General features: G+C 58.8%; 67 protein-coding genes and 4 tRNA genes. 16 read left to right on the top strand and 55 right to left on the bottom strand.

The window, feature by feature from the left end; genetic code table 11:
* Positions 1–85 precede the first annotated feature (85 nt).
* Positions 86–1,099, top strand: a complete 1,014-nt coding sequence (asnA, locus tag J3353_RS08725) for an aspartate--ammonia ligase (protein ID WP_207684666.1) — start codon at positions 86–88, stop codon at positions 1,097–1,099.
* Between the two features lie 55 nt (positions 1,100–1,154).
* Here asnA and J3353_RS08720 read toward each other — a convergent pair whose 3' ends face one another.
* The 47 genes from J3353_RS08720 to J3353_RS08490 all read right to left on the bottom strand — a co-directional run bounded on the left by J3353_RS08720 (position 1,155) and on the right by J3353_RS08490 (position 33,897).
* On the bottom strand, positions 1,155–1,817 hold the full coding sequence (locus J3353_RS08720; RefSeq protein WP_207684665.1) for a hypothetical protein: 663 nt from the start codon (positions 1,815–1,817) through the stop codon (positions 1,155–1,157).
* Positions 1,814–2,404, bottom strand: a complete 591-nt coding sequence (pgsA, locus tag J3353_RS08715) for a CDP-diacylglycerol--glycerol-3-phosphate 3-phosphatidyltransferase (RefSeq protein WP_156067059.1) — start codon at positions 2,402–2,404, stop codon at positions 1,814–1,816. Before pgsA ends, J3353_RS08720 begins: the two co-directional genes overlap by 4 nt.
* Positions 2,405–2,422: 18 nt before the next feature.
* Complete coding sequence (rimO, locus tag J3353_RS08710) at positions 2,423–3,748, bottom strand: 30S ribosomal protein S12 methylthiotransferase RimO (RefSeq protein WP_005934883.1); 1,326 nt, start codon at positions 3,746–3,748, stop codon at positions 2,423–2,425.
* A gap of 114 nt (positions 3,749–3,862) precedes the next feature.
* The gene (locus J3353_RS08705; RefSeq protein ID WP_156062206.1) at positions 3,863–4,378 is read right to left on the bottom strand and encodes a regulatory protein RecX; all 516 of its coding nucleotides are present in this window, start codon (positions 4,376–4,378) and stop codon (positions 3,863–3,865) included.
* Positions 4,379–5,560 carry a recombinase RecA gene (gene recA / locus J3353_RS08700; protein WP_082210798.1) on the bottom strand — a complete coding sequence of 394 codons (1,182 nt, stop codon included), beginning with the start codon at positions 5,558–5,560 and terminating at the stop codon, positions 4,379–4,381.
* A 126-nt stretch (positions 5,561–5,686) separates the two neighbouring features.
* Complete coding sequence (prmC, locus tag J3353_RS08695; protein ID WP_207684664.1) at positions 5,687–6,538, bottom strand: peptide chain release factor N(5)-glutamine methyltransferase; 852 nt, start codon at positions 6,536–6,538, stop codon at positions 5,687–5,689.
* On the bottom strand, positions 6,532–7,479 hold the full coding sequence (locus J3353_RS08690) for a DUF1385 domain-containing protein (protein WP_156182131.1): 948 nt from the start codon (positions 7,477–7,479) through the stop codon (positions 6,532–6,534). Before J3353_RS08690 ends, prmC begins: the two co-directional genes overlap by 7 nt.
* 81 nt (positions 7,480–7,560) lie before the next feature.
* Positions 7,561–8,982: a HAMP domain-containing sensor histidine kinase gene (locus tag J3353_RS08685; protein WP_117477348.1), complete on the bottom strand. Its 1,422-nt coding sequence runs from the start codon at positions 8,980–8,982 to the stop codon at positions 7,561–7,563.
* 81 nt (positions 8,983–9,063) lie between these two features.
* Positions 9,064–9,768: a response regulator transcription factor gene (locus J3353_RS08680; protein ID WP_117505831.1), complete on the bottom strand. Its 705-nt coding sequence runs from the start codon at positions 9,766–9,768 to the stop codon at positions 9,064–9,066.
* A 116-nt stretch (positions 9,769–9,884) separates the two neighbouring features.
* Positions 9,885–11,189, bottom strand: coding sequence for a hypothetical protein (locus J3353_RS08675; RefSeq protein ID WP_227622268.1), 1,305 nt, complete (start codon positions 11,187–11,189; stop codon positions 9,885–9,887).
* A 298-nt stretch (positions 11,190–11,487) separates the two neighbouring features.
* Positions 11,488–11,829 (bottom strand): 50S ribosomal protein L17, encoded by a 342-nt coding sequence (gene rplQ, locus J3353_RS08670; protein ID WP_005934891.1) that lies wholly within the window; start codon positions 11,827–11,829, stop codon positions 11,488–11,490.
* A 25-nt stretch (positions 11,830–11,854) separates the two neighbouring features.
* Positions 11,855–12,811, bottom strand: a complete 957-nt coding sequence (locus J3353_RS08665; RefSeq protein WP_035394747.1) for a DNA-directed RNA polymerase subunit alpha — start codon at positions 12,809–12,811, stop codon at positions 11,855–11,857.
* A 110-nt stretch (positions 12,812–12,921) separates the two neighbouring features.
* A complete protein-coding gene (gene rpsD, locus J3353_RS08660) occupies positions 12,922–13,524 on the bottom strand; it encodes a 30S ribosomal protein S4 (protein ID WP_005934893.1) in 603 nt (200 codons plus the stop codon).
* Between the two features lie 20 nt (positions 13,525–13,544).
* Complete coding sequence (gene rpsK, locus J3353_RS08655; protein WP_005934894.1) at positions 13,545–13,955, bottom strand: 30S ribosomal protein S11; 411 nt, start codon at positions 13,953–13,955, stop codon at positions 13,545–13,547.
* Positions 13,956–13,969: 14 nt separating this feature from the next.
* Entirely contained in the window at positions 13,970–14,341 is a 372-nt protein-coding gene (gene rpsM, locus J3353_RS08650) for a 30S ribosomal protein S13 (RefSeq protein WP_005937976.1), read from the bottom strand.
* A gap of 81 nt (positions 14,342–14,422) precedes the next feature.
* On the bottom strand, positions 14,423–14,536 hold the full coding sequence (gene rpmJ / locus J3353_RS08645) for a 50S ribosomal protein L36 (RefSeq protein ID WP_005921832.1): 114 nt from the start codon (positions 14,534–14,536) through the stop codon (positions 14,423–14,425).
* A gap of 35 nt (positions 14,537–14,571) precedes the next feature.
* Positions 14,572–14,823 (bottom strand): translation initiation factor IF-1, encoded by a 252-nt coding sequence (infA, locus tag J3353_RS08640; RefSeq protein ID WP_005937979.1) that lies wholly within the window; start codon positions 14,821–14,823, stop codon positions 14,572–14,574.
* Positions 14,824–15,206: 383 nt separating this feature from the next.
* Positions 15,207–15,998 carry a type I methionyl aminopeptidase gene (gene map, locus J3353_RS08635; RefSeq protein WP_005934899.1) on the bottom strand — a complete coding sequence of 264 codons (792 nt, stop codon included), beginning with the start codon at positions 15,996–15,998 and terminating at the stop codon, positions 15,207–15,209.
* Positions 15,999–16,000: 2 nt separating this feature from the next.
* A complete protein-coding gene (locus tag J3353_RS08630) occupies positions 16,001–16,633 on the bottom strand; it encodes an adenylate kinase (protein ID WP_005934900.1) in 633 nt (210 codons plus the stop codon).
* Between the two features lie 139 nt (positions 16,634–16,772).
* On the bottom strand, positions 16,773–18,068 hold the full coding sequence (gene secY, locus J3353_RS08625) for a preprotein translocase subunit SecY (protein ID WP_156058556.1): 1,296 nt from the start codon (positions 18,066–18,068) through the stop codon (positions 16,773–16,775).
* Between the two features lies 1 nt (position 18,069).
* Positions 18,070–18,510 (bottom strand): 50S ribosomal protein L15, encoded by a 441-nt coding sequence (rplO, locus tag J3353_RS08620; protein ID WP_005934902.1) that lies wholly within the window; start codon positions 18,508–18,510, stop codon positions 18,070–18,072.
* A gap of 20 nt (positions 18,511–18,530) precedes the next feature.
* On the bottom strand, positions 18,531–18,716 hold the full coding sequence (rpmD, locus tag J3353_RS08615; RefSeq protein WP_005934904.1) for a 50S ribosomal protein L30: 186 nt from the start codon (positions 18,714–18,716) through the stop codon (positions 18,531–18,533).
* 14 nt (positions 18,717–18,730) lie between these two features.
* Entirely contained in the window at positions 18,731–19,231 is a 501-nt protein-coding gene (gene rpsE, locus J3353_RS08610; protein ID WP_005934905.1) for a 30S ribosomal protein S5, read from the bottom strand.
* Between the two features lie 19 nt (positions 19,232–19,250).
* A complete protein-coding gene (gene rplR, locus J3353_RS08605; protein ID WP_005934906.1) occupies positions 19,251–19,610 on the bottom strand; it encodes a 50S ribosomal protein L18 in 360 nt (119 codons plus the stop codon).
* Positions 19,611–19,628: 18 nt separating this feature from the next.
* Entirely contained in the window at positions 19,629–20,180 is a 552-nt protein-coding gene (gene rplF / locus J3353_RS08600; RefSeq protein WP_097771301.1) for a 50S ribosomal protein L6, read from the bottom strand.
* 17 nt (positions 20,181–20,197) lie between these two features.
* Positions 20,198–20,596 (bottom strand): 30S ribosomal protein S8, encoded by a 399-nt coding sequence (gene rpsH, locus J3353_RS08595; RefSeq protein WP_097773249.1) that lies wholly within the window; start codon positions 20,594–20,596, stop codon positions 20,198–20,200.
* 110 nt (positions 20,597–20,706) lie between these two features.
* Entirely contained in the window at positions 20,707–20,892 is a 186-nt protein-coding gene (locus J3353_RS08590; protein WP_005921866.1) for a type Z 30S ribosomal protein S14, read from the bottom strand.
* Positions 20,893–20,908: 16 nt separating this feature from the next.
* Positions 20,909–21,457 carry a 50S ribosomal protein L5 gene (gene rplE / locus J3353_RS08585; protein ID WP_005934909.1) on the bottom strand — a complete coding sequence of 183 codons (549 nt, stop codon included), beginning with the start codon at positions 21,455–21,457 and terminating at the stop codon, positions 20,909–20,911.
* 18 nt (positions 21,458–21,475) lie between these two features.
* Positions 21,476–21,790 carry a 50S ribosomal protein L24 gene (rplX, locus tag J3353_RS08580; RefSeq protein ID WP_005934911.1) on the bottom strand — a complete coding sequence of 105 codons (315 nt, stop codon included), beginning with the start codon at positions 21,788–21,790 and terminating at the stop codon, positions 21,476–21,478.
* A gap of 13 nt (positions 21,791–21,803) precedes the next feature.
* Complete coding sequence (gene rplN, locus J3353_RS08575; protein WP_005921875.1) at positions 21,804–22,172, bottom strand: 50S ribosomal protein L14; 369 nt, start codon at positions 22,170–22,172, stop codon at positions 21,804–21,806.
* Positions 22,173–22,215: 43 nt separating this feature from the next.
* Positions 22,216–22,473 (bottom strand): 30S ribosomal protein S17, encoded by a 258-nt coding sequence (gene rpsQ, locus J3353_RS08570; protein ID WP_005921877.1) that lies wholly within the window; start codon positions 22,471–22,473, stop codon positions 22,216–22,218.
* Positions 22,474–22,485: 12 nt separating this feature from the next.
* Positions 22,486–22,671 (bottom strand): 50S ribosomal protein L29, encoded by a 186-nt coding sequence (rpmC, locus tag J3353_RS08565; protein WP_005934912.1) that lies wholly within the window; start codon positions 22,669–22,671, stop codon positions 22,486–22,488.
* A complete protein-coding gene (gene rplP, locus J3353_RS08560) occupies positions 22,661–23,101 on the bottom strand; it encodes a 50S ribosomal protein L16 (RefSeq protein ID WP_005934913.1) in 441 nt (146 codons plus the stop codon). Before rplP ends, rpmC begins: the two co-directional genes overlap by 11 nt.
* Positions 23,101–23,805, bottom strand: a complete 705-nt coding sequence (gene rpsC / locus J3353_RS08555) for a 30S ribosomal protein S3 (RefSeq protein ID WP_005934914.1) — start codon at positions 23,803–23,805, stop codon at positions 23,101–23,103. The genes rplP and rpsC overlap by 1 nt, the downstream gene beginning before the upstream one ends.
* Positions 23,806–23,817: 12 nt before the next feature.
* Entirely contained in the window at positions 23,818–24,153 is a 336-nt protein-coding gene (gene rplV / locus J3353_RS08550) for a 50S ribosomal protein L22 (protein ID WP_005921882.1), read from the bottom strand.
* Between the two features lie 18 nt (positions 24,154–24,171).
* Entirely contained in the window at positions 24,172–24,438 is a 267-nt protein-coding gene (gene rpsS, locus J3353_RS08545) for a 30S ribosomal protein S19 (RefSeq protein WP_005934915.1), read from the bottom strand.
* Positions 24,439–24,455: 17 nt separating this feature from the next.
* A complete protein-coding gene (rplB, locus tag J3353_RS08540) occupies positions 24,456–25,286 on the bottom strand; it encodes a 50S ribosomal protein L2 (RefSeq protein WP_097771302.1) in 831 nt (276 codons plus the stop codon).
* 78 nt (positions 25,287–25,364) lie between these two features.
* Positions 25,365–25,661 (bottom strand): 50S ribosomal protein L23, encoded by a 297-nt coding sequence (rplW, locus tag J3353_RS08535; protein WP_005934919.1) that lies wholly within the window; start codon positions 25,659–25,661, stop codon positions 25,365–25,367.
* The gene (gene rplD / locus J3353_RS08530; protein ID WP_005934920.1) at positions 25,661–26,284 is read right to left on the bottom strand and encodes a 50S ribosomal protein L4; all 624 of its coding nucleotides are present in this window, start codon (positions 26,282–26,284) and stop codon (positions 25,661–25,663) included. The genes rplW and rplD overlap by 1 nt, the downstream gene beginning before the upstream one ends.
* 14 nt (positions 26,285–26,298) lie before the next feature.
* Positions 26,299–26,931 (bottom strand): 50S ribosomal protein L3, encoded by a 633-nt coding sequence (rplC, locus tag J3353_RS08525; protein ID WP_097771303.1) that lies wholly within the window; start codon positions 26,929–26,931, stop codon positions 26,299–26,301.
* Positions 26,932–27,024: 93 nt separating this feature from the next.
* Positions 27,025–27,336 carry a 30S ribosomal protein S10 gene (gene rpsJ, locus J3353_RS08520; protein WP_005934923.1) on the bottom strand — a complete coding sequence of 104 codons (312 nt, stop codon included), beginning with the start codon at positions 27,334–27,336 and terminating at the stop codon, positions 27,025–27,027.
* Between the two features lie 584 nt (positions 27,337–27,920).
* Positions 27,921–29,678 carry an NFACT family protein gene (locus J3353_RS08515; protein ID WP_207684663.1) on the bottom strand — a complete coding sequence of 586 codons (1,758 nt, stop codon included), beginning with the start codon at positions 29,676–29,678 and terminating at the stop codon, positions 27,921–27,923.
* A gap of 237 nt (positions 29,679–29,915) precedes the next feature.
* Positions 29,916–30,692, bottom strand: a complete 777-nt coding sequence (locus tag J3353_RS08510) for a Nif3-like dinuclear metal center hexameric protein (RefSeq protein ID WP_207684662.1) — start codon at positions 30,690–30,692, stop codon at positions 29,916–29,918.
* A gap of 143 nt (positions 30,693–30,835) precedes the next feature.
* Positions 30,836–31,507 (bottom strand): class I SAM-dependent methyltransferase, encoded by a 672-nt coding sequence (locus J3353_RS08505; protein WP_207684661.1) that lies wholly within the window; start codon positions 31,505–31,507, stop codon positions 30,836–30,838.
* Positions 31,508–31,762: a DUF1858 domain-containing protein gene (locus J3353_RS08500; protein WP_005934504.1), complete on the bottom strand. Its 255-nt coding sequence runs from the start codon at positions 31,760–31,762 to the stop codon at positions 31,508–31,510.
* 333 nt (positions 31,763–32,095) lie between these two features.
* Entirely contained in the window at positions 32,096–32,383 is a 288-nt protein-coding gene (locus J3353_RS08495) for a zinc-ribbon domain containing protein (protein WP_005921120.1), read from the bottom strand.
* A 317-nt stretch (positions 32,384–32,700) separates the two neighbouring features.
* Complete coding sequence (locus J3353_RS08490; protein WP_097773245.1) at positions 32,701–33,897, bottom strand: acetate/propionate family kinase; 1,197 nt, start codon at positions 33,895–33,897, stop codon at positions 32,701–32,703.
* A 183-nt stretch (positions 33,898–34,080) separates the two neighbouring features.
* Between J3353_RS08490 and J3353_RS08485 the strand changes: the two genes are divergently transcribed.
* From J3353_RS08485 to J3353_RS08455, 7 genes are all read left to right on the top strand, one after another.
* A complete protein-coding gene (locus tag J3353_RS08485; RefSeq protein WP_242700906.1) occupies positions 34,081–35,307 on the top strand; it encodes a nucleotidyltransferase family protein in 1,227 nt (408 codons plus the stop codon).
* 124 nt (positions 35,308–35,431) lie between these two features.
* Positions 35,432–36,751: an NAD(P)-dependent oxidoreductase gene (locus J3353_RS08480; protein ID WP_097771309.1), complete on the top strand. Its 1,320-nt coding sequence runs from the start codon at positions 35,432–35,434 to the stop codon at positions 36,749–36,751.
* 199 nt (positions 36,752–36,950) lie between these two features.
* The gene (locus tag J3353_RS08475; protein ID WP_156074913.1) at positions 36,951–38,501 is read left to right on the top strand and encodes a DUF1538 domain-containing protein; all 1,551 of its coding nucleotides are present in this window, start codon (positions 36,951–36,953) and stop codon (positions 38,499–38,501) included.
* 12 nt (positions 38,502–38,513) lie between these two features.
* Positions 38,514–39,188 carry a P-II family nitrogen regulator gene (locus tag J3353_RS08470; RefSeq protein ID WP_207684659.1) on the top strand — a complete coding sequence of 225 codons (675 nt, stop codon included), beginning with the start codon at positions 38,514–38,516 and terminating at the stop codon, positions 39,186–39,188.
* 154 nt (positions 39,189–39,342) lie between these two features.
* Positions 39,343–40,212 carry a YitT family protein gene (locus J3353_RS08465; protein WP_207684658.1) on the top strand — a complete coding sequence of 290 codons (870 nt, stop codon included), beginning with the start codon at positions 39,343–39,345 and terminating at the stop codon, positions 40,210–40,212.
* A 142-nt stretch (positions 40,213–40,354) separates the two neighbouring features.
* Positions 40,355–41,335 carry an alpha/beta hydrolase gene (locus J3353_RS08460; RefSeq protein ID WP_207684657.1) on the top strand — a complete coding sequence of 327 codons (981 nt, stop codon included), beginning with the start codon at positions 40,355–40,357 and terminating at the stop codon, positions 41,333–41,335.
* An 11-nt stretch (positions 41,336–41,346) separates the two neighbouring features.
* Entirely contained in the window at positions 41,347–42,285 is a 939-nt protein-coding gene (locus tag J3353_RS08455; RefSeq protein ID WP_117477337.1) for a nucleoside hydrolase, read from the top strand.
* Between the two features lie 70 nt (positions 42,286–42,355).
* On the opposite strand, the gene J3353_RS08450 is transcribed toward J3353_RS08455, so the two are convergent.
* Positions 42,356–43,975 (bottom strand): phospholipase D-like domain-containing protein, encoded by a 1,620-nt coding sequence (locus tag J3353_RS08450; protein WP_207684656.1) that lies wholly within the window; start codon positions 43,973–43,975, stop codon positions 42,356–42,358.
* Positions 43,976–43,987: 12 nt separating this feature from the next.
* A complete protein-coding gene (locus tag J3353_RS08445; protein ID WP_207684655.1) occupies positions 43,988–44,605 on the bottom strand; it encodes a C39 family peptidase in 618 nt (205 codons plus the stop codon).
* Between the two features lie 145 nt (positions 44,606–44,750).
* On the opposite strand from J3353_RS08445, the gene udk reads away from it, so the two are divergent.
* A complete protein-coding gene (gene udk / locus J3353_RS08440) occupies positions 44,751–45,380 on the top strand; it encodes a uridine kinase (protein WP_005934518.1) in 630 nt (209 codons plus the stop codon).
* 84 nt (positions 45,381–45,464) lie between these two features.
* On the opposite strand, the gene nifU is transcribed toward udk, so the two are convergent.
* From nifU to J3353_RS08420, 4 genes are all read right to left on the bottom strand, one after another.
* Positions 45,465–45,914, bottom strand: coding sequence for a Fe-S cluster assembly scaffold protein NifU (gene nifU, locus J3353_RS08435; protein WP_005934520.1), 450 nt, complete (start codon positions 45,912–45,914; stop codon positions 45,465–45,467).
* Between the two features lies 1 nt (position 45,915).
* Positions 45,916–47,133 carry a cysteine desulfurase family protein gene (locus J3353_RS08430; RefSeq protein WP_207684654.1) on the bottom strand — a complete coding sequence of 406 codons (1,218 nt, stop codon included), beginning with the start codon at positions 47,131–47,133 and terminating at the stop codon, positions 45,916–45,918.
* A gap of 159 nt (positions 47,134–47,292) precedes the next feature.
* Positions 47,293–47,724 (bottom strand): hypothetical protein, encoded by a 432-nt coding sequence (locus tag J3353_RS08425; RefSeq protein ID WP_207684653.1) that lies wholly within the window; start codon positions 47,722–47,724, stop codon positions 47,293–47,295.
* Between the two features lie 140 nt (positions 47,725–47,864).
* Complete coding sequence (locus tag J3353_RS08420) at positions 47,865–48,188, bottom strand: rhodanese-like domain-containing protein (protein ID WP_005934523.1); 324 nt, start codon at positions 48,186–48,188, stop codon at positions 47,865–47,867.
* A gap of 139 nt (positions 48,189–48,327) precedes the next feature.
* Here J3353_RS08420 and J3353_RS08415 point away from each other — a divergent pair, with 139 nt between their 5' ends.
* The 5 genes from J3353_RS08415 to J3353_RS08395 all read left to right on the top strand — a co-directional run bounded on the left by J3353_RS08415 (position 48,328) and on the right by J3353_RS08395 (position 50,821).
* A complete protein-coding gene (locus J3353_RS08415; protein WP_005934524.1) occupies positions 48,328–48,777 on the top strand; it encodes an Rrf2 family transcriptional regulator in 450 nt (149 codons plus the stop codon).
* Positions 48,778–48,848: 71 nt separating this feature from the next.
* A tRNA-Trp gene (locus J3353_RS08410) sits at positions 48,849–48,924 on the top strand.
* 284 nt (positions 48,925–49,208) lie between these two features.
* A tRNA-Asp gene (locus J3353_RS08405) sits at positions 49,209–49,285 on the top strand.
* Positions 49,286–49,288: 3 nt separating this feature from the next.
* Positions 49,289–49,364 (top strand) — tRNA-Thr (locus J3353_RS08400).
* A 239-nt stretch (positions 49,365–49,603) separates the two neighbouring features.
* Complete coding sequence (locus J3353_RS08395) at positions 49,604–50,821, top strand: iron-containing alcohol dehydrogenase (RefSeq protein ID WP_097771321.1); 1,218 nt, start codon at positions 49,604–49,606, stop codon at positions 50,819–50,821.
* Between the two features lie 213 nt (positions 50,822–51,034).
* Here the strand turns inward: J3353_RS08395 and J3353_RS08390 are convergent.
* Positions 51,035–51,110: transfer RNA gene (locus J3353_RS08390), tRNA-Thr, on the bottom strand.
* A gap of 195 nt (positions 51,111–51,305) precedes the next feature.
* Positions 51,306–52,181: a patatin family protein gene (locus J3353_RS08385; RefSeq protein ID WP_370569185.1), complete on the bottom strand. Its 876-nt coding sequence runs from the start codon at positions 52,179–52,181 to the stop codon at positions 51,306–51,308.
* A 503-nt stretch (positions 52,182–52,684) separates the two neighbouring features.
* Between J3353_RS08385 and J3353_RS08380 the strand changes: the two genes are divergently transcribed.
* Both J3353_RS08380 and J3353_RS08375 read left to right on the top strand, forming a co-directional pair.
* Entirely contained in the window at positions 52,685–53,548 is an 864-nt protein-coding gene (locus J3353_RS08380; protein WP_156058583.1) for a DUF6017 domain-containing protein, read from the top strand.
* A 4-nt stretch (positions 53,549–53,552) separates the two neighbouring features.
* Positions 53,553–54,335, top strand: a complete 783-nt coding sequence (locus J3353_RS08375) for a ParA family protein (RefSeq protein ID WP_207684670.1) — start codon at positions 53,553–53,555, stop codon at positions 54,333–54,335.
* Positions 54,336–54,519 lie beyond the last annotated feature (184 nt).

Raw genomic sequence — 54,519 nt, 5'->3', positions numbered from 1 at the left:
GTGCCATAATTTACTGTATTAAAGGGAAAGCCGTTCCGGTGCCGCAATTCGGCGGCGGAGAACGGAAAGAGAGGGGTAAACTGTTATGAGCAAAACGATGATCCCGCAGAACTACACACCCGCGCTGAACCTGTACGACACCCAGCGTGCCATCGGCACTGTGAAGCGGCTGTTCGCTGACACCCTGTGTGCCACGCTGAACCTCTACCGCGTGTCGGCTCCGCTGTTTCTGGAGGCTTCCACCGGCCTGAACGACGACCTGAACGGCGTGGAACGCAAGGTCACCTTTGACATCCGGGACAGCGGCATTGAGGCACAGGTGGTGCAGTCACTGGCAAAGTGGAAGCGCAAGGCCCTGAAGGACTACGGCTTCCGCGTGGGCAAGGGCCTGTACTGCGACATGAACGCCATCCGCCGGGACGAGGAGCTGGACAACCTCCACTCCGTCTATGTGGACCAGTGGGACTGGGAGAAGGTCATCCGCGAGGAGGACCGCAGCGAGACCTACCTGAAGAATGTGGTGCGCTCCATCGTGTCGGCCGTCTGCGCCACCGAGATGAACCTGCACGCCATGTTCCCCCAGCTGCAGGATCTGCCCCTTCACACCCCCAACGTGACCTTTATCACCACCCAGGAGCTGGAGGACAAGTACCCTGACCTGACCCCGAAGGAGCGCGAGAACGCCTTTGTAAAGGAAAACGGCACCACCTTCCTGATGAAGATCGGTGCTCCCCTGAAGAGCGGCAAGCCCCACGACGGCCGCGCCCCCGACTACGACGACTGGGACCTGAACGGTGACCTGCTGTTCTGGAACGAGCCCCTGCAGTGCAGCTACGAGTTGAGCAGCATGGGTATCCGCGTCAGCCCCGAGAGCATGGACCGGCAGCTGACCATGGCAGGCTGTGACGACCGCCGCACCCTGCCTTTCCACAAGGCAGTGCTGAGCGGCGAGCTGCCCTACACCATCGGCGGCGGCATCGGCCAGAGCCGTCTGTGCATGCTGCTGCTGGGCAGCGCCCACATCGGCGAAGTACAGGCAAGCGTCTGGGACGAAGCCACCCGCACGGCCTGCGCAAAGGCTGGGATCCCCCTGCTGTAAGCAAAACACGAGAAAAGGCTCTCTGCCAAAACCGGCAGAGAGCCTTTTTTGCATCTCAGCTTCTGAAAAGCAAGCCCACATTTCTCTTTTTGCGGCGATTCCCGCCCAGCCACCAGACAAGCCAGGCGTAGAGCAGGTTCATGGCCAGGATGGCCGCGCACCACAGCACTGTCTGCCGGGTGGTCTGCTGATAGACCAGCAGGAACGGGTAAGGCCCGGTGATGAGCCGCTGGTAATTGGCCCAGAGGGCCACAGAGCCATAGAGCATGGTGGGAACCAGCGCCAGCGGAACGCACCGCGCAGGCAGCTTTGGCTCCCGTTCCAGCAGGACAAAGGAGACAAAGGCACACAGCGGGTTGAGCAGGTGGTGGTAGAGCATGGAGCTCTCGGTCAGCAGGAACACCACGCCGCCCTGGTCGGCACAGTAGGGCCCCAGCACGAACACCACGGTCAGGAAGGTCATGGTCAGGCAGCAGGTGGCAATGTACTTGAGCGTCTTGACCCAGCGGGGCAGCTGCCGCCCCGTGAACAGGCAGATCACCTGACACACCGCCACCAGCAGGCAGACAAAGAACGCAAAGACATTGGAGTTCTCGGTGTAAAAGGTGAAGGTCTGGCTGCCCACCGCTTCCCAGGTCATCCGGATGGCCACCGGCTCCCACCGCACGATGCAGAGGTTCAGGAAAATGGAACAGAGAATGGCGATCTTCTTGATCATTTTGCGGTATTGATGAAGCTGCGGTTGTCCCACAGGTACTTGATGCCGGAGATGGCGGTGGCAATGGCCACCAGCCAGCACAGCCAGTAAGAGAGGAACACGCAGTCAGCGCCTATCATAATGAAATTGCCCCAGGTCAATGCGGTGCCGAAGTAGTAGAAGATGATGGTGAGCATCTGCAGTACAGTCTTGACCTTGCCCCACATGTTGGCGGCGATCACCTTGCCGTCCTTGGCACCGGCGGCCACCATCCGCAGACCGGACACGGCAAACTCACGGGCCAGGATGATGCAGAGCACCACCGGGCTGCAAACTCCGTCCCGCAGCATGTAAATGAAGGCCACGGTGGTCAGCAGTTTGTCGGCCAGCGGGTCGGCAAACTTTCCAAAGTCGGTGACCATGTTCCACTTGCGGGCCAGATGGCCGTCCAGAAAATCGGTAAAACTGGCCGCGGCAAAGATGATGCCTGCCACCAGATACCAGGTGGGGTTGAAATCTTCCGTGCCGATCTGGGTCAGGGAAACGAAGACCATGAACACCGGCACCAGAATGATGCGGGTCAGGGTGAGCTTATTGGGCAGATTCATATAGATTCCTCCAATTTGTTATTTTGCAACCGTGCCGTACAGATCGTAAAGGTCGCTGTCCTCCACCAGCACATCATAGAACTGGCCGGGATAGAGCGGCTCCTCGCTGGAAACGCAGACATTGCCGTCCACCTCGGGGGCATCGCCGGTGGTGCGGCAGAGGTACAGGCCGCTCTCCTCGTCGATGCCATCACAGAGCACACGGACGGTCTGGCCCACCTTTTCGGCCTGTTTCTGGGCCATGATGCCGGTCTGGATCTGCATCACCAGCTCTGCGCGCCGGTCCTTGGTCTCCTGATCGATCTGGCCGTCCATCTTTGCGGCCACAGTGTTCTCCTCGGCAGAATAGGCAAAGCAGCCCAGACGGTCAAATCTGACCTCCTTGACGAAGTTGCACAGGTCCTCGAACTGCTCCTCGGTCTCGCCGGGGAAGCCTGCGATCAGGGTGGTGCGCAGGGTGATGCCGGGGATCTCCCGGCGCAGCTTGCCGATGACCTCCAGCAGCTCCGCACGGGTGGAGCGGCGGTTCATGTTTTTGAGGATGGTATCGTTGCAGTGCTGGATGGGCAGGTCGAGGTAAGGCACCACCTTCTCGTTCCGCTTCATGGCGGCAATAAAGTCATCGGTGATGCGCTCCGGGTAGGCGTACATGATGCGGATCCACTCAAGGCCCGGCACCTTGTTCAGCTTGTCCAGCAGCTCACAGATGCTGCCGGGCTTTCCCCAGTCCTCGCCATAGGCGGTGGGGTCCTGGGCCACCACGATCAGCTCCTTCACGCCCTCACCGGCCAGCCAGCGGGCCTCGGCCACGCAGTCGGCCAGATCGCGGCTGTGCAGCGGGCCGCGGATGCCCGGGATGGCGCAGTAGTGGCAGCGGTTGTTGCAGCCCTCTGCGATCTTTAAGTACGCATAGTGGGCAGGCGTGCCGATGACGCGCTTGCCGCCCAGCGGGAAGTCCTTTTTGGCACCGTAGCTTTCCAGATGGTTCTCACCGTGGAACAGGCGGGCCACGATGGTATCAATGGCCTTGTTGGAGGCACAGCCCACCACAGCATCCACCTCGGGGATCTCCTCCTCGATCTGGCTGCGGTAACGCTCAGCCAGGCAGCCGGTGACGATGACCTTCAGCTCCGGGTTCTGCTGCTTGTAGGCGCAAGCCTCCAGAATGTTCTCAATGGCCTCGGTCTTGGCGCTCTCGATAAAGCCGCAGGTGTTGACCAGAATGACATCGGCTTCACCCAGGTCAGCCACCGTCTCGTGACCAGCCGAAAGCAGGATGTGCACCATCACGTCCAGATCGACCTGGTTCTTGGGGCAGCCAAGGGAAATACATGCAATTTTCATAAGGGATGATACTCTCTTTCTCTTTTGAGGGATGCTTTTGATTTTTTACGATTTGCTCCGGAAAAGCTCCCCCTTCGGGGGAGCTGGCAAAGCCGCAGGCTTTGACTGAGAGGGTTATTCCCCCTCCTCCACCCTGCGAATGGCTTCCTTAATAACGGAATACGAAAATCCCCGCCGCTGCAGGGCCGCAATGACCAGATCCCTGCGGCCCGCTTCCAGCTTTTTGCGGTAATGCCCTTCCACCAGAGCGGCAGCGGCTTCCAGCTCCGGGTCCTCGCCGGAAACATCGGGGGTGTAAACAGCATCCAGCGCCTGCTGGATCTCGCCTGCGGCCAGGCCCTTCTGCCGCAGATTCTGGGCAGCGGCGCGGCGGCTCTTTTTTGCCGCCAGCAGGGCGTGGGCACGGGTCTCGGCATAGCGGGCATCGTTGATATACTCCCGCTGCACCATCTCTGCCACCACGGCGGCACTGGTCTGCTGGGTATAGCGACGGTTCAGCCGCTCATACAGCTGGCCCGAGGAAAGCTCCTGCCCGGCCAGCAGCTCCATGGCCCGGGTGCGGGCTTTGGCGGCATCGATGGATTTTTCCTCTTCGGCCAGCGGGCGGCGGCCACGGCTGTAAAAGGCCATTTACTCTTCCACCATGATGTCCAGCTCACTCTCGCTGCTGCGGGCGGGAGCCTTGACCACCGGCTCCTTTGCTGTGGCAGGAGCTGCCGGTTCCCCCTCTGCAGGAGCAGCGGCAGCCTTGCCCCCCGGGCGGCGGGTGGCATAGAGCTTATCGGCATTGGCGCGCACCTGACCCTCGATATCGTTGGCGATCTCGGGGTTATCGCGCAGGAACTGCTTGGCGTTGTCGCGGCCCTGACCCAGGCGGATATCGCCGTAGTTGAACCATGCGCCGCTCTTCTGAACGATGCCCAGCTTGACACCCAGATCGATGAGCTCACTCATCTTGGAGATGCCCTCGCCGAACATGATGTCAAACTCAGCCTCACGGAACGGAGGAGCCACCTTGTTCTTGACGATCTTGGCGCGGGTGTGGTTGCCGATGAACTGGCCGGAAGAATCCTTCAGGCCCTCCACGCGGCGGATATCGATGCGGACAGAGGAATAATACTTCAGGGCGCGGCCGCCGGTGGTGACCTCGGGGTTGCCGTAGACCACGCCGACCTTTTCACGCAGCTGGTTGATGAAGATGCAGACGGTGTTGGTCTTGCCGATGACGCTGGTCAGCTTGCGCATGGCCTGGCTCATCAGGCGGGCCTGCAGGCCCACATGACTGTCGCCCATCTCGCCCTCGATCTCGGCGCGGGGCACCATGGCGGCAACAGAGTCCACAACGATGGCATCAATGGCACCGGAGCGCACCAGCGCCTCGCAGATCTCCATGGCCTGCTCACCGGTATCGGGCTGGCTGACCAGCAGGTTGTTGATGTCCACACCCAGCGCCTCGGCATACACAGGGTCCAGCGCGTGCTCCACATCGATGAAGGCAACATCGCCGCCCTTCTTCTGGGCTTCGGCCAGAACATGCAGGGCCAGTGTGGTCTTACCACTGGATTCGGGGCCGTACACCTCAATGATGCGGCCCCGGGGCACGCCGCCCACGCCCAGTGCCAGATCCAGGCCGATGCTGCCGGTCGAGATGGCATCCACCTGCATGGCGGCGTTATCGCCCAGCTTCATCACAGCGCCCTTGCCAAACTGCTTTTCGATCTGGGCCAGTGCCGTGGCCAGCGCATCCTTCTTGGCACCGGGATCGGTCTTCTGGGTCGCCGGGGCAACGTTGTTGTTCTGATTTTTTGCCATAGTGTCATGCTCCTTTGTCATCTGTTCCCGGCGCGGTGCGGCCAAACGCAGGCGCGGGCATTCCAATTCTTTCGGTACTAGTATAACACATTTTACAGATATTACAACAGGAAGTTGTAGATATTTTTATTGTTTTCTCGCCATCACACAGCGGTCATTGCCGCCAAAGTCTTTTCTGCACACGATATCCGTCCACCCGTTGGCGGCAAGCAGGGCCGTCACGGCCTCCCGCTGCTGCCAGCCGATCTCCAGGGCAAGGGCACCGCCGGGACGCAGGGCTTGCAGGTAGTGTTCCGCAATGGCGCGGTAAAATACCAGCCCATCCTCCCCTGCTTCCAGCGCCATGGCAGGCTCCTGCGCCACCTCGGGCTGCAGCGCGCCCATCTCGGCGGCGGTCAGGTAGGGCGGGTTCGACACAATAAGGTCCAGCTGCCTCTCCGGCAGGGTCTGCCAGTAGGTGAACAGATCTCCCTGCACCGGGGTGATGGTCAGTACCGGGGAGAGATGGGCATTCTGCTCCAGATAGCGGTATGCCGCAGGGCTCTTCTCCAGACTTGTGACCTGTGCCGCCGGGCAGAAGTGCTTCACGCCCAGCCCCAAACAGCCTGTGCCGGCGCAGAGGTCGAGCACCCGGGGTGCCTCCACCCCAGCCAGCATTCCGGCGGCGGCTTCGGCCACCACCTCAGTATCAGCCCGGGGGCAGAGCACGCCGGGGCCGACAGCCAGCTCAAAGTCAAGGAAGGGCCAGCTGCCGCAAAGGTATTGCAAAGGCTCCCGGGCCGCGCGGCGGGCCGTCAGGGCTTCCAGCCGCTCTGCCTGCTCTGCACTCAGCGGAGCATCGGCAAGGCGGGCATCCCCGCCCACTGCCAGCCGGAAGAGCTCGGCCGCGTCAAAATCCGCGTCGGGGCAGCCTGCGGCGCGCAGGCGTGCCTCCACCTCCCGGACTGCTCCCCGGGGCAGCATCCCTGCGGTTACCATCTGCCGTCCTCCGGGTCCTCGGGCAGAACCGGCGTGACGGCGGCAATGGCCACCTCGATCATGCTGTCGTCCGGCTCAAACACGGTCAGATGCTGCACCCAGATGCCGGGCTGCCGGATGATGCGGGTGGCGATGTTGTCCGACCTGCCGCACCACTTGAGCAGCTCGTAGCTGATGCCCATGACCAGCGGCAGGAGCAGCAGCTTGAACACCACCCGCAGGCTGGTGCTGGACCAGGGCAGCACGCTGTACAGGAACACGCTGACGATGACCACCAGGATCAAAAAGCTGGTGCCGCACCGGGGGTGGAAGCGGGTATATTTGCGGACATTCTCCACCGTGAGGGGGTCTCCGGCCTCGTAGCAGGCAATGGTCTTGTGCTCGGCCCCGTGGTACTCGAACACCCGGTGGATCTCCTTCATCCGGGAGATGGCAGCCATGTAGGTCAGGAAGATGGCGACCTTGAGCACCGCTTCCAGCACCACCTTGGCCCAGCGGCCCAGCGGCACCAGATGGTTCAGGCCCCCCACCAGCACCGTGGGCAGAACGGTGAAGAGCAGGATGGCAAACAGCCCGCCGATCACGGCAGCTGCCGCCAGCAGGATATCCTCAGCCTTTTTGCCCAGATGGTCGCCCACCCATTTTTCAAAGGCGGTCTCCTCTTCGGCGGGGTCGTAGTCATCCCCCATGCTCACCTGTGCCGAGTACATCATGTACTTGTATCCCATGATCAGGCTTTCGATCATCGAGATGGCTCCCCGCACCAGCGGGATCTTTGTCCACACGCCGTGGGTGGGGGTGGGCTCGACCTTGGTCTCAATGGTTCCATCGGGCTTGCGGACAGCACAGCAGATGTTTTTCGGGCCCCGCATCATAATGCCCTCCATCAGGGCCTGCCCGCCCACACTCGTCTTGAAGCGTTCCTTGTTCGGTTGATTCATTGGCTCTCCTATGGGGCGCTGCGGCCCCTCTCTATCGTAAAAAATACCCCTCTATCTTACCAGATAAATATGGACAATCTCTTATCGTTTGTAGATCGGCAGCCCCAGGGTGACCACTGTGCCCCGGCCCAGCGTGCTCTTGAGGTCCATGGTGCCGTCCAGTGCGGTCATAATGGAATCCACCAGCGCAAGGCCGATGCCGCTGCCCCGCACCGAGTTGCTGCCCTTGTAAAACTTGGTCTTGACGTTTTCCAGATCCTCCGGCGGGATGCCGCGGCCCTGATCGATGATCTCGATGAAGGCTTTGTACTCGCCCTGCCAGATCTTGACCGTGATGCGTCCGCCGGGGGCCGAATACTTGATGGCATTGTCCAGAATGTTGATGAACACCTGCCGCAGGCGGTCGGGGTCGGCGTAGACCGGAATCATCTCCTCCGGCTCCGCATAGGCCAGCAGAAGCCCCTCCCGCTGGATGCGCGCTTCACAGAAAAGGACAGCGTCCGTCAGCTCGGCCACAAGGTCCAGGGGGCGGCACTCCATTTTCAGGCGGCCATTCTGCAGGCGGCTGAAATCCAGCAGCTCCTCCACCATGTTGTACAGGCGGGCGGTCTCGTTGTTGATGATCTCCAGCCCCTTGCGGTAGTTCTCATCGGTGGGGTCATCCAGGGTGCGCAGGGTCTCCACCCAGCCCCGGATGGAGGTGAGCGGCGTGCGCAGCTCATGGGAGACCGAGCTGATGAATTCGTTCTTCATCTTCTCCGTCTCTTCCAGCCCCTCGGCCATCTGATTGATGGTGCCGCGCAGGCGGTCCACCTCGTCCCGCTCGTCACCGGTCACAGGCAGGCGGACATCCAGTTCTCCCCGGGCGATGCTGGCGGCGATCCGCTCCACCTGCCCCAGCGGCACCACGATGCCCCGCACAAAGTACAGGCCGGAGGCCACTGTAAAGCCCAGAATGGCCGCTACCACGATCAGGCTGATGATGAAAACGCTCTTCAGCTGCTCCTGCACCAGCGTCAGGCTGGTGACAAGGCGCATAGCGGCCACGTCCTCGGCCGCATAGGGCACCAGACTGCACACGGCCATGACCGTTTCCCCGCTGGCGGTGCGGTAGATGGCCACACCCACGCCGTCCGGGGCATCCTGCGCCTTGTTAAAATCGTCCTGCACCACGATGCCGTCCGCACCTGTGCCGCTGGACGAGGCGATCACGCCGCCGTAACCGTCCAGCAGCATGAACTCATATTTGTCTTTATCCGCAAACTGCTCCACCATCCGGCGCAGGGCCACACTGCGGTTGGCCGCGGTCTTCTGGGCCGTGTCGCCGGTGTACATTTTCAGCTGACCGTTGATGGAGGAAAAACGCCGCATCATGGTCTGCTGGACGCTGTTGTAGTAGCTGCGGCTGAAGTTGTACACGAACATGCTCTCCACCAGCAGCACCAGCAGCACGGTCAGGAACAGGCTTCCCCGCAGCCAGCGGTGGGTAATACCACTGCGCATTGCTTTTCCTCCTTTCTGTCAGTAATCCCGGCTCTCCTATTGGGAGAGCCGTCGGGTACAGCGCAACTGAGAGGTTTTTCTTTACTCCTCCCACCGGTAGCCGTAGCCCCACACTGTCATAATGTGGGTGGGGTGGCTGGGCTCATCCTCTACCTTCATCCGCAGGCGGCGGATGTTCACATCCACGATCTTCACATCGCCGAAGTAGTTCTCGCCCCACACGCCCTTCAGGATCTTTTCCCGCACCAGCGCGATGCCGGGGTTGTGGAAGAACAGCTCCATGATCTGGAACTCCACCTGGGTCAGCTCGATCTGCCGCCCGGCCTTGAGGAGAACACGGCGGTTCTCATCCAGCACAAATTCCCCGCTGACCAGCGTGGTGGGGGCGCTTTCGTCGGCAGCGGAGCCGCCGCCCGAGCGGCCCACCCGGCGGCAGAGGGCCTCCACACGGGCCAGCAGCTCACTGACACTGAAGGGCTTGGTCATATAGTCATCCGCACCGATGGACAGGCCGCGGATCTTGTCCTGCTCCTGCCCCTTGGCACTCAGGATGATGATGCCGATCTTCTGGTCGGTGCGGCGGATGGTCTCGCAGAGCGAGAACCCATTCATGCCGGGCAGCATCACATCCAGAATGGCAGCATCACAGCCGGGCTTCTGCTCCAGCAGAGGCAGGGCGGCTTCGGCGCTGTCGGCCTCCACCGCCTCCATCCCCGCCAGCCGCAGGTTCAGCGCGATCATCTCGCGGATGCTGGCTTCATCCTCTACCACAAGTACCTTGACCATCTAAGACCTCCATATTTTTCTGCCTTCTCTCTCTGCCCAAGAGCACACGGAGAAGCATTTCACCTCAGAACACCCAGCCTGCATCCGGTAAACTTCTGCAAAACTGAGCGGCATCCTCAATTCAACCGGTACAACGACCGGGACAGCCGATAGCTCTGATCCTTCAGCACTATGTCCGGCCCGAACTTGGCCTGCATCTGGCGGGATGCCACCACGCCCAGGCGGGTCCAGCCCGCCGCGCTCTCGCTGGAAGGAACCAGGCGCATGGTCAGCACCAGCTTGCCCTCGTCCACGGTGCGCAGCTCCACGGCCTCCTCTCCCTCAGTGCTGTCGGTGAGCATCAGGTTGCCCTCCCACTCGGCAGGCAGCTCAATGTAGCAGCTGCTCTCCTCGTCCAGCAGGCCGAAGCTCTTTTCCGGCTCCGGGCTGGTATAGTCCATCCAGACGATAAAATCCATTCGTCGGCTCTGGCTCAGGTTCAGCAGGCCCGCTTCGTCGGGCTGGGTGGGGATCTCCACGATGCCGTCGCCGTCCAGATCCCGGCTGACCAGCGTGGAGACATTGCGCAGGGACGCATTGTACAGCTCACTGGTGCTGATCTGCTCCGCGGGCAGCATCTGCTGGCTTTCCTCATCGAAGTAGAGCAGCACCGTGGCCAGATTGTTGCCCGAAAGGCCGGTCCAGCCGTCCAGCACCAGATAGCGCTTTCCGTCCGCTCCCAGGCCCGCCGCCACAGCGGCGCAGCCCGAGAACTTATCTGCCGAAAGGCCCATGACAGCCACCTGCTGGAACATCCCGTCCCGGTCAACGGTCAGCAGCTCGATCTGCACCCCGCCGTCCTCCAGCGTGGACATCAGGATCAGATCCTCGTTGCCGCCGCCGGTGATATCCTCCACCAGATACTGCTCATAGGACTGTTCCAGAATGGCATTGACCGTGCCGTTCTCGTAGGAGTACACCGCCAGATAGCTGTCGCCCTGCGCGGCGAGGTACCCCACTACCAGCTGGGTGGCGGCACCATCCTGCAGCTGTGCCAGCCGGACATTGTCCACTGTATCCGCCAGACCCTCGATGCTCTGGCGGACCTGCCACACGCCTGCGGCATCCTTCTGCAAAAATGCAATGCAGACGTTGGAGCTCTGGGCCGTGGTGTAAAGAACAGCGGCATCCTGCTGGCCGTCACCATCCAGATCCTGCAAAAGGAACGGCGAGAGCAGCTCCCCCTGCATCGGGTATTTCAGCTGGGCGCTCTCCCCCAGCCATTCGTTCAGGGCATTTTGCAGTGCACCGTAGTCACCCGGAAGGCGCGGGGCACGCAGCAGCTCCTCCACCTGCACATTTTCCGACATCGGAAGGCCGCACGCCGAGAGCAGGCCCATCATGCAGCCTGCACTCAGCACCAGAAACCGTCGTCTTTTCAACCGCCGCCCCTCCCTTCTGTGGAAAATTCGCAAAGTCGTGCAGAAATACAGTATAATTATAGCATTCTTGCCCCGCCATCACAAGCCCCAGCTGCTAACGCCCAACCGGGCAGCGGGGTGTTCCCAAAGCAAGTGTCCGCTGGGGTGGGACCCTGCTGCGCAGGCAGTAGGGCGGGCGATGGAATGGCCCGTTTCACTTGCGTGGGAATGCCCCGCTGCCCGGTCCACACGATACAAAAAAGGCCCTTTCCCCGAAGGGAAAGAGCCTTTGTTACACTGTTTGAACAGTCAGAGTCGATCAGACGAGCTCCAGAACTGCCATCTCAGCAGCGTCGCCGCGGCGAGCGCCGATCTTGATGATGCGGGTGTAGCCGCCGTTGCGGTCAGCGTACTTGGGGCTGATCTCATCAAACAGCTTCTTTGCAACATCTTCCTTGGTGATGTAGGCGTAGACCTGACGCTTGGTGTGCAGGTCGCTGGCCTTACCCAGGGTGATCATCTTCTCGGCCATGGAACGAACGTCCTTAGCGCGAGTGACAGTGGTCTCAATCTTGCCATTCTCTAACAGGTAGGTGACCATAGCGCGCATCATAGCGTTGCGGCTGTCGCTGGTTCTACCGAGCTTTCTGGTACCGGGCATCCCGTTTCACTCCTTATTATTTTAGTTACTCATCGTCTGTGTTCAGCTTGAAGCCCAGGGAGTCCAGCTTTGCCATGACTTCTTCCAGGCTCTTGCGGCCGAGGTTACGGACTTTCATCATCTCGTCCTCGCTCTTGCTGACCAGATCCTCCACCGTGTTGATACCGGCGCGCTTCAGGCAGTTGAAGGAACGGACGCTCAGATCCAGCTCTTCGATGGTCATCTCCAGAGCCTTTTCCTTATCGTCGTTGGTCTTCTCCACCATGATCTCCGTACCGGCAGCCTCATCGGACAGGTTGACGAAGAGGTTCAGGTGCTCGGTCAGCACACGGGCAGCCAGAGAAACGGCTTCCTGTGCATTGATCGTGCCATCCGTCCAAACCTCGATGGTCAGCTTGTCGTAATCGATGGCCTGTCCAACGCGGGTGCTCTCAACGTTATAATTCACCTTGAGCACGGGGGTGTAAATGCTATCGACGGGAAGAGTGTTGATATCGTTCTTCTCGACGATGGCCTGCTTGTTGCGCTCTGCAGGCACATAACCGCGGCCCTTATCGAAGGTGAGCTCCATGACGAGCTTGCCGCCCTCGCCCAGGGTTGCAATGTGCCATTCAGGGTTCAGGATCTCAATATCGTCGCCCTGCTTGATGTTGTCCGCAGTAACCTCACAAGGGCCGACTGCCTCAACACGCACTGTCTTCGGCCCGTCGGTGTACAGCTTTGCAGCAATACCCTTCAGGTTCAGGACAATTTCGGTAACGTCTTCCTTGACGCCCTCAATGGTGGAGAACTCGTGAACCACGCCGTCGATCTTGACGCTGGTCACGGCGACACCGGGCAGAGAGGAAAGAAGCACACGACGCAGGCTGTTGCCCAGTGTGATGCCAAAGCCACGCTCCAGAGGCTCCGCCACGAATCTGCCGTAGCGGCCGTCCGGGGACAGGCTTGCCGTTTCGATTTTGGGACGTTCAATCTCCATCATATCTATGCCCTCCTTGTCAAACCGATGTTGCCATCGGCCCATTATTAAATTCTTTTAAAAAGAATGCGAAAGGTCGCCATCCAGAAGGAAGGCCTCCCCTTCTTAATGGATTACTTGGAGTACAGCTCGACGATGAGGTGCTCTGCAACTTCGTAGTCGATGTCGCTGCGCTCGGGGAGCTTGGTCACAACACCCTTCAGGGTGCCGGCCTCACGGTTCAGCCAGGAAGGCAGAGCCACAACGGGAGCCTCGGGGCCAACGAGCTTTGCGAACTTAGCAGAAGAGCGGCTGGACTCACGAACTTCGATCACGTCACCGGCCTTGACCTGGTAGGAAGGAATGTTGACCTTCTTGCCATTGACGGTGAAGTGAGCGTGGCTCACCAGCTGACGAGCGTCGCGGCGGGTCTGAGCAAAGCCCAGGCGGAACACGACGTTGTCCAGACGGCACTCCATGATCTGGAGCAGGTTCTCACCGGTCTTGCCGGGGCGAGCCTCAGCACGCAGGTAAGCATTGTGGAACTGCTTCTCCAGAACGCCGTAGATAAACTTGACCTTCTGCTTCTCCTTCAGCTGAGATGCGTACTCAGACTGCTTCTTGCGGACATTGCCGTTGGAGTTGCGGGTGGTATTCTTCTTTGCATAGCCCATGACCGCAGGAGAAATGCCCAGGGCCTTGCAACGCTTTGCGATAGGCTGCGTATTCTTTGCCATAATTCAATTTCCTCCTTCGATCAGACACGACGGCGCTTCGGGGGACGGCAGCCGTTGTGGGGGATGGGAGTCACGTCCTTGATCAGGGTGACTTCCAGGCCGGTAGCCTGCAGCGCACGGATAGCGGACTCACGGCCAGCGCCGGGGCCCTTGACGTAGACTTCAACAGTCTTCATGCCATGCTCGATTGCAACCTTGGCTGCGGTCTCAGCAGCAGACTGGGCTGCGAACGGGGTGCTCTTACGGCTGCCACGGAAGTTCAGGGAGCCAGAGGAGCACCAGGACACTGCATTACCCTGCAGGTCGGTGATGGTAACGACAGTATTGTTGAAGGTAGACTGGATATGAGCCTGACCAGCAGCAATGTTCTTGCGCTCTTTCCGCTTCATGCGGACATTTGCGCCCTTCTTGGCGTTATTTGCACTTGCCATTTCTCAAATCCTCCTTACTTCTTCTTGTTAGCGACAGTGCGCTTGGGACCCTTGCAGGTACGTGCATTGGTCTTGGTGCGCTGGCCGCGGCAGGGCAGATTCTTGCGATGGCGGGTGCCACGGAAGGACTGGATCTCAACCAGGCGCTTGATGTCCAGAGCAACGTTGCGGCGCAGGTCGCCCTCAACGATGATGTTAGCCTGATCGATGTAGTCACGGATCTTAGCCTCTTCTTCCAGAGTCAGGTCCTTGACGCGGGTATCGGGGTTGATGCCAGTTGCTTCCAGGATCTTGTTAGCAGTGGTCTGACCGATACCGTAAACGTAGGTGAGACCCACCTGAACGCGCTTCTCGCGGGGCAGGTCAACGCCGGCAATACGTGCCATAGTAGTATCCTCCAAAATCATCCCATGTCAGTGTCGGGGTCTGCGCCGGGACTCTACGCACTTGACCCCCAGGCGCCCGAATTAGCCCTGGCGCTGCTTATGCTTGGGGTTCTGGCAGATGACCATCACGCGGCCTTTGCGGCGGATGACCTTGCACTTTTCGCAGATGGGTTTCACGGAAGGCTTGACCTTCATGATGTTGAACCTCCTTTTGGTTGATGCCCTGGCACTTATTTGGAGCGCCAGGTGATGCGGCCCTTTGACAAGTCATAGGGCGACATTTCTACGGTAACCTTGTCCCCGGGCAGGATACGGATGAAATTGGTCCGCAGCTTGCCGGAGATGTGCGCTAAGAGGATGTGCCCGCTGGGAGTGAGCTTCCCGGTGTTCTTATCCTCGCTCAACATTTCCACCTTAAAGATGGCGTTGGGCATGGCTTCACGCACGATGCCTTCGATCTCGATAACGTCTTCTTTAGACAAGCTATTTGCCTCCTCATTGGATCTGCTCAGTTTGCCATGAATTGACGGACAGGCGGCGATAACCGCCACATACTTCTTCTCCTGCGGCACAAAATCCGCAAAGTGGGCAGAAAATCCCTGTCCACCGAGAAAGCATCTGGCTGTCACGGCCATTTATAGATTATACACCTTTTGCAATGGATTTGCAAGTGTTTTTTCCGTATTTCCGATAAAAAATTCTCGCATTTTCAAACCGGCCGTTTCCCCGCCCCGGTTTTGCGCTTCTCCACCGGGAAGATGAAAATTTTTCACCAAAACTTGTCAGAATTGCACAAAGGACCTGCTCCGGATGCAAAAAGACCTCCCGTTTCCGGGAGGCCTTGGGGGATGCTGTACCGGTTTGCTTACTTCAGGCAGAAGGTCTCGGGATCAAAATCGGGATCATCCCAGAAGCGGGTCATGATCTCGGTGTGATCCTTCAGGATCGCGTTCGAGTGCTCGAAGTGCGCTGCCAGACCGCCGTCCTTGGTCTTGACCGTCCAGCCGTCCTTGGCCTGGGTGATCTTGCAGTCGTACTGGCAGATCATAGGCTCAATGGCAATGGTCATGCCGGGCACAAGGCGGGGGCCGCGGCCCTGATGGCCGTAGTTGGGCACCTCGGGGTCCTCGTGCAGTTCACGGCCGGTGCCGTGGCCCACGAACTCCCGGACCACGGAGAAACCTGCGTCCTCGCAGTAGCTCTGCACCGCATAGCCGATATCACCGATGCGGTTGCCGGCCTTTGCCTGCTCGATGCCCTTGTACAGAGCCGCCTTGGTCACATCCAGCAGGCGCTGTGCTTCCAGGTCGATCTTACCCACCGCATAGGTGCAGGCGTTGTCGCCATTGAAGCCATCGACCTTTGCACCGGTGTCGATGCTGACGATGTCGCCCGGGCGGATGACGATATCATGCGACGGGATGCCATGGATAATGGTATCATTCAGGCTGATGCAGGCCGTTCCCGGGAAACCGTACAGTCCCTTGAAGTTGGGGGTGCCGCCGTGCTTTACGATGAAATCGTAGATCAGCTTATCCAGTTCCCAGGTGGTCATGCCAGCCTCAATGTGCTGGCCGCCGTACTTCAGGGCAGCTGCGCTCAGGGCATTGGCCCTGCGCATTCCGTCCAGTTCTTTCGCATTCTTGATCTGAATCACGATTATGCCTCCAGTGCCTTCATCACTTCAGCGGTCGTCTCCTCGATGGAGGGGCAGAAGGGGATCACGGCCAGCTTGCCGCGCTCACGGTAGAACGCCACCAGCGGCTCGGTCTGCTCGTGGTAAGCCTTCAGGCGATCCAGAACGGTAGCGGGCTGGTCGTCCTTGCGGATGACGGTCTTGCCGCCGCACAGGTCGCACACACCCTCGACCTTGCTCTTCTTGTTGATGATGTGGTAGCTTGCGCCGCACTTCTCGCAGACGCGGCGGCCGCTCATCCGCTCCACGATGACATCGTCCGCCACAGACAGCTCCAGCACCTTGTCGATGCGGATGCCCATGGTCTCGATGGCCTCGGCCTGAGCGATGGTGCGGGGCACGCCGTCCAGGATGAAGCCGTTGGCGCAGTCGTCCTGTGCCAGGCGTTCCTTCAGGATGCCGATGATGACCTCATCAGGCACCAGAGCGCCAGCGTCCATGAAGCTCTTTGCCTTCAGGCCCATCTCGGTGCCTTCCTTGACAGCAGCGCGCAGGATGTTGCCGGTGCTGATGGAGGGGATGTTCAGCTTTGCGCAGATGATCTCGGCCTGGGTGCCTTTGCCCGCGCCGGGTGCGCCTAACAGAATCAGATTCATAGGTATTCTTCCTTTCTTCTATCAAAGGAGCCTTTTTTGATGTTTGAAGGAACTAACGCCCCTTCAAAGCAAAAAAGCACTGAAAAGTACGAGCATGCTCCCCTTTCCAGTGCTTTCTCACATCAGTGCTTTTTTTAGATCAACCAAGGAAACCCTTGTGGTTGCGCATCGTCATAAAGCTGTCGAGGCTGCGGGTGGTATCAAGTGCCACACCAACCACGATCAGCAAGCTGGTACCGCCCAGCTGGATGCTCATACCGGTCAGGTTGCCCAGAATGATCGGCAGTACAGCCACCGCAGCCAGGAAGATGGCACCCATGAGGGTGATCTTATTCAGGGTGCGGGTCAGGAAATCGCTGGTCGGCTTGCCGGGACGGAAGCCGGGGATCGAGCCGTTGTTGCGGCGCAGATTGTTGGCGATCTCAACGGGGTTGTACTGGATGGCCACATAGAAGTAGTTGAAGGCCAGGATCAGCAGCAGGTAGATCACGATGTAGAGCAGCGACGTGTAGTTGAAGGTATGGAAGAAAGCATACCAGAACGGATGTGCTGCCTGATCGATCTGCAGGAAGCTGCCGATGGTGCCGGGGATCGAAACCATCGCGGAAGCGAAGATGATGGGCATCACGCCGCTCATGTTCAGCTTCAGGGGCAGGTAGCTGTTCTGCCCGCCCATCTGCTTGCGGCCCACCACACGCTTGGCATACTGGATGGTGATGCGGCGCTCAGCGTTGGTCATAACAACGATGAACACGATCACCACCAGTGCCAGAACCAGCAGCAGGGGCAGCAGGATATAGAACCGGGTCTCGCCTGCAGCGGCGCGGGTCAGCAGACCCGTGACGGTGGTGTAGACGCTAGACCAGTTGGAAACGATCGAGGAGAAGATCAACAGAGAGATACCGTTGCCGATACCCTTGTCGTCGATCTGCTCACCACACCAGGTGATCAGCTGCGCACCTGCGGTAAAGGTGGCAATGATGACAACGGCGGTAAAGATACCGGCCGCGCCGCTGGTGTACTTCAGTGCGCCCATATTGCGGATCACGAAGTAGTAGCCGAGGCTCATCACCAGAGCGATGACACCGCCGACATACCGGGTGATCTGCTGCATCTTCTGCTGGCCGTCAGCTTCCTTCGCCATGTTTTCCAGGGCGGGGATCGCAACGGTGAGCAGCTGCACAATGATGGAAGCGTTGATATAAGGCGTCACACCTAACGCGAAGAGTGTGCACCGAGACAGGGCACCACCGCTCATCATATCGAGATACGAGAGCATATTGCCGTTGGAGAACATCTGGTTCAGTGCAGAACCGGTGATGAACGGAACGGGGATGGCGCTGCCCAGACGATACACCACGAGGATCGCCAGCGTGAACAGGAGACGATTTTTAAGCTCGGGAATCTTCCATGCGTTACGGAATGTCTGGAACACCTTACATCACCTCAGCCTTTCCGCCTGCCTTCTCGATTTTCTCTTTGGCAGAAGCGGAATAGGCTGCGGCCTTGACGGTCAGAGCCTTGGTCAGCTCGCCGTTGCCCAGGACCTTAACACCGTCCAGAGTCTTCTTGACCAGACCCTTTGCCTTCAGAGCCTCGGTGTCAACGACATCGCCAGCATTGAAAGCTGCTTCCAGGTCAGCCACGTTAACAATGGCGTACTGGGTAGCAAAGATGTTGTTAAAGCCAACCTTCGGCAGGCGGCGTGCCAGAGGCATCTGGCCGCCCTCGAAACCAGCGTGCTTCACGCCGGAACGGGCCTTCTGGCCCTTGCTGCCGAAACCGGCAGTCTTGCCATTGCCGGAGCCAATGCCGCGGCCCTTGCGGGTCACAGCCTTGTTTGCACCGGGAATAGCGTGCAGTTCATGAAGTTTCATTATGCGTATACCCCCTGCTATTAGGCTTCGGTGACGCTGAGCATAAAGCCGATCTTTGCGATCTTGCCCTGCGTAGCGGCATTGTCAGGCTGAACGGTAACGTCGCCCGGCTTCTTCAGGCCCAGGGCCTCAGCGGTAGCGATCTGCTTAGCGCCGCGGCCGATCAGGCTCTTCTTCAGCTCGATCTTGAGCATCTTATCTGCCATGGTTTGTTACCTCCTTAACCCAGAATCTCACTCACGGTCTTGCCGCGCTTCTCAGCGACGGACTCCGCGCTGACCAGGCCGCACAGACCTGCGAAGGTAGCAGAAACAACGTTGATGGGGTTGTTGGAACGCATAGACTTCGCACGGACGTCCTTGATGCCAGCAGCCTCAATGACGGCACGCACAGGGCCGCCGGCGATCATGCCGGTACCGGGTGCAGCCGGCTTGAGCAGAACGGCACCTGCGCCGTACTTGCCGACGATCTCGTGGGGGATGGTGGTGCCCTTCAGGGCAACCTTGTGCATGTTCTTCTTTGCAGCAGCCTCGCCCTTGCGGATTGCCTCAGGCACTTCGCCAGACTTGCCGATGCCATAACCGATGGTGCCCTTGCCGTCGCCCACGACAACCAGAGCGGCAAACTTCATGATGCGGCCGCCCTTGACAGTCTTGGAAACGCGGTTGATGGAGACAACCTTGGTGATCATGCCGTCGTCTTCACGGTTTCTCATAGCCATAATGTGTTTCCTCCTCTCATTACAGCTTCAGGCCGCCCTCACGGGCGCCATCAGCCAGGGCCTTAACACGGCCATGATAAACGTAGCCACCACGGTCGAACACGACCTCGGTGATGCCCTTTTCCAGAGCCTTTGCTGCGACCTTCTTACCGATCTCAGCTGCGGCCTCGACGTTGCCGCCGAAACCATTGAAGTCCTTGTCCATAGTGGATGCAGACACCAGGGTCACGCCCTGCTCATCATCGATGATCTGAGCGTAAATGTGCTTGGCGGAGCGGAAAACATCCAGACGGGGACGTGCTGCGGTGCCGCTGATCTTGTTGCGAACGCGGCGATGACGACGAAGACGAGCTTCGTTCTTGTCGATCTGCTTAACCATTGTCTTTCACTCCTTACCTTATTTCTTGCCCTTGCCGGCCTTGCCTTCTTTGTGCTTGACAACCTCGCCTGCGTAGCGGATGCCCTTGCCCTTGTAGGGTTCGGGCGGCTTCTTGGCGCGGATCTCGGCGGCGTACTGGCCCACCTTCTGCTTGTCAATACCAGTGACAGAGAAGTGGTTGGGGTCCTGCCACACGATGGTGCAGTCCTCGGTATCGGGGACGTTCACCTGGTGGGAGAAGCCCAGGTTCATAACAAGGTTGGAGCCCTGCTTCTGGCAGCGCAGGCCAACGCCCACGATCTCCAGCTTCTTCTCGTAGCCGTTCACAACACCGTTGACCATGTTAGCGATGTTGGTACGGGTCAGGCCGTGCAGGCTGCGGGCCTTGGGATCGTCATTGGGGCGAGTAACCAGAACTTCATTGCCCTCGACCTTAACGGTCATCAGGGGGTGGAAGTTGGAATTCAGGCTGCCCTTGGGGCCCTTGACAGCGACAGTGTGTGCTGCTTCATCAACAGTAACAGTGACGCCGGCAGGAATGACGATGGGTTTTCTTCCAATTCTCGACATTGTCTTTTACCCCTTTCTTACCACACAAAGGCCAGGACCTCGCCGCCAACGTGCGCAGCACGAGCAGCCTTATCGGTCATGATGCCCTTAGAGGTGGAAATGATTGCGGTGCCCAGGCCCTTCATGACCTTCGGCATATCCTCGCAGTTGGTGTAGATGCGCAGGCCGGGCTTGGACACGCGGCGCAGGCCAGAGATAACGGGCTCGCCGTTAGCCTGGTACTTCAGGGTGACAACGATGGTGCCCTGAACGGTGTCGTTCTTCACCTGCATGCCCTTGATGTAGCCCTCGTCAACCAGAATCTGGCAGATAGCCTTCTTCATGTTGGAAGCGGGGATCTCCACAGAAGGGTGTTTGGCAGTGCTAGCGTTGCGGATGCGAGTCAGCAGGTCCGCGATAGGATCAGTAATCTGCATGTGCCACTAACCTCCTTAGATTAGCTCTCATTTGTTTTATAATGATACCGCCCCGAAACATGCTTGCCCCGGGGCGGATATCCGACATTCTATCCAGCCCTCTGGCTTGATTACCAGGAAGCCTTCTTCACGCCCGGGATCTCGCCCTTGTAGGCCAGCTCACGGAAGCACACACGGCACACGCCGTACTTGCGCAGCACGGAGTGGGGGCGGCCGCAGATGCGGCAGCGGGTGTATGCACGGGTAGAGAACTTAGCAGGACGAGACTGCTTCAGCTTCATAGACAGTTTAGCCATTGTATCAATCTCCTCCTTAGTTATTCTCGGTAGCGAACGGAGCACCCAGAGCCTTCAGCAGCTCCTTGCCCTCTTCGTCGGTCTTAGCGGTGGTAACAAAGCAGACATCCATGCCGCGGACTGCATCGACCTTATCAAAGTCGATCTCGGGGAAGATGATCTGCTCCTTGATGCCGCATGCAAAGTTGCCGCGGCCGTCAAAGCCGTTGCCGTTGATGCCGCGGAAGTCGCGGACACGGGGCAGAGCGACGTTGAAGAAACGATCGACAAACTCGTACATACGCTCACCACGCAGGGTGACCTTGCAGCCGATGGGAGTGCCCTGGCGCAGCTTGAAGTTAGCAACGCTCTTCTTGGCACGGCAGACGACTGCCTTCTGGCCAGTGATCTGGCCCAGATCCTTCATAACAGCTTCCAGGATCTTCTCGTTGTCCTTGGCTTCGCCGCAGGCAACGTTGATGACGACCTTGTCCAGCTTGGGGATCTGCATAACGCTCTTGTAACCGAACTTAGAGTTCAGAGCAGGAGCAATTTCATTGACATACTGTTCTTTCAAACGAGCCATTGTTCCTTACTCCTTTCCTTACAGCTCAGCGCCGCACTTCTTGCAGACGCGGACCATCTTACCGTCCTTCTCGACGTGGCCCACGCGCACGGCCTTGCCGCACTTGGGGCAGATGGGCATGACCTTGGATGCGTACATAGCACCCTCAGCCTTCACGATGCCGCCCTGCTCGCCCTGACGACGAGGCTTGACGTGCTTGGTAACCATGTTCTGGCCCTCAACGATGACCTTGTTCTCAGAGGGGCTGACCTGCAGGACCTTACCAGTGTGGCCCTTGTCCTTGCCGCTGATGATCATAACGTTGTCGCCGGTTTTAACATGAAGATTATTCATTTTTAAAACCTCCTTACAGCGATTCCGGAGCCAGGCTCAGGATCTTGGTGTAGCCGGCATCACGCAGCTCGCGAGCAACAGGTCCAAAGATACGGGTACCCTTGGGGTTCTTGTCGGCCATAACGATAACGGCGGCGTTCTCATCAAAACGGATGTAGGAACCGTCGTCGCGGCGCACGCCATGCTTGCTGCGCACGATGACAGCCTTGACGACGTCGCCCTTCTTAACGGAGCCGCCGGGGGCTGCCTTCTTGACAGAGCAGACCACGACGTCACCAATGTTTGCGTATCTCTTGCGGGTGCCGCCCAGCACACGGAAGCACATCAGCTCCTTGGCACCGGTGTTGTCGGCAACTTTGAGATAAGTTTGCATCTGAACCATTTCAGATATCTCCTTTCAAACTGTTCAAAGCAGCGGGCAAAGATTACTTTGCCTTCTCAACGATACGGACCAGGCGCCAGCGCACATCCTTGCTCAGGGGGCGGCACTCCATGATCTCAACACGGTCACCGATACCGCACTCGTTCTGCTCGTCACGAGCCTTGAACTTCACGGTACGCTTCAGGATCTTCTTGTACAGGGGGTGCTGCACGCTATCCTTAACGGCAACCACGATGGTCTTATCCATCTTGTCGGACACGACAACGCCGACGCGGGTCTTTCTCAGATTACGTTCTTCCATCGTTTAACCTCCTTACTGCTTCTCAGCCAGAACGGTCATCACGCGGGCGATGTCCTTCTTGACTGCGTCGATGCGGCCGGGGTTCTCCAGCTGGTTGATGGCATGCTGGAAGCGCAGGTTAAACAGCTCAGCCTTCAGGTCGACCAGCTTGCTGGTCAGCTCTGCGGTCTGCATTTCGCGGAGTTCATTAGCCTTCATTGGTGCCATCCTCCTTCACGGAGTCCTCACGGACTGCAAATTTGCACTTGATGGGCAGCTTGTGCATAGCCAGGCGCAGAGCCTCGCGAGCAGTTGCCTCATCGACATCTGCCAGCTCGAACAGAACGCGGCCGGGCTTAACGACAGCAACCCAGTACTCGGGAGAGCCTTTACCGGAACCCATGCGGGTCTCAGCGGGCTTCTCAGTAACGGGCTTATCGGGGAAGATCTTGATCCACACCTTGCCGCCACGCTTGATGTAACGAGTCATGGCAACACGAGCAGCCTCGATCTGGGTGGAAGAGATCCATGCCGGCTCCAGAGCAACAAGGCCGTACTGGCCCTGGCACACCACGTTGCCGCGGGTAGCCTTGCCGGTCATGCGGCCGCGCTGAACGCGGCGGTACTTAACACGCTTAGGCAGTAACATTACTTGTTGCCTCCTTCCTTCTTCTGAGCGGTCTTAGCGCTCTTCAGGACCTCGCCCTTGTAGACCCACACCTTAACGCCGATGCGGCCGTAGGTGGTAGCAGCCTCAGCGAAGCCGTAGTCAATGTCGGCACGCAGGGTCTGCAGGGGGATGGTGCCCTCGTGATAGCTCTCAGTACGAGCGATATCAGCGCCGCCCAGACGGCCGGAGCACATAGCCTTGATGCCCTTAGCGGGAACGGTGGAACGATCGCGAGGGCTCATAGCATTGCGCATGCACTGCTTCATGGCACGGCGGAAGGTCACACGGTTCTCCAGCTGACGAGCGATGTCCTCAGCAACCAGCTGTGCGTTGGTGGAAGCGCTCTTGACCTCGATGACATTGACGATCACAGTCTTGCCATACTCCTTGGTCAGCTTGTTCTGCAGAGCAACGCGCTCCTCACCGCCCTTGCCGATGACCATGCCCGGCTTAGCGCAGTAGATGTTAACAGTCACGCGAGGAGCGGAAGTGGAAGGATCCACAGTACGCTCGATCTCGATCTTGGGGACACCAGCGTCCTTCAGCTGAGCCTTCAGCTCAGTGCGGATCTTGTGATCCTCGACGAGGTTATCGCTGAAATCCTTCTTGGAGGCAAACCAGCGGCTGTCCCAGTCTTTAATAACGCCGACACGAATGCCGTGCGGATTTACTTTCTGGCCCATTGTTTTCCCTCCTTACTCTTTCTCTTTCAGAACAACGGTCATGTGGCTGGTGCGCTTCAGGATGCGGTAGCCGCGGCCCTGTGCACGAGGCATCATGCGCTTCAGCGTGGGGCCGGGGCACACGTAGCACTCAGCAACGTACAGATTGTTCTTGTCCATATTGAAGTTGTTTTCCGCATTAGCGGCTGCAGACTTCACCAGCTTCAGAAGGGGCTCACAAGCGGCCTTCGGGGTGTACTGCAGGATTGCCAGCGCTTCGTCCAGGGGCTTGTTACGGATCAGGTCCATAACGATAGACACCTTACGGGGACTAATGCGGGCATAACGAAGAATTGCCCGAGCTTCCATGTTGTGTTCCTCCCTCTATTATTTAGAATTACCGGTGTGGCCCTTGAAGGTACGGGTGGGAACGAACTCACCCAGCTTGTGGCCAACCATGTCCTCAGTCACATACACAGGCACATGCTTGCGGCCGTCGTGAACGGCAAAGGTGTGACCAACGAATTCGGGGAAGATCGTGGAGGCGCGGCTCCAGGTCTTGATGACCTGCTTCTTGCCGGAAGCGTTCATTGCTTCAACGTGCTTCAGAAGAGCAGCCTGGACGAAAGGTCCTTTTTTAATGCTTCTACCCATTGTCTTAAACTCCTCTCTTACTTACCTGCACGCTTCACGATGAGCTTATCGGAGCGCTTATGATGCTTGCGAGTCTTGAGACCCAGAGCGGGCTTGCCCCAGGGAGTCATAGGACCGGAGTGACCAACAGGTGCGCGGCCCTCGCCACCGCCGTGGGGGTGGTCGCAGGGGTTCATAACGGTACCACGGCTGCCGGGACGAACGCCCATGTGGCGCTTACGGCCGGCCTTGCCCAGGTTGACGTTCTCGTGGTCGATGTTGGAAACCTGGCCCACAACTGCGGTGCAGTTCACGGGCACGTTGCGCATCTCACCGGAGGGCAGACGAACCAGAGCGTAGCCATTCTCCTTAGCCATCAGCTGAGCCATGTTGCCAGCGGAACGAACCAGCTGAGCGCCGCGGCCGGGATACAGCTCGATGTTGTGGATGATGGTACCAACGGGGATGTTCTCGAAGGGCAGGCAGTTGCCGGGCTTGATGTCGGCAGACTTGCTGCTGATGACCACATCGCCCACCTTCAGGCCATCGGGAGCAATGATGTAGCTCTTAACGCCATCGGTGTACTCGACCAGAGCGATGAATGCGCTGCGGTTCGGATCATACTCGAGAGTCTTGACGGTAGCGGGGATATCGGTCTTCTGACGCTTGAAGTCGATGACACGATACTTGGTGCGGTTGCCGCCGCCCTGGTGGCGGACGGTGATACGACCGGTGTTGTTGCGGCCGCTGTGCTTCTTCATGGGCTCCAGCAGGCTGCGCTCGGGAGCGACCTTGCTCAGGACGCTGTAATCCGTGACGGTCATGCCGCGGCGGCCCGGAGTAGTGGGGCCATACTTCTTGATAGCCATTGTGCTATTCTCCTTTGTTTATCTTATGAATTATTATCGGGGTCATATCCCCATAGAGGAACCCTCGGCGGGTTCGGTTTAGACCATGCTGTTGAAGAACTCGATTTCCTTGGAGTCCTTGGTCAGGGTCACGATTGCCTTCTTGGAAGCGGCAGTGTAACCAGCATGCATGCCCTGGCGGCGGAAGCGGCCACGCACGGAAATGGTGTTGACCTTAGCGACCTTAGCGCCGGGGAACAGGGTCTCGACAGCCTGAGCGATCTCGACCTTGGTGGCATCAGTAGCAACCTTGAAGGTGTACTTCTTATCAGCGATGCCAGCCATGGAGTTCTCGGTAATGACCGGCTTCAGGATGATATCATGTGCGGTTTTCATTAGCCAAGCACCTCCTCGAGCTTCTTCGCTGCGTCGACGCTGATGATCAGCTTGTCGGCGTTCAGCACATCGTAGGTGTTCACGCTGCCTGCAAAGGTGGTCTTGACACCGGCAATGTTGCCAGCGCTCTTGACGAACTTTGCATCGACGGTCTCGTTGACCAGCAGGTTCTTCTTGCCAGCGCCAACAGCGTTCAGCATTGCAACCACAGCCTTGGTCTTGTACTCGTCGCAGGTGAACTTATCAACAACGACCATGTTGCCATTGGCAGCCTTGTCAGACAGAACGCTCAGCAGAGCCAGGCGCTTGACCTTGTTGTTGATGTGGTAGTTGTAGCTGCGGGGCTTGGGGCCCAGAGCAACGCCGCCGTGAGTCCACTGGGGAGCACGGATGGAGCCCTGACGAGCGTGGCCGGTGCCCTTCTGACGCCAGGGCTTCTTGCCGCCGCCGGAAACTTCCATGCGGATCTTGGTGTTCTGGGTGCCCTGACGCTGGTTGGCCAGGAAGTTCACCACAGCAATGTGGACAGCCTTCTCGTTCGGGGTGATACCGAACACGGCGTCGGAAAGCTCGATCTCGCTAACGTGCTGACCGTTCATATCGACTACATTAAACTTTGCCATTGTAGCTTTCCTCCTTACGCCTTCACGCTGTTGGCCAGAGTGACGATGGTGCCCTTGGAGCCGGGAACCGCACCCTTGACAGCGATCAGATTGTTCTCGGTGTCAACCTTGACAACGGTCAGGTTCTGCACGGTGACCCGCACAAAGCCCATGTGACCGGGCAGGCGCTTGCCGGGGAACACACGAGAGGGGTTGGAAATAGCGCCCATAGAACCTGCATGACGAGCAACAGGGCCGGTGCCGTGGCTCTCACGCAGACGGTGCTGGCCAAAGCGCTTGATAACGCCCTGGTAGCCCTTGCCCTTGGAAACGCCTGCAACGTCAACCTTGTCGCCTGCTGCGAAGACATCAGCCTTCAGCACGTCGCCAACGTTCATTGCGGAAACATCTTCCAGACGGAACTCGCGCAGGGTCTTCTTGGGGGCAACGTTTGCCTTCTTGAAGTGACCTGCAGCTGCCTTGTTGACCTTCTTGGCGGAAACCTCGCCGAAGCCCAGCTGGACAGCCTGGTAACCATCGCTCTCGACGGTCTTCTTCTGCACCACGGTGCAGGGACCAGCCTCGATGACAGTTACGGGAATAACCTTGCCGTTCTCATCGAACAGCTGGGTCATACCGACTTTCTTGCCGATAATGCCTTTAACCATTTTCTTTTCCTCCTGTAAAGGTTATTGGTTGGCGGCGCACGTCACCGCCAACATGACCCCTCGGGAAACGAGGAGCATCGCTTGGATCAGCTGTTACAGCTTGATCTCGATGTCCACGCCAGCGGGGAGCTGGAGGCTCATCAGAGCCTCGACCGTCTTGTTGGACGGCTTCAGAATGTCGATCAGACGCTTATGAGTGCGGCTCTCGAACTGCTCGCGGCTATCCTTGTACTTGTGGGTAGCGCGCAGAACGGTAACGATCTCACGATCGGTGGGCAGGGGGATGGGGCCGGACACGCGGGCACCAGTGTGCTTTGCGGTCTCCACGATCTTCTCTGCTGCGGCATCGATCAGCTGAGCATCATAGCTCTGCAGACGGATTCTGATTTTCTCTTTGACTGCCATTGCTTACGCCTCCTGAAAAAATTGATTTTGCCCTAGGCGAGCCGATAAATTGCTCTACACAGTTCCGGGTGTTCCTCGATTTGGCACTAGAAAAACCGGTGAACCGCTTGGCAGTTCTCCCGGAGATATATTAGCAAATCAAATCTGAACATTGGTTCCGCCCGTTTCGCAGGTCACCCCGCCGAGGGAACGTATTCCATCGCTGTCAGTAATTTTTTCGCCCGGTTCTAAGATCGGACATACTCCGCGGAAATAACCCATCACGACTATTGCCGGATGACAACCTCCCGCATCTACGCATATCGCTGGCCTGCACGACTTGTATCGCACAAGCCCTTTGCAGCCGAGAGATATTTTATCACATCTGCGTGCATTTGGCAAGTGTTTTTTCAAAAAAATCGTATTTTTCTTTTTTATTTTCTCCGCACGGTCTTTTGGCGCATTTTTTGTGCATTTTGCATACCGCGTTCCACGTTTTTGCGTGGAAAACTCCCCCGCCTCTCAGGATGCACCGGAATAGGGTGCTTTATACAAAAAGACCCTCTCCGTCAGGGCCCGCAGGCTTTGACAAAGAGGGTAGATCTTTACTTTTTCTGTTTCAGCTGTTCTTCCAGCCCATCCCGGGGAGTGATGTAGACGGTGGTGTACACCTCATACAGAACCATGCCGGGTTTTGCACCGTTGGCTTTCCAGATGTTCTTCACCTCGGTGGTGTCCACGGCCACCTTGGCACCGGTCCCGGCCTTGTAGGCGCTGGAATAGATCACGGCCAGCTCGGCGGCCTCCTGCCGGGTGGTGTCCGGGATATCCTCGCCCCGGCTCATCACGACCACATGGCTGCCGGGAGCCTTCTGGACGTGGAACCAGAGGTCCTTGCCCCGGGCGGTGTGGAGGGTCAGCTTGTCGTTCTGGGCGTTGTTGCGGCCCACAAGAATTTCAAAGCCGTCGCTGGAGGTAAAGCGCAGGAAGTCGGCAGGCTTCTGGCGCTTGTCGCGCTGCTTGTAGTATTTCAGGTAGCCCTGACTCTTGAGCTCTGCCCGGATCTCGTTCAGTGCCGCCTCACCGGCGGCGGTCTCCACTTCGTAGAGCACCGTTTCCAGATAAGCGATCTCCTTTTCGCCCTCTGCCAGCAGGTCTACCAGCATCCGGGCGGCGGTCTGCTTCTTCTTGTAGTTCTTGAAGAAGTTCTGGGCGTTCTGGCTGGGGCTGAACCGCAGGTCCAGCGGGATGGTCACTTCCTTGCCCTCATCGTACCAGTTGGGCACGGTGATGCTCTTCATTCCCTTCTGGGCCATGTAGAGGTTGGCCGAGAGCAGCTCCCCGTAGAGCCGCAGCTTCTCGCTCTTGCCGCTGGCGGCCAGCTCCTCCTGCCGTGCGGCCTGCTTGCGAACCGCACGCTCGTACATATTGTGCACGGCCTTGTGCAGCTCCTTGCTCTTGGTGCGCAGGCGCTCGGCGCGGTCCTTCTCGGCATAGTAGCCCTCGAGCAGGGCGTTGAAGGACGGCCACTCTTTTATAATATAGGTATCGCCGTACTGCAGGGGCCGGAAGAAGGTGAACTCCACCGGCTTGCCGTCCGGGGCTGTCACGCTGCAGGGACAGCCGCCGTTGTGGTGGAGCTCCTTCAGCTCATCAATGGCGGCCATCAGCTTCCGCTTCTGCGCATCGTCCAGCTCGTTGGCCAGCAGGTGTTCCCCGTCGAAGGCGCGCCAGGCGGCTTCCCGGCAGACCACCGGGCCGACACCGGCCACGGTCTTATTCAGAGCATCGGCCACAGGCAGGTCCCGCTCACAGGCCGCCGCCACGATAGACGCGGCGCTCACCTGCAAAAAGTCAGGGCGGACCGGTTTGGGCGGGATGGTATAGGGCAGGCCCGGCAGCAGCTGCCGGACATCGCTGTCCTCAAAATCCACCCGCTTGAGGGCATCAATGATCTTGCCGTTCTGCACCAGCACCAGATTGGAGTAGCGGCCCATCAGCTCAGCGCAGAGGATATTCTGCACCAGATCCCCCATCTCGTTGGTGCACTGGAAGGTAAAGTACACGATGCGGTCACCCGGCTCCATCCGCACATCCAGCAGCTTGCCGCCGGTCAGATGCTTACGCATCAGCATACAGAAGGAGGGCGGTGTCTCGGGGTTCTCGAAGCTCTCTTCGGTCAGGCAGACCCGGGCCGAGCCGCTGCGGGCCGAGAGCAGCAGCGCATAGGTCTCTGTGCGGGTGCGCAGGGTCAGCACCAGTTCATCGCGGGTGGGTTCAAATATTTTTGCGATCTTCGCATCGGTCAGGGTCTGTTTCAGCTCCCCAGCCGTCAGCGCCAGCGTCGCGGCATCAAGTGCCATCTTATAATCACCTGTTTCTCTGATAGAATCTCTTATTCGTTTACGCAAAACGCTCCGGTTTTGCCAAGGGCTCCCCTACTAGGCAACGACGACGACCGCCGCCAGTGGCGGATGAAGGGAGGAGTTGTTGGGGCCGCGGCCAGCAGGACACGAGTGCAATCCTTTGCACGAAGTGGATGCTGGGAGCCGCAACCCGTATGCTGGCGCAAAGCGCCTGAGAGGTTTAATCCGTCTCCTTTATATATAAGTAAACGGATCTCTGTTCTCTCCGCTCACCCGCACCTCCAGCTCCGGGAACGCAGTGCGCAGACGGTCAGCGATGGCGGCACACACCGGGAACTCGGTGGCGTAGTGCCCCGCCGCCACCAGCGACAGCCCCAGACGCACGGCATCTATGGCCGCGTGGTGGTTGGCCTCGCCGGTCAGCAGACAGTCCGCCCCCACGGCAAGGGCATCCTCGAACATGCTGCCGCCCGCGCCGCTGATGACCGCCAGCCGCTTTACGGCCCTGCCGGTATCTGCAAACTTGACCTGCACCGCAGGGCCGCTCCGGGGCCGGTTGCACCGCCCGCCCAGCACAGCCTGCGCCTTGCGGGCCAGCTCCGGCACCGTGATGGGGTCAACCTCACCCACCCGGCCGCAGCCATCAGCAAACACTTCCCAGTCCCGCATCCCGAAGATGCCCGCCAGCACCTCGTTCACGCCGCCCTCGGCGGCATCCAGATTGGTGTGCATACAGATGGCAGAGATGCCCTTTTGCACCAGCTGGAACGATACATCTCGGGGGGTCAGCTTTTTCAGCGGGCTGAAGATGACCGGGTGGTGGGACACGATAAGCTCGCAGCCCCCGGCCGCAGCTTCCTCCACCACCTCGGGGGTGATGTCCAGCGTTACCAGCACCCGGGACACCTCACGGCCGCAGTCCACCAGCAGGCCGGGGTTATCCCAGCTCTCTGCCAGTTCCAGCGGCGCATAGCGCTGCATCTCAGCGTAAATATCATTGGTTGTAGCCATAAAGCTGTACCTCCGATTTCAGCAGCCTCACCCTCTCCGTCATTGCTGCGCAATGCCACCTCTCCCGAAGGGCGAGGTTTTGACAATCCCCACAAAGTTTCCGGTTTTGCCAAGGGCTCCCCCTTTGGGGGAGCTGGCGAGCGTCAGCGAGTCTGAGAGGGCGAGCCATCTAACAATTTATCGATCTCCTCTGCCAGCTCCGTCCCATCCGGCACGCCCAGCCGGAAACGGGGGAGCTTGGCCTTCTGCCAGGCGGCATATCCTGCACCCTCGGGCCATTCGGCTGTTCTGCCGAACAGGCACTCGGTAAAGGTGGGGGTGTGCACCCCGCCGGTGTACTCGGCAGCCATCACGGCGTACCAGCGGCCCGCCGCCTGCACGGGGCGGTCTGCCGCCAGCGCAAAGCCGTGTTCCCACAGCCAGCGGCGCAGCTCGCTGTGGCGGGTGGCCGGCACCATCACCAGCCGGGGCCCGCCGACCTGCGACACCCACGGGGCCTGTTCGATGATCTCCCAGGTGGTCTGTGCCGAAACGCCCGCCAGCACAATGGTCCCCACCTCGCCCGCAGACAACACAGAAAGACCGTCGCCGAGCCGAAGCTCAACGCGGTCTTTGCATCCTGCATGTTCCAGCGTCTGTTCTGCCTTTGCCAGCGGGCCGGGGCGCAGATCGGCCCCGATGACCCGGGGGTATTTTCCCGAGGCCGCCAGCACCGCTGTCAGCTTGCCGTGGTCACAGCCGATGTCAGCCACCGGCTTGCCCGGCAGCACCAGCTCGGCGGCGGCGGTCAGACGCGCATCCAGTGTGGGGAGCACTCAGGCCTTCTTGGAAGCCAGATGGGCGTTCAGCTTCTCCAGCAGCTCGTCGCAGTCCACACCGTGGACCTCACAGGCCTCGGCAATGGTCTCGCCGCGGGAAGCGGGGCAGCCCAGGCAGTGCATACCGATCTCCATAAAATAGGGAGCGGTGGTCTGATCCATATCCAGAATATCGCCAATGATGGTCTCGCGGGTCACCTGCATTGTCTTGTTCTCCTCGTTCTTCTTGAGCATATTAAAAATATCAAACATGATGGGATTTCCTTTCTGTTGTGGGTGTTTTCGTGGTCAGGCAGACCATTCATATATACTATACCCTATTACTAGGTATTTTTGCAAGACTTCTTACAAATTTTAAGCCTCATCTTTGTACAACCTCTCAGTCGAGCTTACGCTCGCCAGCTCCCCTGGTAGGGGAGCCTCTGGCGAAACCGGAAACTTTGCGTGGAATGCCAAGGCCTCCCCTCGTTAGGGGAGGTGGCATTGCGAAGCAATGACGGAGAGGTTTTGCGTCCTCTTTCCACACAAAAAGCCCCCGCCATCTTGCGACAGCGGGGGCCAAGCTTCAGATTTTAAAATCAGCGCTTAGTTCTGCTTCATACGAGCGAAGCAGTCGGAGCAGTAGACCGGACGGTCCTCACGGGGCTGGAAGGGAACCTTGCAAGCCTTGCCGCAAGCTGCGCAGACAGCATCGAACATCTGGCGCTCACCGCTGTTGCTGCGTGCGCCGCCGTTCTTGCGAGCGTCACGGCAGGGCTTGCAGCGCTGGGGCTGGTTCTCAAAGCCGCGAGATGCGTAGAACTCCTGCTCACCAGCAGTCCAAACAAACTCCTTGCCGCAGTCTTTGCAAACTAAAGTCTTGTCTTCGAACATAGTAGTATCTCCTCTTTGTTTAGTTCTTGCCCGCGGAAGGATTGTAACCATACCTTTGGTTTTTAGGGACCATCGCGCTGATCGTAAGCTACCAGGGGCTTGAATGATAGAACATCCTCTGGTTGAGGACTTCTCTATTGTACCGTTCTTTTTTTGATTTGTCAACCAAAAAACAAACCTTCGGCTTCATTTTTGTGCATTCGGCCCAATTAGACAGGGTTTGCGCCCCGGAAAACAGCAAAAGGGAACGCGCCCCCAGTCAGAAGCGCGTCCCCCTTTTTTATTGCATTGTAAAAACCGCGTAAAATACAAACGGCTTACTTCTCGACAACTTCCTTGGTGTCGCGGGCGATCATCAGCTCCTCATCGGTAGCAATGACCAGCGTGCGGACCTTTGCGCCCCAGGCAGTGATCTCACAGACATCGCCCTGGATGTGCTTGTTCTTGTCGGTATCGATGCGGATCCCCAGCCAATCCATGTGGTGGCAGATCTTTGCACGGGCAGCAGCATCATGCTCGCCGATGCCGCCGGTAAAGACGATGGCATCCACGCCGCCCATGGCGGCAATGTAGCTGCCGATGGTCTTCTTGATCTGGTAGTTCAGCATGTCAGAAGCCAGCTGTGCGCGCTTGTTGCCTGCAGCAGCTGCCTCCTCCACATCACGCTTGTCGCTGGAGACACCGGAGATGCCCAGCAGGCCGGACTTCTTGTTCAGGATCTCGTCCAGCTCGTGGCCGGTGATGTTCAGGGTGTACTTCAGGTAGTTGACCACAGAGGGGTCCAGGTCACCGCAGCGGGTGCCCATCATCAGGCCGGCCAGCGGGGTCATGCCCATGGAGGTATCCACGACCTTGCCCTGGTCCACAGCAGCAATGGAAGAACCGTTGCCCAGGTGGCAGGTGATCAGCTTCAGGCGCTCAATGGGCTCCTCCAGGTACTCAGCAGCCTTGTGTGCAACATACTTGTGGCTGGTGCCGTGGAAGCCGTAACGGCGGACACCGTACTTCTCATAGTACTCGTAGGGGATGGCGTACATATAAGCCTTCGGGGGCATGGTGCTGTGGAAAGCGGTATCGAACACAGCGACCATGGGAATGTTGCCGAACACCTTGCGTGCAGCCTCAATGCCCAGAATGCCTGCGGGGTTGTGCAGGGGGGCCAGGGGGCTCAGCTCCCGGAGGGTATTGATGACTTCATCGGTGATCAGGCAGCTGGCCTTGAACTTCTCGCCGCCGTGGACAACGCGGTGGCCGATGGCGTTGATCTCGCTGACATCGTCGATGCACTTGCCCTCGCCGGTGGTCATCTTCTTCACGACCTCAGCAAAAGCCTCGGTGTGGGTGGGGAAGATTGCCGGGGTGGTGGCCTTGTGGCCGTTGGCCTCGTGGGTGATCATGCTGCTTTCCATGCCAATGCGCTCGCACAGGCCCTTGCACAGCACCTTCTCGCCGTCCATATCGATCAGCTGATACTTCAGGGAAGAAGAGCCGCAGTTAATAACCAGAACTTTCATCTTCTTGTGCCTCCATATTCTTTTCGGTTCGCAGATGCGGACAGAATTTTACAGATTCCTAGAAATATTATATAATAGGTTCCAAGGGTTTTCAAGCCGCAACCGGGCAAAGGGTTCCACAAAGTATCCATGCTTTTTTGTACACCCTGCCCACAAATGGAAAGAGACACAGGTTATTTCTGTATGAACGATATAAATTTCACAATGTACAAGCTCGCCGGGATCATTGCCGAATACGATCCCTTCCACAACGGCCACGCCTGGCAGCTGCAGCAGGCAAAGGCACTGGGTGCTCAGCGGGTGGCGGTGGCCATGAGCTGCGGGCTGACCCAGCGGGGCGCGCTGCCCCTGCTGCCCGAAAGCGTGCGGGTGCAGGCTGCGCTGACCTGCGGGGCCGACCTCGTGTTCGCCCTGCCCGCCCCTTATGCCTGTTCCGGGGCGGAATGCTTTGCCCGGGCCGGGGTGCAGCTGCTGGCCGCCGCCGGGTGCGACGCTCTGGTGTTCGGAGCCGAGACCCCGGATGCGGCGCTTCTGATGGAAGCCGCCCGGGTGCTCTCCGGTGCGGAATACCGCAACGCCCTCAAGGCCCGGCTTGCTGCCGAGGCCCGCAGCTTTGCGGCAGCCCGGCAGGCAGCGGTGGAAGCAGTCTGCCCGGGCACCGGCCTTGCCGCCCTGCTGGACAAGCCCAACAACAATCTGGCCGTGGAATACTGCAAGGCCATCTTGGAGCTGGGGGCTTCTCTGGTGCCGATCCCCCTGCCCCGGCAGGGTGCCGGTCATGGGCAGGCCCTGACCGAAACAGGGGGACAGTTTGCCAGTGCCAGCGCCCTGCGCACGCTCTGGCAGAACGGCGGAGCTGATGCCGCTGCTCCCTATGTTCCGGCGGAAGTCCTGCCGCTCTACCGGGAAGCCTTTGCCGCCGGGCAGTACACCGATCTTGCGGCCGCCCAGCGCTGTCAGCTGGCGCTTCTGCGCAGCCGGTGCGCAGGAACCGCGCCGTTTGCCCAGGTGCGGGGCATTTCGGAAGGTCTGGAGCACCGGCTGGAAGCCGCCGTGCGTTCCAGCACCACCCATGCGGAACTGCTGGACAGCCTGACCACCGTGCGCTACCCCCGGGCACGGATGCGCCGCCTGGCCATGGATGCCGCTCTGGACTATTCTGCCGATGCCTTCCCCGCCCTTCCGCCCTATCTCCACCTGCTGGGGGCGCAGAAGGATGCCCTTCCCCTCCTGAAGGCTGCCTCACTGCCGGTGTCCCACTCCCTTGCGCGGCTGGCCGAGCAGAACACCCCCTGCCGGGCGGTGGTGGATGCACAGCTGCGAGCCTGTGATTTTGGCGCGCTGTGTCGTAAAAAGCCGGAGCCGATGGGGAGCGCACTTCGTCAAAAAATTATCTTTTTGACGAAATAGCAAAATTTTCTCCTGAAATTTTTACATTTCCACACTTGTATCCCGGCAGTGGTTCGGTGTATCATAATGATAGTATTGGATACAACGAAGCGTCCCCAGCCTGTGGGACAAGAGGAGGAACTCCATGGCATTACACGTTCTGGACGAAGCCAACCGCTGCCTCGGCTGCAAAAAGCCGATGTGCCAGCAGGGCTGTCCCATCCACACCAACATCCCCGAGGTCATCCGTCTGCTCAAGGCAAACGAGCTGGATGCCGCAGGCCGGATGCTGTTTGAGAACAACCCCCTGACCACGGTCTGCTCTCTGGTCTGCAACCACGAGAACCAGTGTGAGGGCCACTGCATCCGCAACCGGATGCCCAGCCACGATCCTGTCCACTTTTCCATCATCGAGGACTATATCTCCACCACCTATGCCAACAAGATGACCAAGGGCCCCGCCCCCAAGAACGGCATGAAGGCCGCCGTGGTGGGTGCAGGCCCTGCCGGCCTGACCATTGCCGTGCTGCTGGCGCGCTGGGGCTACGATATCACCATTTTTGATGCCCGGGATAAGATCGGCGGCGTGATGCGGTACGGCATCCCCAACTACCGCCTGCCCGACAGCGTGCTGGACGATTTCCAGTACCGCCACCTTGAGCTCAAGGGCATCCATGTCCGGCCCAACACCACCATCGGCAAGACCATCACCATCGACGACCTGTTCCGCGACGGCTACAAGAGCGTGTTCATCGGTGCCGGTCTGTGGAAGGCCAACGCCATGCACATCAAGGGTGAGACCCTGGGCAACGTGGCCTTCGGCATCGACTATCTGGCCAACTCCAAGGCCTTCCGGCTGGGGGACGACATCGCCGTGATCGGCGTGGGCAACTCGGCCATGGACTGCGCCCGCACCGCCATCCGCAACGGTGCCCGCCATGTCACCTGCTATGCCCGCCGGGACGAGAGCTGCATCAGCGCCTCTGCGTACGAGGTCAGCTATGCCAAGCTCGAGGGCGTGGGCTTCCGCTTCTGCAAGGCCCCGGTGGAGATCCGGGAAAACGGCCTGATCTGCCGCGACACGGTCAAGAACGAAGAGGGCAAGTTCGTGCAGGTAGAGGGCAGCGAGACCTTCTACCCCCACACCGGTGTCATCGTCTCGGTGAGCCAGGGCTCGGAGAGCAACCTCGTCAAGACCACCACCGGCATCGAGACCAACCAGAAGGGCCTGCTGACCGTCAGCGAGGACGGCAGCACCACCCGCGAGGGCGTGTTTGCCGGCGGCGATGCCGTTATGGGTGCCCGTACCGTGGTCGAGGCCGTGGCCATTGCCAAGCAGGTGGCCGAATCCATGGACAAGTACATGAAGAGCCTGCCTGCAGATACGACCCCCGATCCCTACGCCGACATCCCCACCTTCCAGACCCCCACCTCAGACGTTCTGGGCAAACAGGAAGTCAAATAATGCTTTTCCCGCCCGGCTGGTCTGTCCCGCCGGGCGTTTTATTTCTCATCGGTTTCCATTTGATTTCCAATTTGTAAATTTTGCGCCCATTTATCCATCTTTACCGTTTCTTAGTTGACCCCTTTTTCCGCTTTTCGGTATACTATTCATATATCCGCATGTGTTTTGTACACTGCGGAAATATTTTCTCGAAAGGTCGGTGGACATTATTCTCAAGGCATCCATCCCCAAACTGCGGGAAAAATTATTGGAAGCGCTTCAGGCGGTGCTGCCCATCGTGGCCATCGTGCTGGTGCTCTGCTTCTCCATTGCTCCCGTCTCCCCCAGCATCCTGCTCTGCTTCCTGCTGGGCGCGGCTATGATCATTGTGGGCATCATGTTCTTTACGCTGGGTGCGGAGATGAGCATGAGCCCCATGGGCGAGCGGGTGGGCGCAATGCTCACCAAAAGCCGGAGCGTGCCGCTCATCATCGGTGTCGGCTTTCTGCTGGGCTTCCTCATCACCATCTCGGAGCCCGACTTACAGGTATTGGCCAATCAGGTGCCCTCCATCCCCAACATGACCCTCATCCTCTCGGTGGCGGCAGGCGTGGGGCTGTTTCTCGTGGTCGCCTTCCTGCGTATGCTGCTGGGCATTGCCCTGCCCAAGCTGCTGGTGGTGTTCTACGGGCTCATCTTTGTGCTGGCCGCCTTTGTGCCAAAGGAATTTCTTTCCGTGGCCTTTGATTCCGGCGGTGTGACCACCGGCCCCATCACCGTTCCCTTCATCATGGCGCTGGGTGTCGGCGTGGCCGCCATCCGTTCCGACCGCCATGCCGCGGACGACAGCTTTGGTCTGGTGGCGCTCTGCTCCATCGGCCCCATTCTGGCAGTGCTCATTCTGGGCATTGCGTTCCAGGCCAGCGACAGCACCTACGTTCCGCCCATCCTGCCCAACGTCAGCGATTCCGTGGAGCTGTGGCAGCTCTTCCACGAGGGCCTGCCCACCTACATCAAGGAGATCGCCACCTCCCTGCTGCCCATCATCGCCATGTTCGGCGTGTTCCAGCTGGCAGCCCTCAAACTCGACCGGCGGACGCTGGGCCGCATCGGCGTGGGCCTGGCCTATACTTATATCGGTCTTGTGCTATTCCTCGCAGGCGCAAACATCGGCTTTATGCCCGCCGGTAATTATCTGGGTCAGGTGCTGGCAGGCCAGAGCTTCCGCTGGCTGCTGGTGCCCATCGGGATGCTCATCGGCTACTTCATCGTCAAGGCTGAGCCCGCCGTCTATGTGCTGAACAAGCAGGTCGAGGAAGTGACCGACGGTGCCATCTCCGCCAGCACCATGGGCGCAGCCCTCTCGGCAGGCGTTTCCCTCTCGGTGGGTCTTGCCATGGTGCGGGTGCTCACCGGCATCTCCATCCTGTGGTTCCTCATCCCGGGCTATGCCTTTGCCATCGGCATCTCCTTCGTGGTGCCCAAGCTCTACACCGCCATCGCCTTTGACGCGGGCGGCGTTGCTTCCGGCCCCATGACGGCCACCTTCCTGCTGCCGCTGGCACAGGGTGCCTGTGTAGCTGTGGGCGGCAATATCGTCACCGATGCCTTCGGTGTGGTGGCCATGGTCGCCATGACCCCCCTCATCACGGTGCAGCTCATGGGTCTGATGGCCCAGCTCAAGCAGCGCCGGGCCCGCCAGGCACAGCCTGTGCCCGCCGCCGCGCTGGCCTTTGCCGACCTGCCGGATGATGCCATCATCGAGCTGTAAGGAGGTCCTGCTGTGAATACTTTATACTGGCTCGTCACCATCACCAACCGCCACTCCACCGATGCCTTTCTGGCCCTTTACGAGGAGCACGGCATCACGGTCAGCCTGCGCACGGTGGGTGCAGGCACGGCGGTGCGGGAGACCCTTTCCACCCTGGGGCTGGAGCAGACCGAAAAGGCCGTGCTCTTTGCCATGATCACCGCCGAGACCTGGCCCGGCCTGCAAAAAGACCTGCGCCGCAAAATGCGCATTGATGTGCCGGGCACCGGCATCGCGTTCATCATCCCGGTCAGCAGCATCGGCGGCAAGCGGGCGCTGCAATTCCTGACCGAACACCAGACCTTTGCACTGAAGGAGGAAAGCACCTTGAAGGATACCCGCTATGAGCTGCTGCTCGTCATTGCCAATCAGGGCCACACCGGCTCCATCATGGACGCAGCCCGCGCCGCCGGAGCTGGCGGCGGCACCGTCATCCACGCAAAGGGCACCGGCATGGAGGGTGCCGCTCACTTTATGGGGGTGGATCTGGTCAACGAGAAGGAGCTGGTGCTCATCGTGTCCCGCACCACCCTGAAAAACCAGATCATGCAGGCCATCATGCAGGGGGCAGGCCCCAAGGCGGGAGCCATCGTGTTCTCCCTGCCCGTGACCGATACGGCGGGTCTGCGGCTGCTGGACGAGGAGTAACGGCCTCGCCCTCTCAGGCGCTTCGCGCCAGCTCCCCCAAAGGGGGAGCCCTTGGCAGCCACATCAATTCCGCTGTTCTGATGGGAAGCAACCGCATCGGGTGGATTTTCTTGAAGTTTTCCTGTATTATAAGGATAGTATGGGAGGTACTGCTATGAAATCTACTCGTCGCTGGCAGCAGCTTTTGCTGAACAGTCTGGCTATCATCCTGGGCAACGCACTGTATTCGCTGGCGGTGGCCCTGTTTCTGGAGCCCGCAGGGCTCATCACGGGCGGTGCCACCGGCATCGCGCTGGCCTTCGGGCGGCTGACGGGGCTTTCCGTCTCCGGTTTCCTCTTCCTCTTCAACATGTCCATGCTGGTGTGGGGCTGGGCGGTGCTGGGCAAGAAGTTCGCACTGAACACCCTTGCCAGCAGCGTGCTGAGCCCCGCCTTTCTGGAGCTGTTTGAGCGGCTGCTGGACGGCCGGGTGCTGACTGAGGACATCTTCCTCTGCACCATCTTCTCGGGTCTGGGCATCGGCGTTGCGCTGGGCATGGTCATCCGGGCGGGCGCTTCCACAGGCGGCATGGATATCCCTCCGCTGGTGCTGCAGAAATGGTTCCGCTGGCCGGTGTCCATCACCATGATGCTCTTTGATATCGCCATCCTGCTGGTGCAGGCGGCGTTCAGCCAGCCGGAGCAGGTGCTCTACGGCATCGTGCTGGTCATCACCCACACCATCGTCATGGACAAGATGCTGATGCTGGGCGACAGCCGCACTGAGGTCAAGATCATCAGCACCCAGTCGGATGAGATCCGCACCGCCATTCTGGCCGAGATCGACCGTGGCGTGACCGTGCTCCACGGTGAGGGCGGCTACACCGGCGAGCCCAGCGAGGTGCTGCTCAGCGTCATCTCCAACCGGGAGCTGCCCCGGCTGGAAAAGCTGGTCCATTCCATCGACCCCGCCTGTTTCCTCATCGTCAGCCGCGTGACTGAAGTCAGCGGCCGGGGCTTCTCGATGGAAAAGGAATACCAGTAAATCTTCTTGACAGTGTTTCTGCTATCTGCTATATTGATATCAGAATAACAAAGTCGATTTTGGGCTTTCGCACAGGGACCCCCCTGCCTTTTGGGGTTATCTGTACGAAGGCCCGTTTTATTACAGGAAAAAGGAGCCAACTATGAAAATCACTCAGATCCCCATGGGAGCCCACAATGCCCAGCTGACCTGCTACCTGCAGGATCCCTGCACCGAAATGCCTGCTCTGGACCGCTGTCCTGCGATCCTGATCTTTCCGGGCGGAGCCTATGCCTTCTGCTCAGACCGGGAAGCCGATCCTGTAGCGCTGGCCTTTCTGAATGCAGGCTACAACGCCTTTGTGCTGCGGTACAGTGTCTCCCAGAACTGTCCGGTGGAGGAGGTCTATACCAATGCCTTTGCCGAGGCGCAGGAGGCCATGGACTACCTGCACCAGAACGCAGGCGACCTGCACATCGACCCGGAGCAAATCGCCGTGGTAGGCTTCTCTGCCGGCGGGCATCTTGCCGCCTCGGTGGGCACCATGGGCCGGGTCCGTCCCGCGGCCATGCTGCTGGGCTACGCTGTGTTCAGCATCCCGGGCAAGGCGTTGGGCATGGAGCTGCCGGACCTGCTGCAGCAGGTGGATGACCAGACTCCCCCTGCCTTCCTTTTTGCCGCTCAGGGCGACCATCTGGTGCCCGCCACGCAGTCCCTGCAGTTTGCCACCCTGCTGGCAGAGCGGAAGATCCCCTATGAGATGCATATCTTTGCTTACGGCGACCACGGCTTCTCCACCGGCAGCCGCCACATCGCCAATCCCCAAAACCCGGAAAACCCGGAATCCGCAGTGTGGCAGGGCATGGCACTCGGCTTCCTGAACCACATCTTCAACCACGACGTGCTGGTGCCCGCCCCGGAGGAAGTCAGGGAATTCTGTCTTGATATGAAGATCGGCACCCTGCTGGACACTCCTCAATCCGCTGCCCTGATCCAGCAGCTGCTGCCGGAGCTGGCCCAATATGTGCAGCAGGAGCCCGGCTCCCGGGGCATTTCGGTGAACGATCTGCAATTCTACAGCAACAAAATGTTCGATGAAGAAAAGCTGGCCGCACTGAACGAAGCTCTGGCAAAGCTGAACTGAGGGAACACAACATGGAACGCTCTGAACTTCTTGCGCGGCTGGGATTTGCACCGCCGGAGGCCTGCCGGGTGCGGGTCATCATTGACACCGATGCAAAAAACGAAGGCGATGATGACTTTGCCATCCTGCACCATCTGCTCACTCCGCAATTTGATGTGCGTGGTATCTGTGCCACCCATTTCGAGGTCAAAACCACCCAAAGGGGTCTGCCGCCCCACAGCATGGAACGCAGCTACCAGGAGGTATGCCGCCTGCTGAACGCCGCGCACATCGACGATGTTCCTGTTCTTCATGGTTGTACTGCCCCTCTCGCCTCCCCGGAGGATGCTCCCGACTGTGAAGCCGTCGAGTTCCTGATCCAGGAGGCTCTGCGGGATGACCCGGCTCCCCTGTACATTGCGGCCCAGGGCGCTATGACAAACATTGCCGCCGCCCTGAACCGTGCCCCGGAGATCGCGTCCCGCATGACGGTGCTCTGGAACGGCGGCGGCCCCTATCCCGCCGGACGACCGGAATTCAATGTCCAGCAGGATCCCATCGCCTGCCGTGTCCTGTTGGACAGCGCTGTTACGGTCTGGCAGATTCCACAGGATGTCTACGCCAGATTCGAGGTATCCCTTTCCGAATTGGCGCTTCGGGTACGGCCCTGCGGCGAAGTGGGAGCCTATCTATTTCGGCAGCTGATGGACGAGTACCCCTCCGAATACGATCCCCGCTTTCCTCTGCGTACCGGGGGCAATTGGACTTTGGGCGACAACACTACCGCCGCCGTCTTGCTGGAGAATGGATTCCGGGGGCACTGGACACTCCGCCCGGCCCCTGTGCTCCTGCCCAGCCTGACCTATGCTGAAGCTTCTGACCGCAAAACCATCCGTGTCTATCACGATCTGGATGTTCGTTTCGCACTGGAAGATTTTTATTCCAAGCTGGCGCTGTGCTACCCCAGATAAGGATCATACAAAACAACAGCCCCCTCGGGTCATAATAGCCTGAGGGGGCTGTTGCTCTGTAATTCAGCTGTTACAGCAGCGGTGCAATGACCTTGAGCAGCATTCCGGTGGCACGGAGCAGATAATGCTTCTGCCAGATGCTGGCCGAGGTATTTTCCACCGTGCGGCACTGTTCCAGCGTGTGCTGGAAATCCCGCTCAATGTCCCGGATACAGGGAGCATCCACCATCCAGACGGCATCCTCAAAGTGATGGTACAGGCTGCGGTAGTCCAGATTGATGGTGCCCACCACCGCTTCCCTGCCATCCACCACGAACACCTTTGCATGGACAAAACCAGGGCTCCACTCGCTGATCTTCACGCCCGAATCCAGCAGGGCCGAATAGTGGCTCTTTGCCAGTGCGTAGGGGAACCGCTTGTCCGGCTTTCCGGGCAGGATGAGGTGGACATCCACGCCCCGTTCAGCGGCAAATTTCAGGGCGGTCTCCAGTTCGCCGTCCAGAATAAGGTAGGGGGTCATAATGTGGATGTAATCCCTGGCCCGGTTGAGCAGGTCGATATAGACCATCTCGCCCACCCGCTCGCCGTCCAGCGGGCAGTCCCCGTAGGGAGCCGCCACGCCCTTTGCATTTTCCGGCACCGGAATGGGCCGGGTCAGGAACTGCTCATATTCCGGCTCCTTCAGGATGCCCCACATCTGCAGAAACTGAGCCGTCAGCGAACGGACCGCCTCGCCCTCCAGCATCACGGCGGCATCCTTCCAGCGGCCATGCTTCTGGATGTGGTTGATGTACTCATCGGCAAGATTCACGCCGCCGGTAAAACCGACCCGCCCGTCAATGACAAGAATTTTCCGGTGGTCGCGGTAATTGTAATGGGTAGAGACGAATGGCTGCACCGGGCTGAACACCTTGCACTGGATGTTCAGCTTCTCCAGCAGCCGGGGGTAATTGCGGGGCAGGGTGGAGAACTCACAGGTGCCGTCGTACATCACCCGGACATCCACGCCCTGCAGCGCCTTGCGGGCCAGCACCTCCAGGATCTTGCCCCACATCAGGCCCTCGTCGATGATGAAATACTCCACAAAGATATATTCTTCTGCCGTTTCCAGCTGGCGCAGCAGTTCCTCAAACTTTGCCTCGCCGCCGGGAAAATAGGTCATGGCGGTGTTCTGGTACACCGGAAAGCCGCCGCCCCGCCCGTACAGGTACTTTGCCAGCGAGGCCGCACCGGGTTCAAGCGCTTTCAGCTGCTCCACGGCCTTTTGGCTCTGCGGCAGCCAGCCGCGCAGCTGGTCCTCCAGCTCCAGCAGCCGCTTGCGCAGGATGTTGTGCCCGAAATTGCTCTTGACATAGAAGAACATCGGAATGCCCACCACCGGCGCAATGGCAACCACCACCATCCAGGTGATCTTGGCGCTGTTGTCCATCTTGCTGTTGAGCAGGTAGATGACCATGGCCGATGTAACGACCACGCTGCCGCCAAAGTAATGGGGCCACAGGTTGCCGAACCACCGGAAGATGCTGAACAACAGCCCTACCTGCAGCAGCAGGAGGATCAGCACCAGGCCAAAGCGGCTGAAGATGGCGTGGATCACACCCTTCTGCCCCTTTCTCAGCAGCCGCAGGCCGCCGTCCTCAAACTGATGAACATAGCCCTTGACGTTCTGTTTCAGTTTCTCTGTTTTCATGTTCCGCCTTTCTTATTTCCGCCGCAGGGTCACCGCATAGGAGTCCTGTGCCGCGTGGCAGCGCTCCACCAGCTCCTTGGGCTGGGCGCAGACCCCGTGGTCATGCCACGGGTCATTGAACCAGTAGTTTTCCTCATCGTAGCCCACCAGCAGCAGGCAGTGCTCGTGGCACTTCCAGGCAAAGTCGGTGCCATCGGCCAGCAGCCAGTGGTCCCGCTCCTCGGGCACCGGGGTAAAATCCAGCGTTGCCCAGAACACCACCGGCATTCCCTTGTCAATGAACCGGCACAGCTGTGCCGCGGTCTCGCCGCTCACGTCCAGCACCTCGAACCGGTCCGCCGCGCCTTCATGCTTCAACGCGCTCTGCAAGGCCTGCACGATGCAGGGGGCATAGCAGCCGTACCCGGTGTGGTCGTGGGGGTCGCCGGGGTAGACGAACATCGGGTCAGGCCCGTAGAGCCTGCCCTCCTGTTCCCAGTAGGGGGCATGGGGCAGGTCACGCTCAATGAACACATCCGGGTCAATGGGGATGCCCACAGCCTGCAGCAGCATCACGCTGCTGATGCTCTCGCAGCCGTTCACCCAGCGGGCAGTCTGGTCGATATACGGGGCCGAAACAATCTTTTTCATCAATTTTCCTCTTACTCTGTCAAAAACAGTGGTTTTGTGATATCATAAGCAGTGAGAAACAGGGGTGTTCCCCAACAATATACCTATTATAGCTTATTCTGACCGGTTTTTCTACCGAAATCGGCAGGCGGGAGGATTTTGGGATATGAACAATCTGATCATCGGCATCGCAGGCGGCTCGGGCAGCGGCAAGACCACGCTGGCTTACCGGCTCAAGGAGCGGTTCGGGGAGGACGAGGTGCGTCTGATCTCCCACGACAGCTACTACAAGCGCCACGATGAACTGCCTTTTGCAGAGCGTTGCAAGCTGAATTATGACCACCCGGACGCGTTCGACAACGACCTGCTCATCCAGCACCTGAAGGAGCTGAAGGCGGGCCGCGCCATCGACTGCCCCGTGTACGATTACGCCAACCACAACCGCAGCAGCGAGGTGCAGCACATCGAGCCCGCCCCCGTCCTCATCGTGGAGGGCATTCTGCCCCTGGCTGAGCCGGAGCTGTGCAGCCTGTTCGATTACAAGATCTATGTAGACACCGATGCGGACGAGCGGATCCTCCGCCGCATCCTACGAGATGTCAAGGAGCGCGGCCGCTCGCTGGACAGCGTCATCGCCCAGTACCGCGCCACCGTCAAGCCCATGCACGAGGCTTTTGTGGAGCCCAGCAAGCGCAATGCCGATATCATCATCCCCAATGGCGGGGAAAACGGCCCCGCCATCGAGATGCTGGCCCACCATATCCGCAGCCTGATCCAGAAGGCGAATCTGCGCTGAACTTTCACCGCAGTTCCGTATGATACCAAAAAGGGGTGGTTCCCGACCGGGAACCACCCCTTTTTATGATTCTGCGGATCCTGCTCAGACCTTGCAGCTCTCACCGCTGCAATGGTCACAGTCTTCTTCCAGCTTGCCCACGATGGGTTCCGGATCGATGCCCTGACGGCGGTAGTAATCGGACAGAGCGGCCTTGACCGCCTGCTCGGCCAGCACAGAGCAGTGCACCTTGATGGGGGGCAGACCCTCCAGAGCTTCCACAACGGCCTTGTTGGTCAGCTTCAGGGCCTCGTCAATGGTCTTGCCCTTGATGAGGTCGGTGGCCATGCTGCTGGTGGCAATGGCGGCACCGCAGCCAAAGGTCAGGAACTTGACATCAACGATCACGTTGTTTTCGATCTTCAGGTACATGCGCATGATATCGCCGCACTTGGGGTTGCCGACCTCACCCACGCCGTTGGCATCGGGGATCTCACCCACGTTGTGCGGGTTTGCGAAATGCTCCATGACCTTTGCGCTATACATACTTGCCATCTTAGTTTTCTCCCTTCAGGCTGAACTGGCGGGCGGTGTTCTGGCCCTGCAGCCACATACAACTCATAGCACGGCGGCGGGGAATGACCTCCTCCAGCACGTCGCACAGATATTTTGCTTCCTCCATGGTATTCTGCGGGCCAAAGGTGAACCGCATGGAACCGTGGCCGATCTCCTCCGGCACACCGATGCTCAGCAGAACATGGCTGGGGTCCAGGCTGTCGGAGTTGCAGGCAGAGCCGGTGGATGCGCAGATGTTGTGCATATCCAGATCCAGCAGGATGGTCTCGCCCTCCAGGCCCGGGAAGCTGATGTTCGCATTGCCAGGCAGGCGGTGCTCCAGGCCGCCGTTCAGGCGGGCCTCCGGGATGTTCTTGAGCACGCGGTCAATGACGTAATCACGCAGCTCTTTCTCGTGGGCCATCCGCTCGTCCAGATGGGCGACGGCCATTTCCAGGGCCTTGCCCATACCGGCGATGCCGGCCACGTTCTCGGTGCCGGCGCGGTGGCGGGCCTCCTGGCTGCCGCCATCGATCAGGTTCTGGGGCCAGATGCCCTTGCGGCAGTACAGTGCACCCATGCCCTTGGGGCCATTGAACTTGTGGGCGCTCATGGACAGCATATCCACGCCCAGCTCCTTGACATCCACCGGAATGGCACCCACAGCCTGCACCGCATCGGTGTGCATCCACACGCCGTGCTTGTGGGCGATCTCCGCGATCTCCTTGATGGGCTGGATGGTGCCGATCTCGTTGTTGGCCATCATAATGCTGACCAGCGCGGTATCGGGACGGATGGCCGCCTCCACATCCTCCGGGCGGATATAACCTTCCGGGGTGGGCTTGATATAAGTGACCTCAAAGCCCATGCGCTCCAGCGCCGCCATGCTGTGCATGATGGCGTGGTGCTCAAAGGCGCTGGTGATGAGGTGCTTCTTGTTCTGGCGGGCCTTGGTGAAGGCAGTGCCCTTCACGGCCCAGTTGTCGGCCTCGGAGCCGCAGCCGGTGAAGAAGATCTCCGCCGGGGAAGCATTGATGGCCTTGGCCACCTGTGCGCGGCCGGTGTCCACAAACTCTTTGGCCTCATAGCCAACGCTGTAATGGCTGCTGGGGTTGCCGCAGGCACCGCTCAGGGCCTGGGTCATCACTGCCAGCACCTCCGGGGCACAGGCAGTCGTGGCAGCATTGTCGAGATAAACCACTTTCTCCATAGTTTCCATGGGATTGATCCTTTCTGGCAAACGACAAATCGTTTTTGCATTTCCGGACCGAACGTCCGGGCCTATGATACCTTTTAACGGGAATGTTATACCATATCATTCCCTAGCATGTCAATAGGAATACTGGAAATTCATCAATCCGTAACAATCCGGGCAGATTCAACGCCCTTTTCCGGCCAGCTTTCCCAGAACCACCTTCCATTTGGGGTAGCCCCAGCGCCGATCCTCGGAAAAATCGTCGGCCAGCTTCCAGGGGAAGGTGCCGCCATCGAAGTACAGATTGCCCGCTTCGTCCACCCGGTCCAGCTTTTTGGGAAGGTATTCCTCATCATAATAGCTCTTGCGCTTATCCGGCAGTGCCCAGTGCAGGGTGCCGTCGGCATCCATGCCGGAAGCCCACACGCCGAACACAAAGGTCGCCGCCTCGCCGTAGCAGTGCTGCTCAAAGCGGATGGCACCATCATAATAGAATTTGATGACCTCCAGCGTACCGGATTCCTTTTTGCCGTCCCGGCCCAGCGTGGGGCGGTAGTCCTGCTGATACCGGCAGCCGCAATGGGCTCCGGCAAACTTTTTCGGGTCGAACGCCATAAGTGCACATCCTTTCTTTTGCACAAAACTCCCTCCGTCATCGCTGTGCGCTGCCACCTCCCTCTAGGAGGGAGGCTTACCGCACGGACAGGCCCCATCTCAGAGGGGGCTGTCTGCGAAGCAGACTGGGGGAGTTTCCTTTAAAAATGCCCCTCAAAATCGCCCTCGATCTCATACGGCCAGCTCAGGATGCCGCCGAGATCACGCAGGCCGGTGTAGCCCTGCGCTTCCAGCTTCTGTGCGGCATCGGCACTGCGGCGGCCGGTGCGGCAGTAGATCAGCCACTGGGCGTTTTTGTCCGGCATGACCTCCTCCGCGCGGGTCAGCACGTCACCCAGGGGCAGCAGCTTTGCGCCGGGGATATGCCCCACGGCAAATTCGTCCGGCTCCCGGACATCCACGGCCTGCGCCTTGCCCGCATCCAGCAGGCGGATGGCTTCGGCCGGAGTGATCTTCTCTACCATTATCTCATCTCCAAGTTCCGATAATTTCTCTATTATATGATAACAGACGTTTTTTGTTTCGGCAAGAGAAACCGGCGTTTTCGCTTTGCAAAACCTGCACCGCGTGGTATACTAAGGGGAGAAACAAGGAGAGTAGACCATGAAATTTTCCACAAAGAGCCGCTACGCCCTGCGGCTGATGGCCGAGCTGGCCCGCTACGCACCGGGCACCACCGTCTCCCTGAAAGAGATCAGCGAGCGGCAGAACCTGAGCCTGAAATATCTGGAACAGATCGTCACCCCACTGGCCCGGGTGGGGCTTGTGAAAAGTGAGCGCGGCAGCCAGGGCGGCTACCGGCTGACCAAGGCCCCCGCCGACTACACCGCCGGTGAGATCCTGCGCGCCATTGAGGGCAGCGTGGCCCCCATCCCCTGCCTTGGCAGCGAGACCAACGAGTGCCCCATGTCCGAGCAGTGCTTCACCCTGCCGTTCTGGGCCGGGCTGGACGAGGTCATCAACCAGTACATCGACAGCGTCACTCTGGAGCAGCTGGCCCAGAGCCTGCCTGCCGCCAAGGACGGCTGCTGCGGCTGCAACACCAAAACCTGAAAATTTATGCTTGACATTTTGCGCCGAATCTTATATAATAAGCAGGCATTCAGCGAATGCAGCATAGATTTAGGGGTATAGCTCAGTTGGTAGAGCAGCGGTCTCCAAAACCGCGTGCCGTGAGTTCGAGACTTACTACCCCTGCCACAAACCTCCGGAGCAGCCGTTCCGGAGGTTTTGTTTTTGCGCAGACATACTCCCCCAGTCATCGCTGCGCAATGCCAGCCCCCTCTGGGATGGGGCCTTTGTGCCCCTGCAAAGAGGCTCCCTCATGGAAGGAGCTGGCTGCGAATGCAGTGAGCAGACTGAGGAAGTCCGCCTTTTTCATCTTTTTTGCGGCTTTTTTGTTTTTTCCGCTTGACAAGCCGCCCATCTTCCGGTATAATAGGGCACGTTCCGGCGGTAAACGCCGCACGAACTTGAGCGATCATGGCCCGGTAGCTCAGTTGGTTAGAGCACCAGCCTGTCACGCTGGGGGTCGTCGGTTCGAGCCCGATCCGGGTCGCCATTTGCTGCTATAGCTCAGTTGGTAGAGCGCATCCTTGGTAAGGATGAGGTCTCCAGTTCGAATCTGGATAGCAGCTCCATTGAAAAACCACTTGAAGTCTTAGAGCTTCAGGTGGTTTTTTGTTTGCCATTTTCCCGGTTTCTCCGGCCGGGAAGCCTTCCCTTTCCAGCGAAATGCCCAAAATTGGGTCTGATTTTTCCACATTCCGGCAATTGAACTTTTGGATGGTTTGCAGTACACTTTGTGTAAGAGAGTTGGTTATTTTTGTGTCAAACATCCACAGACCAGAGAGTTTTGATTGAATCGGAGGTATTTCCTATGGCTCGTTTTACTCTTCCCCGCGATCTGTACCACGGCAAGGGTGCTCTGGAAGCCCTGAAGTCCTTTACCGGCAAAAAGGCCATGATCTGTGTCGGCGGCGGCTCCATGAAGCGGTTCGGCTTCCTTGACCGCGCTGTTGGCTACCTGAAGGAAGCCGGCATGGAAGTGGAGCTGTTTGAGGGCATCGAGCCCGATCCCTCTGTTGAGACCGTCATGCGCGGCGCAGAGGCCATGCTGAAGTTTGAGCCCGACTGGATCATTGCCATGGGCGGCGGCTCCCCCATTGATGCCGCAAAGGCCATGTGGATCAAGTACGAGTACCCTGAGATCACCTTTGAGGAGATGTGCAAGGTATTCGGCATTCCGCCGCTCCGCCGCAAGGCCCACTTCTGCGCCATCTCCTCCACCTCCGGCACCGCCACTGAGGTGACCGCTTTCTCCATCATCACCGATTATCAGAAGGGCATCAAGTACCCCATCGCTGACTTTGAGATTACCCCCGATGTCGCTATCGTCGATCCCGATCTGGCCGAGACCATGCCCAAGAAGCTGGTTGCCCACACCGGTATGGATGCAATGACCCACGCCATCGAGGCTTATGTTTCCACCGCCCACTGCGACTACACCGACCCGCTGGCCATCTTCGCCATCCGGATGATCCAGGGCGATCTGGTGGACAGCTACAACGGCGATATGTCCAAGCGTGATTCCATGCACAACGCACAGTGCCTGGCCGGTATGGCATTCTCCAATGCGCTGCTGGGCATCGTCCACTCCATGGCACACAAGACCGGCGCTGCCTTTGCCGACTACGGCGCACACATCATCCACGGTGCCGCCAATGCCATGTATCTGCCCAAGGTCATCGCCTTCAACGCCAAGGACCCCGAGGCCAAGAAGCGCTATGGTGTCATCGCTGACGAGATGAAGCTGGGCGGTTCCAACGACGACGAGAAGGTCAAGCTGCTCATCGAGTACCTGCGCGGCATGAACGATGCGCTGAACATCCCCCACTGCATCAAGAACTACGGCCCCGATTCCTACCCCACCGAGCAGGGCTTTGTTCCCGAGGAAGTGTTCCTGGAGCGTCTGCCCGAGATCGCAAAGAACGCCATCGGCGATGCCTGCACCGGCTCCAATCCCCGCCAGCCCAGCCAGGAGGAGATGGAGAAGCTGCTCAAGTGCTGCTACTACGACACTGAGGTCGACTTCTGATTTAAACCGACATTTTACAGACACTTTTACCTCTTTCCCATAACAACAAAGCCGCAAGCCCTCAACAGGCCTGCGGCTTTGTTGTTTGATGGGCCTCTCAGGCGCTCCGCGCCAGCTCCCCTGACTGGGGCTGCCAGGTTTGCGCTGCTGCAGACGGCAGAGCGACGGATGCAAAAAACCGCCCTGACGGTTTCCCATCAAGGCGGTTTGAGCTGGAGCTGCTATCCAGATTCGAACTGGAGACCTCATCCTTACCAAGGATGCGCTCTACCAACTGAGCTATAGCAGCACAATCACAGCTCAATTATTTTACCACAAGAGTTCCTTCTTTGCAAGTGTTTTTTGCAAAAAATCCGATTTTTCTGTTCCAAAGCAAAAAAGCCCAGAGCAATACCGCTCCAGGCTTCTTTGTCTGTATGTACATATCATATTATAATGTCCGGGGCGGTCCGGGGCGGATATTGTCAAGGGAAGTGAACGGGTTTCATCTCCAGGTGCCCACCGATTCATCTTGTTTGGTGTTTTGCATCCACCGCACCAGCGCTTCAGCGTCCTGTTTGCCTTTGGCGTACATTTTTTCAAGGCCGGCGCGGTTCTTGGTCAGGGTGGACATTCCCTCGGTGCTGTCCGGGGCGATGATGCAGACAAGGCCCTGCCGCTCCAGCTCCCGCGCCCGCTGGACAGCCGTGTTGTACCGCCATGCCCGGCGGCGCAGCCCCTCGGCTGCAGCGGGGTAATGCGACTGCAGCAGGTGCGCCAGATGCTCGTCCAGGGCATCACTCCTCACCAGCCCGATGGGCTTGGTCAGGATGAGAGCCACCCGGTCGCAGCCGTGGGCAAAGGCCCATTCCAGCGGGACGGGGTCGGCCAGGCCGCCATCAAAATAAGGCACGCCGTCGATGACGCAGGGCTGGTCGATGACAGGGATGCAGCAGGACGCCATGAGGATGCGGTAGTCGTCCGGGTGGAGGTCTGCCTTGGTGAAATACTGCGCCTCGCCGTTCTGTGCATTGGCGGCCACCACGCATAGCTCTGCCGGGCTGCGGGCAAGCGCCGCGTAATCCAGCGGATTCTCGCCGCCTGCATTGCTGAGGGTGCCGTAGACATAGCCCAGATCGAGATAGGAGTGCTTGTGGATGAGGTTGTGCACGCTCATGTATTCCCTGCGGAAGGAGTATTCATCGTAAAAGGGCTTGTTCCGCCCATGCTGGCCTGCCAGATAGGACGACATATTGGCGCTGCCCGCCGAAACGCCGATGCAGAGATCGAAGCGGAGGTCCTCCTCCAGGCAGCGGTCCAGCACGCCAGCGCCGTAAATGCCCCGCAGGCCGCCCCCCACATCGATGACACCGTATTTCATGGTCTGTTCCTCCATCGTTTCATTCCATTTCCCTCCCAGTATAACGGGACGGCGGGAAATACTCATTGAGCAAACGGCGGGATCTGATGCAATTTGCGGCAGAAAGCAGGATCTGCCGCAAAAGAAAAGCACGAGACCGAAATCTCGTGCTTTTTTAGTGGGCCAGCCAGGACTTGAACCCGGGACCAAGCGGTTATGAGAACGTCGATAATTTTGTAATCCCATTTTTCTTGTGGAATCTTGTGACTATCTGATAATTTCATAAAAGTGTCTTTGTGTACTTTGACGTAACTTTTGGTATCTTTTTGTCTCTAAAACGGCTCTTTGTACCCAGAACCGTACCCAAGAATTTTTGGGTACGAAACTCGACACTTACTGTTACCGTTTTGCTTTTACATAGCTCACTTTCAAAATTGAAGGTGAGCTTTTTCTTTTGCAGAAATCAGGGAGGAGGTTTTCCACATGAACAAGCACTCACAGTTGAAAATCCGAGGACACACCAAATGACGCTGGACTACTTCTATGGTCAGTCGGGCGAATTGTTCTCCTATTTCCGCATCCCAAAGGCACTGTTCCAAGACTGCCGTTTCCGGCAGCTCTCCACCGATGCCCGGACACTGTACGGCATCCTGCTGGACCGCATGAGCCTGTCGGTCAAGAACGGCTGGCTGGACGAGCAAGGTCGGGTGTATATCATTTACACCGTCCGGGAAGTGCAGGAATCTCTCTGCTGTGCCGAACACAAAGCGGTCAAGCTGTTCCGGGAACTGGAGGGCATGGACCTCATCGAGCGCAAACGCCGTGGTCTGGGCAGACCCAGCCTGATCTACGTCAAGGACTTTTCGTCTGGACTGCCAAAAGCGCAAGTACAGAATTGCCCAAACAGCAATTCAGGTGCTGCCGAAAGCGCAACTCTGGAGCAGCCAAAACCGCAAGCAAATAAGACTGATAAGAATAAAACAGAGATGAATAAACCTGATCCTATCCATTTAGGGAACATTCGTGAACAGCTCGAAGATTATTTTTATCAGGTACTGGAGGTAGACCTTCTGCTCCGGCTCTGCCCAGACGATGAGGACACCATCTATCAGATCGTAGACCTGCTTGTGGACACCTGTTCCACCAAACGCAAGATGTTGCGGATCGCTGGAGATGATAAGCCTGTTGAGGTAGTACGCAGCCGGTTTATGAAGCTGAACGCCGACCACATCCGTTTTGTGCTGGATTCTCTGGCAGAAAACACCGTCCCGGTGCGGAACATGAAGCAGTATCTGCTGGCGATGCTCTACAATGCGCCCACCACCATGAACCTCTACTATCAGAACAAGACGAACCACGACTTTGCGCGCGGTTCTCCGGGGAGGTGATGTTATCGCAAAGAAAGCTACGATTATTGCAGTCACAAACCAGAAAGGCGGTGTGGGAAAAAGCACCACCTGTGAAAATCTGGGCATCGGGCTGGCGATGGAGGGCAAGAAAGTTCTGCTGGTGGACACTGACCCACAGGGCAGTTTGACCATCAGCATGGGCTGGCAGCAACCCGATGAACTGCCCACCACCCTTTCCACCCTGATGCAGAAAACCATGAACGATCAGCCTATCCAACCCGGCGAGGGCGTTCTGCACCATGCAGAGGGCGTTGACCTGATTCCGGCAAACATCGAACTGGCAGGGCTGGAAGTGGCTCTGGTAAACAGCATGAACCGGGAAAAGATGCTGAAACAGGTGCTGGACAGTGCCAAGCGGGAGTACGATTTTATTCTGCTGGACTGTATGCCCTCGCTGGGGATGCTGACGATCAACGCACTGGCGGCGGCAGACGCTGCCCTGATTCCTGTGCAGGCACAGTACCTGTCTGCAAAGGGTCTGGAACAGCTTTTGCAGACGGTGCAGAAAGTCCGGCGGCAGATCAATCCGAAACTGAAAATCGAGGGTATTCTGCTGACCATGACCGACAGCCGCACCAACTACGGAAAGCAAATCAGCAATCTGATCCGGCAGGCATACGGAAAACACTTGAATGTGTTCGAGCAGACCATCCCACGGTCTGTCCGTGCGGCAGAAACCAGTGCGGCAGGCAAAAGTATCTTTGCCTATGATTCCAAGGGCAAGGTGGCAGAAGCCTATAAATCTCTGACGAAGACTAACTATTAAAAGTCAAGCCCTAAAATGAAAAAATCCGCCAACCATCCGCTGCCCATGACAAACATCATTCAAATGCTGGCCTTGGAGTAGCGAGGGTGACGGAGAGAACAGCAAAGCAAGCCCAGCCAACCCTCGCAAAAACAGAATAGCATTTGAATGCTTCGGTTTGTCAAGGGTTCGCTGCGCCAGCTAA

It is taken from the genome of Faecalibacterium sp. Marseille-Q4137 (assembly GCF_017377535.1).
GTDB lineage: Bacteria > Bacillota > Clostridia > Oscillospirales > Ruminococcaceae > Faecalibacterium > Faecalibacterium duncaniae.
Note: the sequence above shows the minus strand (reverse complement) of the source record. Positions and strands in the feature narration are given on the sequence as shown.

Coding starts and splice junctions, on each gene's coding strand:
- asnA (WP_207684666.1), top strand. CDS start 86: ATGAGCAAAACGATGATCCCGCAGAACTACACACCCGCGCTGAACCTG.
- J3353_RS08720 (WP_207684665.1), bottom strand. CDS start 1,817: ATGATCAAGAAGATCGCCATTCTCTGTTCCATTTTCCTGAACCTCTGC.
- pgsA (WP_156067059.1), bottom strand. CDS start 2,404: ATGAATCTGCCCAATAAGCTCACCCTGACCCGCATCATTCTGGTGCCG.
- rimO (WP_005934883.1), bottom strand. CDS start 3,748: ATGAAAATTGCATGTATTTCCCTTGGCTGCCCCAAGAACCAGGTCGAT.
- J3353_RS08705 (WP_156062206.1), bottom strand. CDS start 4,378: ATGGCCTTTTACAGCCGTGGCCGCCGCCCGCTGGCCGAAGAGGAAAAA.
- recA (WP_082210798.1), bottom strand. CDS start 5,560: ATGGCAAAAAATCAGAACAACAACGTTGCCCCGGCGACCCAGAAGACC.
- prmC (WP_207684664.1), bottom strand. CDS start 6,538: ATGGTAACCGCAGGGATGCTGCCCCGGGGAGCAGTCCGGGAGGTGGAG.
- J3353_RS08690 (WP_156182131.1), bottom strand. CDS start 7,479: ATGAATCAACCGAACAAGGAACGCTTCAAGACGAGTGTGGGCGGGCAG.
- J3353_RS08685 (WP_117477348.1), bottom strand. CDS start 8,982: ATGCGCAGTGGTATTACCCACCGCTGGCTGCGGGGAAGCCTGTTCCTG.
- J3353_RS08680 (WP_117505831.1), bottom strand. CDS start 9,768: ATGGTCAAGGTACTTGTGGTAGAGGATGAAGCCAGCATCCGCGAGATG.
- rplQ (WP_005934891.1), bottom strand. CDS start 11,829: ATGCCCGGTACCAGAAAGCTCGGTAGAACCAGCGACAGCCGCAACGCT.
- J3353_RS08665 (WP_035394747.1), bottom strand. CDS start 12,811: ATGATGGAGATTGAACGTCCCAAAATCGAAACGGCAAGCCTGTCCCCG.
- rpsD (WP_005934893.1), bottom strand. CDS start 13,524: ATGGCAAAGAATACGCAGCCTATCGCAAAGCGTTGCAAGGCCCTGGGC.
- rpsK (WP_005934894.1), bottom strand. CDS start 13,955: ATGGCAAGTGCAAATAACGCCAAGAAGGGCGCAAATGTCCGCATGAAG.
- rpsM (WP_005937976.1), bottom strand. CDS start 14,341: ATGGCACGTATTGCCGGCGTTGACCTGCCCCGCGAGAAGCGCGTTCAG.
- rpmJ (WP_005921832.1), bottom strand. CDS start 14,536: ATGAAGGTCAAGCCTTCCGTGAAACCCATCTGCGAAAAGTGCAAGGTC.
- J3353_RS08630 (WP_005934900.1), bottom strand. CDS start 16,633: ATGAATCTGATTCTGTTAGGCGCACCCGGCGCGGGCAAAGGCACCCAG.
- rplO (WP_005934902.1), bottom strand. CDS start 18,510: ATGAAACTTCATGAACTGCACGCTATTCCCGGTGCAAACAAGGCTGTG.
- rpmD (WP_005934904.1), bottom strand. CDS start 18,716: ATGGCAGATAAGATGCTCAAGATCGAGCTGAAGAAGAGCCTGATCGGC.
- rpsE (WP_005934905.1), bottom strand. CDS start 19,231: ATGGCTATGAGAAACCGTGAAGACGACGGCATGATCACCAAGGTTGTC.
- rplR (WP_005934906.1), bottom strand. CDS start 19,610: ATGGTTAAGCAGATCGACAAGAACGAAGCTCGTCTTCGTCGTCATCGC.
- rplF (WP_097771301.1), bottom strand. CDS start 20,180: ATGTCGAGAATTGGAAGAAAACCCATCGTCATTCCTGCCGGCGTCACT.
- rpsH (WP_097773249.1), bottom strand. CDS start 20,596: ATGCAGATTACTGATCCTATCGCGGACCTGCTGACTCGCATCCGCAAC.
- J3353_RS08590 (WP_005921866.1), bottom strand. CDS start 20,892: ATGGCTAAACTGTCTATGAAGCTGAAGCAGTCTCGTCCTGCTAAGTTC.
- rplE (WP_005934909.1), bottom strand. CDS start 21,457: ATGGCTCGTTTGAAAGAACAGTATGTCAATGAAATTGCTCCTGCTCTG.
- rplX (WP_005934911.1), bottom strand. CDS start 21,790: ATGAATAATCTTCATGTTAAAACCGGCGACAACGTTATGATCATCAGC.
- rplN (WP_005921875.1), bottom strand. CDS start 22,172: ATGGTTCAGATGCAAACTTATCTCAAAGTTGCCGACAACACCGGTGCC.
- rpsQ (WP_005921877.1), bottom strand. CDS start 22,473: ATGGAAGAACGTAATCTGAGAAAGACCCGCGTCGGCGTTGTCGTGTCC.
- rpmC (WP_005934912.1), bottom strand. CDS start 22,671: ATGAAGGCTAATGAACTCCGCGAAATGCAGACCGCAGAGCTGACCAGC.
- rplP (WP_005934913.1), bottom strand. CDS start 23,101: ATGTTACTGCCTAAGCGTGTTAAGTACCGCCGCGTTCAGCGCGGCCGC.
- rpsC (WP_005934914.1), bottom strand. CDS start 23,805: ATGGGCCAGAAAGTAAATCCGCACGGCATTCGTGTCGGCGTTATTAAA.
- rplV (WP_005921882.1), bottom strand. CDS start 24,153: ATGGAAGCTCGGGCAATTCTTCGTTATGCCCGCATTAGTCCCCGTAAG.
- rpsS (WP_005934915.1), bottom strand. CDS start 24,438: ATGGGTAGAAGCATTAAAAAAGGACCTTTCGTCCAGGCTGCTCTTCTG.
- rplB (WP_097771302.1), bottom strand. CDS start 25,286: ATGGCTATCAAGAAGTATGGCCCCACTACTCCGGGCCGCCGCGGCATG.
- rplW (WP_005934919.1), bottom strand. CDS start 25,661: ATGAAAACCGCACATGATATCATCCTGAAGCCGGTCATTACCGAGAAC.
- rplD (WP_005934920.1), bottom strand. CDS start 26,284: ATGGCAAAGTTTAATGTAGTCGATATGAACGGTCAGCACGTTAGCGAG.
- rplC (WP_097771303.1), bottom strand. CDS start 26,931: ATGGTTAAAGGCATTATCGGCAAGAAAGTCGGTATGACCCAGCTGTTC.
- rpsJ (WP_005934923.1), bottom strand. CDS start 27,336: ATGGCAGTCAAAGAGAAAATCAGAATCCGTCTGCAGAGCTATGATGCT.
- J3353_RS08515 (WP_207684663.1), bottom strand. CDS start 29,678: ATGGCACTTGATGCCGCGACGCTGGCGCTGACGGCTGGGGAGCTGAAA.
- J3353_RS08510 (WP_207684662.1), bottom strand. CDS start 30,692: ATGGCTACAACCAATGATATTTACGCTGAGATGCAGCGCTATGCGCCG.
- J3353_RS08500 (WP_005934504.1), bottom strand. CDS start 31,762: ATGTTTGATATTTTTAATATGCTCAAGAAGAACGAGGAGAACAAGACA.
- J3353_RS08495 (WP_005921120.1), bottom strand. CDS start 32,383: ATGTTCGAAGACAAGACTTTAGTTTGCAAAGACTGCGGCAAGGAGTTT.
- J3353_RS08490 (WP_097773245.1), bottom strand. CDS start 33,897: ATGAAAGTTCTGGTTATTAACTGCGGCTCTTCTTCCCTGAAGTATCAG.
- J3353_RS08485 (WP_242700906.1), top strand. CDS start 34,081: ATGAACGATATAAATTTCACAATGTACAAGCTCGCCGGGATCATTGCC.
- J3353_RS08480 (WP_097771309.1), top strand. CDS start 35,432: ATGGCATTACACGTTCTGGACGAAGCCAACCGCTGCCTCGGCTGCAAA.
- J3353_RS08465 (WP_207684658.1), top strand. CDS start 39,343: ATGAAATCTACTCGTCGCTGGCAGCAGCTTTTGCTGAACAGTCTGGCT.
- J3353_RS08460 (WP_207684657.1), top strand. CDS start 40,355: ATGAAAATCACTCAGATCCCCATGGGAGCCCACAATGCCCAGCTGACC.
- J3353_RS08455 (WP_117477337.1), top strand. CDS start 41,347: ATGGAACGCTCTGAACTTCTTGCGCGGCTGGGATTTGCACCGCCGGAG.
- J3353_RS08450 (WP_207684656.1), bottom strand. CDS start 43,975: ATGAAAACAGAGAAACTGAAACAGAACGTCAAGGGCTATGTTCATCAG.
- J3353_RS08445 (WP_207684655.1), bottom strand. CDS start 44,605: ATGAAAAAGATTGTTTCGGCCCCGTATATCGACCAGACTGCCCGCTGG.
- udk (WP_005934518.1), top strand. CDS start 44,751: ATGAACAATCTGATCATCGGCATCGCAGGCGGCTCGGGCAGCGGCAAG.
- nifU (WP_005934520.1), bottom strand. CDS start 45,914: ATGGCAAGTATGTATAGCGCAAAGGTCATGGAGCATTTCGCAAACCCG.
- J3353_RS08430 (WP_207684654.1), bottom strand. CDS start 47,133: ATGGAAACTATGGAGAAAGTGGTTTATCTCGACAATGCTGCCACGACT.
- J3353_RS08425 (WP_207684653.1), bottom strand. CDS start 47,724: ATGGCGTTCGACCCGAAAAAGTTTGCCGGAGCCCATTGCGGCTGCCGG.
- J3353_RS08420 (WP_005934523.1), bottom strand. CDS start 48,188: ATGGTAGAGAAGATCACTCCGGCCGAAGCCATCCGCCTGCTGGATGCG.
- J3353_RS08415 (WP_005934524.1), top strand. CDS start 48,328: ATGAAATTTTCCACAAAGAGCCGCTACGCCCTGCGGCTGATGGCCGAG.
- J3353_RS08395 (WP_097771321.1), top strand. CDS start 49,604: ATGGCTCGTTTTACTCTTCCCCGCGATCTGTACCACGGCAAGGGTGCT.
- J3353_RS08385 (WP_370569185.1), bottom strand. CDS start 52,181: ATGAAATACGGTGTCATCGATGTGGGGGGCGGCCTGCGGGGCATTTAC.
- J3353_RS08380 (WP_156058583.1), top strand. CDS start 52,685: ATGACGCTGGACTACTTCTATGGTCAGTCGGGCGAATTGTTCTCCTAT.